The 54,761-nt window shown below is 70.0% G+C and carries 43 protein-coding genes; 22 read left to right on the top strand and 21 right to left on the bottom strand.

Translation table 11 applies throughout. From position 1 onward, the window contains the following. Positions 1 to 366: 366 nt before the first annotated feature. Positions 367 to 1,263: a hypothetical protein gene (locus CDN99_RS27085; protein WP_088388654.1), complete on the top strand. Its 897-nt coding sequence runs from the start codon at positions 367 to 369 to the stop codon at positions 1,261 to 1,263. 74 nt (positions 1,264 to 1,337) lie between these two features. Here CDN99_RS27085 and CDN99_RS27080 read toward each other — a convergent pair whose 3' ends face one another. The 3 genes from CDN99_RS27080 to CDN99_RS27070 form a co-directional block, all read right to left on the bottom strand. Continuing rightward, a complete protein-coding gene (locus tag CDN99_RS27080; RefSeq protein ID WP_088388652.1) occupies positions 1,338 to 1,907 on the bottom strand; it encodes a YceI family protein in 570 nt (189 codons plus the stop codon). A gap of 73 nt (positions 1,908 to 1,980) precedes the next feature. Beyond that, complete coding sequence (locus CDN99_RS27075; protein WP_238139732.1) at positions 1,981 to 2,544, bottom strand: YceI family protein; 564 nt, start codon at positions 2,542 to 2,544, stop codon at positions 1,981 to 1,983. 157 nt (positions 2,545 to 2,701) lie between these two features. Beyond that, positions 2,702 to 3,205 (bottom strand): cytochrome b, encoded by a 504-nt coding sequence (locus CDN99_RS27070; RefSeq protein ID WP_238139731.1) that lies wholly within the window; start codon positions 3,203 to 3,205, stop codon positions 2,702 to 2,704. 369 nt (positions 3,206 to 3,574) lie between these two features. Between CDN99_RS27070 and CDN99_RS27065 the strand changes: the two genes are divergently transcribed. The 4 genes from CDN99_RS27065 (at position 3,575) to CDN99_RS27050 (ending at position 12,327) form a co-directional block, all read left to right on the top strand. Then, positions 3,575 to 4,150, top strand: coding sequence for an HD domain-containing protein (locus tag CDN99_RS27065; RefSeq protein ID WP_088388648.1), 576 nt, complete (start codon positions 3,575 to 3,577; stop codon positions 4,148 to 4,150). 341 nt (positions 4,151 to 4,491) lie between these two features. Further along, entirely contained in the window at positions 4,492 to 6,291 is a 1,800-nt protein-coding gene (locus CDN99_RS27060) for an ATP-binding response regulator (RefSeq protein ID WP_088388646.1), read from the top strand. Further along, complete coding sequence (locus CDN99_RS27055) at positions 6,251 to 10,540, top strand: alpha/beta fold hydrolase (RefSeq protein WP_141101016.1); 4,290 nt, start codon at positions 6,251 to 6,253, stop codon at positions 10,538 to 10,540. Before CDN99_RS27060 ends, CDN99_RS27055 begins: the two co-directional genes overlap by 41 nt. Then, positions 10,537 to 12,327, top strand: a complete 1,791-nt coding sequence (locus tag CDN99_RS27050; RefSeq protein WP_088388642.1) for an alkaline phosphatase D family protein — start codon at positions 10,537 to 10,539, stop codon at positions 12,325 to 12,327. Before CDN99_RS27055 ends, CDN99_RS27050 begins: the two co-directional genes overlap by 4 nt. Here the strand turns inward: CDN99_RS27050 and CDN99_RS29570 are convergent. After that, on the bottom strand, positions 12,324 to 12,449 hold the full coding sequence (locus CDN99_RS29570; RefSeq protein ID WP_259374735.1) for a hypothetical protein: 126 nt from the start codon (positions 12,447 to 12,449) through the stop codon (positions 12,324 to 12,326). The two genes, CDN99_RS27050 and CDN99_RS29570, sit on opposite strands and share 4 nt — an antisense overlap. Before the next feature lie 8 nt (positions 12,450 to 12,457). Further along, a complete protein-coding gene (locus CDN99_RS28530; RefSeq protein ID WP_141101015.1) occupies positions 12,458 to 12,685 on the bottom strand; it encodes a hypothetical protein in 228 nt (75 codons plus the stop codon). Between the two features lie 53 nt (positions 12,686 to 12,738). Between CDN99_RS28530 and CDN99_RS27045 the strand changes: the two genes are divergently transcribed. Continuing rightward, positions 12,739 to 14,361: a CYTH domain-containing protein gene (locus CDN99_RS27045; protein WP_088388640.1), complete on the top strand. Its 1,623-nt coding sequence runs from the start codon at positions 12,739 to 12,741 to the stop codon at positions 14,359 to 14,361. Positions 14,362 to 14,559: 198 nt separating this feature from the next. Next, positions 14,560 to 15,093 (top strand): hypothetical protein, encoded by a 534-nt coding sequence (locus CDN99_RS27040; RefSeq protein ID WP_088388638.1) that lies wholly within the window; start codon positions 14,560 to 14,562, stop codon positions 15,091 to 15,093. A 124-nt stretch (positions 15,094 to 15,217) separates the two neighbouring features. On the opposite strand, the gene CDN99_RS27035 is transcribed toward CDN99_RS27040, so the two are convergent. The 3 genes from CDN99_RS27035 to CDN99_RS27025 form a co-directional block, all read right to left on the bottom strand. Beyond that, complete coding sequence (locus tag CDN99_RS27035) at positions 15,218 to 15,955, bottom strand: site-2 protease family protein (RefSeq protein WP_088388636.1); 738 nt, start codon at positions 15,953 to 15,955, stop codon at positions 15,218 to 15,220. Further along, positions 15,955 to 16,986, bottom strand: coding sequence for a DUF2167 domain-containing protein (locus CDN99_RS27030; RefSeq protein WP_088388634.1), 1,032 nt, complete (start codon positions 16,984 to 16,986; stop codon positions 15,955 to 15,957). The genes CDN99_RS27035 and CDN99_RS27030 overlap by 1 nt, the downstream gene beginning before the upstream one ends. Positions 16,987 to 17,182: 196 nt before the next feature. Next, positions 17,183 to 20,740: an indolepyruvate ferredoxin oxidoreductase family protein gene (locus tag CDN99_RS27025; protein ID WP_088388632.1), complete on the bottom strand. Its 3,558-nt coding sequence runs from the start codon at positions 20,738 to 20,740 to the stop codon at positions 17,183 to 17,185. A 243-nt stretch (positions 20,741 to 20,983) separates the two neighbouring features. On the opposite strand from CDN99_RS27025, the gene CDN99_RS27020 reads away from it, so the two are divergent. Then, positions 20,984 to 21,523, top strand: coding sequence for an Lrp/AsnC family transcriptional regulator (locus CDN99_RS27020; RefSeq protein WP_375134528.1), 540 nt, complete (start codon positions 20,984 to 20,986; stop codon positions 21,521 to 21,523). Between the two features lie 272 nt (positions 21,524 to 21,795). Here CDN99_RS27020 and CDN99_RS27010 read toward each other — a convergent pair whose 3' ends face one another. After that, the gene (locus tag CDN99_RS27010) at positions 21,796 to 22,068 is read right to left on the bottom strand and encodes a hypothetical protein (RefSeq protein WP_088388626.1); all 273 of its coding nucleotides are present in this window, start codon (positions 22,066 to 22,068) and stop codon (positions 21,796 to 21,798) included. A gap of 368 nt (positions 22,069 to 22,436) precedes the next feature. On the opposite strand from CDN99_RS27010, the gene CDN99_RS27005 reads away from it, so the two are divergent. The 6 genes from CDN99_RS27005 to CDN99_RS26980 all read left to right on the top strand — a co-directional run bounded on the left by CDN99_RS27005 (position 22,437) and on the right by CDN99_RS26980 (position 27,613). Beyond that, on the top strand, positions 22,437 to 23,321 hold the full coding sequence (locus CDN99_RS27005) for an EamA family transporter (protein WP_088388624.1): 885 nt from the start codon (positions 22,437 to 22,439) through the stop codon (positions 23,319 to 23,321). 11 nt (positions 23,322 to 23,332) lie between these two features. Then, entirely contained in the window at positions 23,333 to 24,085 is a 753-nt protein-coding gene (locus CDN99_RS27000; RefSeq protein WP_141101014.1) for a zinc metalloprotease, read from the top strand. Positions 24,086 to 24,164: 79 nt separating this feature from the next. Continuing rightward, on the top strand, positions 24,165 to 24,881 hold the full coding sequence (locus tag CDN99_RS26995; protein WP_141101013.1) for a hypothetical protein: 717 nt from the start codon (positions 24,165 to 24,167) through the stop codon (positions 24,879 to 24,881). 97 nt (positions 24,882 to 24,978) lie between these two features. After that, positions 24,979 to 26,358 carry a glycoside hydrolase family 18 protein gene (locus tag CDN99_RS26990; RefSeq protein WP_088388618.1) on the top strand — a complete coding sequence of 460 codons (1,380 nt, stop codon included), beginning with the start codon at positions 24,979 to 24,981 and terminating at the stop codon, positions 26,356 to 26,358. 152 nt (positions 26,359 to 26,510) lie between these two features. Further along, positions 26,511 to 26,861 carry a methylglyoxal synthase gene (locus CDN99_RS26985; RefSeq protein ID WP_238139730.1) on the top strand — a complete coding sequence of 117 codons (351 nt, stop codon included), beginning with the start codon at positions 26,511 to 26,513 and terminating at the stop codon, positions 26,859 to 26,861. A 53-nt stretch (positions 26,862 to 26,914) separates the two neighbouring features. Then, on the top strand, positions 26,915 to 27,613 hold the full coding sequence (locus CDN99_RS26980) for a YciI family protein (protein WP_088388614.1): 699 nt from the start codon (positions 26,915 to 26,917) through the stop codon (positions 27,611 to 27,613). A 161-nt stretch (positions 27,614 to 27,774) separates the two neighbouring features. Here CDN99_RS26980 and CDN99_RS26975 read toward each other — a convergent pair whose 3' ends face one another. Further along, positions 27,775 to 29,253, bottom strand: coding sequence for a M20/M25/M40 family metallo-hydrolase (locus CDN99_RS26975; protein WP_141101012.1), 1,479 nt, complete (start codon positions 29,251 to 29,253; stop codon positions 27,775 to 27,777). 87 nt (positions 29,254 to 29,340) lie between these two features. Then, a complete protein-coding gene (locus tag CDN99_RS26970) occupies positions 29,341 to 30,012 on the bottom strand; it encodes a dienelactone hydrolase family protein (RefSeq protein WP_088388612.1) in 672 nt (223 codons plus the stop codon). An 88-nt stretch (positions 30,013 to 30,100) separates the two neighbouring features. On the opposite strand from CDN99_RS26970, the gene CDN99_RS26965 reads away from it, so the two are divergent. Together CDN99_RS26965 and CDN99_RS26960 are read left to right on the top strand one after the other, a co-directional pair. Further along, positions 30,101 to 31,054: a DUF2157 domain-containing protein gene (locus tag CDN99_RS26965; RefSeq protein WP_238139728.1), complete on the top strand. Its 954-nt coding sequence runs from the start codon at positions 30,101 to 30,103 to the stop codon at positions 31,052 to 31,054. Then, on the top strand, positions 31,051 to 32,676 hold the full coding sequence (locus CDN99_RS26960) for a GDYXXLXY domain-containing protein (protein WP_088388608.1): 1,626 nt from the start codon (positions 31,051 to 31,053) through the stop codon (positions 32,674 to 32,676). Before CDN99_RS26965 ends, CDN99_RS26960 begins: the two co-directional genes overlap by 4 nt. A 113-nt stretch (positions 32,677 to 32,789) precedes the next feature. On the opposite strand, the gene CDN99_RS28840 is transcribed toward CDN99_RS26960, so the two are convergent. Further along, positions 32,790 to 33,059, bottom strand: coding sequence for a hypothetical protein (locus CDN99_RS28840; RefSeq protein WP_088388606.1), 270 nt, complete (start codon positions 33,057 to 33,059; stop codon positions 32,790 to 32,792). Between the two features lie 63 nt (positions 33,060 to 33,122). On the opposite strand from CDN99_RS28840, the gene CDN99_RS26950 reads away from it, so the two are divergent. Next, positions 33,123 to 33,404, top strand: a complete 282-nt coding sequence (locus tag CDN99_RS26950) for a DUF427 domain-containing protein (protein ID WP_088388604.1) — start codon at positions 33,123 to 33,125, stop codon at positions 33,402 to 33,404. Here CDN99_RS26950 and mltA read toward each other — a convergent pair. The 3 genes from mltA to apaG all read right to left on the bottom strand — a co-directional run bounded on the left by mltA (position 33,394) and on the right by apaG (position 37,278). Next, positions 33,394 to 34,593, bottom strand: a complete 1,200-nt coding sequence (gene mltA / locus CDN99_RS26945; RefSeq protein ID WP_238139727.1) for a murein transglycosylase A — start codon at positions 34,591 to 34,593, stop codon at positions 33,394 to 33,396. The two genes, CDN99_RS26950 and mltA, sit on opposite strands and share 11 nt — an antisense overlap. Before the next feature lie 283 nt (positions 34,594 to 34,876). After that, positions 34,877 to 36,904: a transporter-like protein TlpB gene (gene tlpB, locus CDN99_RS26940; RefSeq protein WP_088388600.1), complete on the bottom strand. Its 2,028-nt coding sequence runs from the start codon at positions 36,902 to 36,904 to the stop codon at positions 34,877 to 34,879. Beyond that, positions 36,904 to 37,278 (bottom strand): Co2+/Mg2+ efflux facilitator ApaG/CorD, encoded by a 375-nt coding sequence (gene apaG / locus CDN99_RS26935; RefSeq protein WP_088388598.1) that lies wholly within the window; start codon positions 37,276 to 37,278, stop codon positions 36,904 to 36,906. Before apaG ends, tlpB begins: the two co-directional genes overlap by 1 nt. Positions 37,279 to 37,536: 258 nt before the next feature. Between apaG and CDN99_RS26930 the strand changes: the two genes are divergently transcribed. The 3 genes from CDN99_RS26930 to CDN99_RS26920 all read left to right on the top strand — a co-directional run bounded on the left by CDN99_RS26930 (position 37,537) and on the right by CDN99_RS26920 (position 39,510). Further along, on the top strand, positions 37,537 to 38,241 hold the full coding sequence (locus CDN99_RS26930; protein WP_158218980.1) for a substrate-binding periplasmic protein: 705 nt from the start codon (positions 37,537 to 37,539) through the stop codon (positions 38,239 to 38,241). A gap of 77 nt (positions 38,242 to 38,318) precedes the next feature. After that, the gene (gene rpe, locus CDN99_RS26925) at positions 38,319 to 39,005 is read left to right on the top strand and encodes a ribulose-phosphate 3-epimerase (RefSeq protein ID WP_088388660.1); all 687 of its coding nucleotides are present in this window, start codon (positions 38,319 to 38,321) and stop codon (positions 39,003 to 39,005) included. Positions 39,006 to 39,033: 28 nt separating this feature from the next. Next, positions 39,034 to 39,510: a low molecular weight protein-tyrosine-phosphatase gene (locus CDN99_RS26920; protein WP_202820326.1), complete on the top strand. Its 477-nt coding sequence runs from the start codon at positions 39,034 to 39,036 to the stop codon at positions 39,508 to 39,510. A gap of 26 nt (positions 39,511 to 39,536) precedes the next feature. Here CDN99_RS26920 and CDN99_RS26915 read toward each other — a convergent pair whose 3' ends face one another. After that, positions 39,537 to 42,221 (bottom strand): hypothetical protein, encoded by a 2,685-nt coding sequence (locus CDN99_RS26915; protein WP_088388594.1) that lies wholly within the window; start codon positions 42,219 to 42,221, stop codon positions 39,537 to 39,539. Between the two features lie 98 nt (positions 42,222 to 42,319). Between CDN99_RS26915 and CDN99_RS26910 the strand changes: the two genes are divergently transcribed. Then, complete coding sequence (locus CDN99_RS26910; protein ID WP_088388592.1) at positions 42,320 to 42,931, top strand: DNA-3-methyladenine glycosylase I; 612 nt, start codon at positions 42,320 to 42,322, stop codon at positions 42,929 to 42,931. On the opposite strand, the gene CDN99_RS26905 is transcribed toward CDN99_RS26910, so the two are convergent. The 5 genes from CDN99_RS26905 to exaC form a co-directional block, all read right to left on the bottom strand. Beyond that, positions 42,932 to 46,060, bottom strand: a complete 3,129-nt coding sequence (locus tag CDN99_RS26905) for an efflux RND transporter permease subunit (protein ID WP_088388590.1) — start codon at positions 46,058 to 46,060, stop codon at positions 42,932 to 42,934. It lies immediately after the preceding gene. A 35-nt stretch (positions 46,061 to 46,095) separates the two neighbouring features. Further along, positions 46,096 to 47,430 (bottom strand): efflux RND transporter periplasmic adaptor subunit, encoded by a 1,335-nt coding sequence (locus tag CDN99_RS26900; RefSeq protein ID WP_158218979.1) that lies wholly within the window; start codon positions 47,428 to 47,430, stop codon positions 46,096 to 46,098. Positions 47,431 to 47,789: 359 nt separating this feature from the next. Next, entirely contained in the window at positions 47,790 to 48,722 is a 933-nt protein-coding gene (locus CDN99_RS26895) for a pseudouridine-5'-phosphate glycosidase (RefSeq protein ID WP_088388586.1), read from the bottom strand. Positions 48,723 to 48,833: 111 nt separating this feature from the next. Further along, complete coding sequence (locus tag CDN99_RS26890) at positions 48,834 to 49,919, bottom strand: carbohydrate kinase (RefSeq protein ID WP_088388584.1); 1,086 nt, start codon at positions 49,917 to 49,919, stop codon at positions 48,834 to 48,836. Positions 49,920 to 50,201: 282 nt separating this feature from the next. Continuing rightward, entirely contained in the window at positions 50,202 to 51,722 is a 1,521-nt protein-coding gene (exaC, locus tag CDN99_RS26885) for an acetaldehyde dehydrogenase ExaC (RefSeq protein WP_088388582.1), read from the bottom strand. A gap of 284 nt (positions 51,723 to 52,006) precedes the next feature. Between exaC and CDN99_RS29465 the strand changes: the two genes are divergently transcribed. Continuing rightward, positions 52,007 to 54,133, top strand: a complete 2,127-nt coding sequence (locus tag CDN99_RS29465; protein ID WP_238139726.1) for a sigma-54-dependent Fis family transcriptional regulator — start codon at positions 52,007 to 52,009, stop codon at positions 54,131 to 54,133. Positions 54,134 to 54,761: the final 628 nt, after the last annotated feature.

The following is a 54,761-nucleotide window of genomic DNA, read 5'->3' as shown; positions in this document are numbered from 1 at the left end:
CGCGGCGTTCCTCAGCTTGGTCTTGCTCAGCGGTTTGTCGATTGGCATAAATGCTCCGGGGTCGGGTCATGTTATGCCTCGCACACAAAATTCAGGACAGGTCCCGCGGTGAGGCTCCGTTGTCAGTCGGAATCAGTCAATTGCCGACGACGTGGGCGACGAAATGGCTGGCGGCTGAATGGCGCGCGGCAGACCATATGGACCGGCCGTCGCCCCTCGATTTGAAGACCCGAAAAGCTCAACGCCACCCGAGGGTGGCGTCTTGCTCTGCTGCTGCTGGGGGCATCACCGGCTTAGGTACCTGCGCGAGGTGCGGGAGTGGGATCCACAGTGCCTACGGCGCGAGAGGTTAGCGAGTCGAGTCCGATGAGTCAAATCCAATGCCAGTCAACCCCGTTGATTTCCGACGGCGAGGCACGAGCCGTCGGTGGTGTCGATGTGAGGCAAGTGCTGTCGAGCCTGTCGACGGCTCGGCTCGCGCCCTATGGCGCCATGTTCAAGCCGGCGTCGGACGATGCCCACCTCGGGAGCTATCTGTGGGCTCAGGCACTCGGTGCGAGCGTTCACCCGTTCGTGGGGCTGGTCGAAGTCGTATTGAGGAACGCCATCCACCGTTCTCTTTCGCTCCAGTCTTCGGGCCGCGGCCAGGAGACGTTCCCCTGGTACGACCGCGCACGAACCGGCGGGTTGGCGCTGCGTGGGAAATCCCTGGAGCGCGTGGAGATGCTGCTGTCCGAGGGGCAACCACCCGTGCGCAAACAGCCGCAACCCTCGCCCGATGCCGTCGTCGCGGCTTTGTCGTTCGGGTTCTGGCCAAACTTGCTTGAAGGTCTGTCGAACAGGTGGGCGCCGCGAACATTTACGGATGTCTTCGCGCATCATCCGCACTCGAGGCCTCAACACTGGAGCCACGAGTCCAACCGACGTGAACTCGTTCTCCGTCTCAAGCGGTTGCAGCAGTTGAGAAACCGTGTCTGCCACTTCGAGCCCATCTGGAAACCTCACTGGGTGACCCCCGGTGGCGCACCCGTCAAACATTGGAGTCACACCGTCGCTGCGCTTCGCGCTTTCCACGCTGACATGTATGACCTGCTGGCGTGGTGCTCTCCCGATGCGGCGGCCAGCTATCGCGCGTCCTTCGCCTGGAATTGGTTCAATCGCCTTTGCACGACCCACGCCGTCAGGGCATTCATGACGAAACACGCCACCAGTGCCCATTTGATGCCCATGACGTCCCAAGACGTGCTGCTGCCAGCTGCGTGATGGAGGTGCGACGCCCAACGCAAAAGGCCCGCTCGCGCGGGCCTTCCTGCATCGGTGCGAGGAATCCGAGGGGATTACTGCTTGATCGCCTCGACCTGGATGACGACCTTCACCTCCTTGGGGAAGCCGTACTGGACGCCGTAGTCGACGCCGAACTGCGTGCGGTCGAACACGGTCTCGAAGTCGCCGCCGCAGACCTCGCGCTTGAGCATCGGGTTGTCGTAGCAGTTGAAGTTGACGGCCTTCAGCGTGATCGGCGCGGTCTTGCCCTTGAGCGTCAGCTCGCCGTCCACGGTCGCGACCTTGTCGCCGGAGAAGTTGAACTTCGTGCTGACGAACTTGGCGGTCGGGAACTTCGCGACGTCGAAGACGTCGGGGCTCTTCAGGTGGCTGTCGAACTTGGAGAAGCCGCTGTCGATGCTGTCCACGTCGAGGGTGATCTCGACCTTGCCGGTCTTGCCCGCCTTGTCGAACTGCACGGTGCCTTCCTTCTTGTCGAAGCGGGCACGGTTGGTCGAGGTGCCGAAGTGCTTGATCTCGAACGTGGCGTAGGTGTGCGTCGGGTCGATCGCGTAGGTCGAGCTCTGGGCCTGGGCCAGGCCGGCGACGGCGATCAGGGAGGCGAGCAGCAGGGCTTTCTTCATGGTGGTGGGTCCGTTTCGTTGACTGTGAAAAGAAGGACCGGGCAGGGACCCGGACCGGTCGGGGGATCTGGAATCAGAGCGGCGCCATGCCGGTGAAGGCGAGCTTGAACTTCACCTGGACGTCGTTGGCCACCATCGAGGTGTCCTTCCACTCGCCTTCGCCGATCTTGAAGTCCAGGCGCTTGATGGCGAACGAGCCGACCGCGGTGGTCGTGCCGCCGGCCTGCGTCAGGGCCACCGGCACGACGACGTCCTGCGCCTGGCCCTTGATCGACAGCTTGCCGGCAACCTCGAATTTGCCGCCGCCCAGCGTCTTGATCGAGGAGCTCTGGAAGGTGCCGGTCGGAATCTTCTTGGTGTCGAACCACTCGGGCTTCACCAGCTCGGCATCGGTGGCGGCATCGCCGATGGTGGCGCTGCCCAGTTCGATGGTCAGCGTCACCTTGCCGGCGGCGGCGTTCTTCGGATCGAAGGCCAGTTGCGCGTCGAAGCGCTTGAAGTGGCCCTCCACCGGCACGCCCATCTGCCGGAAAGTGAAGGCGATGTCGCTTTGCGCGGGCACCAGCTTCGGCGCCGCTGCGGCGGCTGGCGCGGGGGCGGCGGCCGCGGGCTTGGCCGCCGGCTTGGTCTGCGCCATGGCGGGCGCGGCCAGCATCAGCGCGGCGGTCAGCGCCGACAGCGCGGTCAGGGAAAGATGGGTGGCCAGTCGTGGGGTCATGAGGTCCTCTGCGGTGTGCGGGGTCAGGTGTTGTCGGCGATCGGTCCGGCGGGCGATGTCGGCTGGCAGGGGCCGCTCAGGCGCGGCCCGGGAGCATGCGTCCAAGCAGGCCGTCCTTGTCGATGACGACGTGTTTGACCACGGCGCCAAGGTGGGCAAGGACCAGCAGGCCCAGGCCATAGGCGAAAACCTGGTGGACCTGCTTGAGCGTCTGGGCGAGCGCCTTGTCCGGCGAGACGAAGTCCGGCAGCGGCAGCACGCCGAACCACACGATCGGGAAGCCGGCCGCGGAGCTGTAGGCCCAGCCGCTCAGCGGCACCGCGAAGAACGCGGCGTAGAGCAGCCAGTGCACCGCGTGCGCGCCCAGCTTCTGCCAGGCCGGCATCGGCAGGTCGACCGGCGGACGATGGGCCAGGCGCCACAGCAGGCGCAGCGCCGACAGCGCCAGGATCGTCACCCCGGCCCACTTGTGCCAGTTGAAGAGCTTGAGCCGGGTCAGCGAGAACGGCAGGTCCGACATGTACCAGCCGACCGAGAAGGCGCAGATGATCGCGATCGCCAGGACCCAGTGGAAGAGCATCGCCACGCCGTCGTAACGCGTCTTGACGGCGACCGGCGCCGGCGGGGCGGGTTCGATCGCGGGCTCGATGGCGGGCGCCGCCGGGATCGCGGGCTCGGCCAGCGGCGGCTGCGGGGCGGGGTGGGGCGCGTCGTTGTTGTCGGTGATGGTGTTCATGTCGGGCTCGCGTCCTTGGGGTGGTCCTGGAGGGCGTCGGGGGCGTCCGGAGTGGGGCAAGTGTCAGCGCGCGGCGGACATCGTCGATTCATCGGAACTGAGGCCATTGTTCAGTCGATTTGAATGAGGACCCGAGGGACGCTTCACAGATCCGTCATGGGCGGGGTCGAGACTCGCGGACGCTCCGCACAGGAGCGACCCAAAGGATTCGCCATGGACCTGATCGCCAAGATCGAGGCGCTGTTTCAACGCCGCGGTCATCTGCAGTACGGCGACGAGCGCCGGGAACCCGTCACCGCGCTGGAGCATGCCCTTCAATGCGCGCAACTCGCCGAATGGGCGCACGCGGAGCATAGCCTCGTGGCCGCGGCTTTGCTGCACGATGTCGGCCAGTTGATGGACGGCGCGCCGTCCGACCCGTTGCGCGACGATCAACACGAGTTGATCGCGCTGCCGCTGCTGCGCGCCGGCGGCTGCGGGCCGGAGGTGCTGGAGCCGATCCGGCTGCACGTGCCGGCCAAGCGCTACCTTGTCAGCACCGATCCCGCCTACGGCCCGGGGCTGTCCGACGCCTCGCGCCACAGCCTGGCGCTGCAGGGCGGCCCGATGAACGCCGAGGAGCGGTTGCTCTTCATGGCGCACCCGCATGCCCCGGCGGCGCTGCAATTGCGCCGCTGGGACGACCTGGCCAAGCGGCCGGGCATGCGCACGCCGCCGTTGGGCTACTACCTCGCGCTGCTGGAAGAGCTGCTGCGCGAGGACCATGCCCCCCGCCTCCGGATCGCGTGACGCCCCGGGGGATCTCCCTCTTGAGGGGGATACCGGCGGCTAGAAGGCCTTTGCATACTGGCACCTGATCGCGCGCTGCCTGGACCTCAGCGTTGTGATCAAAGGGGAGGAGTGCTATGCCGACCTACCAAAGCCCATCAGGGTGGCGGTGGTCGGCATAGTTTTATCCGCGTCTGGCGCGGACCTCCCGACCGCGTGTCCGCCCGAAGTCGGGTCAGGGTCTGCGGGGATTGCATTTGGGATCCTCCGGGAGGGCAGGCTATATTGCCGCCCCAGTACAAGCCGGACAAGAAACATGCATTTCCCATCGAGGCAGCGGCCAGGCGCTGCCCCAGCCGGTCATGTCCGCTGAACGTGGCGTCGAGCAGGCGAGCGTCGATCTCGAACTGCTCCGCCTGATCGGCAGGCAAGGCCGGCGCGTCCCGTATCCGGTGAGCATCGCCGCGCTCGCGATGGCGCTGATGGCCGCGAGCGTGATGTCTCCCTGGCTGGCCTACGGCTGGCTGGCGGTGGTCTTCGCGGTGCTGGCCGCGCGCTGGTCGGTGCTGGGTCGGCTGCCCGGCATGAGCGACCGCCCGCTCGAGCGCCGCCTGCACTGGGCCGTGCTGCTGAGCCTGGCCAACGGCCTGGTCTTCAGCGCGTCGCTGGTGGCGGCGCCCTACCTCAGCGATTTCCAGCGCATGGTGCAGACCATCGTGCTGCTCGGCCTGTGCGCCGGCGCGGTCGCGACGACCGCCGGGCACCGCGTCGTCTTCCAGGTCTTCCTCTGGCCGGTGACGATCGCCACCGCGGTGGCCTGGGGCCTGTTCCACGACTCGGGCGAGCACCGCTGGCTCGATTGGGTGCTGGGCGCGCTGATCGTCTTCTTCGGCCTGATCCTGACCGGGCTGGCCCGCGATACCTACCGCGTCTTCGCCGAGTCCGTCCTGATCCGCCAGCAGCAGGTCAAGAGCAACCAGCAACTGCGCCAGGCGTTGTCCCAGGCCGAGTCGGCGATGGCGGCCAAGACGCGTTTCCTCGCCTCCGCCAGCCACGACCTGCGCCAGCCGATGCACACGCTGTCGCTGTTCGGCGCGGCGCTGGACAAGCGCCCGCTCGACGACGAGGGCCGCGTCATCGTCACGCAGATGAACCTGGCGCTGCAGTCGCTGTCCTCGCAGATGGACGCGCTGCTGGACATCTCCAAGCTCGACGCCAACGTCGTGCCGGTCAACAACCAGGTGTTCGCGCTCCAGCCCTGGCTGGCGCGGTTGCAGCGGGAGTTCCAGCCCGCCGCGCTGCGCAAGCACCTGCTGCTGCGGCTGGACTGTCCGCCCGATGCCTGCGTCGAGAGCGATCCGGTGCTGCTGGAGCGCGTCGTGCGCAACCTGATCGACAACGCCATCAAGTACACCGTGCGCGGCGAGATCGCGGTCGAGGTCAACCGCGGGCAGGACGAGGACGTCTGGCGCCTGTCGGTGCGCGACACCGGCATGGGCATCCCGGAGCACGAGCAGGCGCGGATCTTCGAGGAGTTCTATCAGGTCGGCAACGCCGAGCGCGACCGGACCAAGGGCCTCGGCCTGGGCCTGTCGATCGTGACGCGCCTGGTCGACCTGCTGGACCTGCACCTGGCGCTGCGCTCGGCGCCGGGCCACGGCTCGAGCTTCATGCTGAACGTGACCGCCGCCGACCTCAGCCTGGTGCGACCGGACGTGCCGCAGCGTCACGGACCGTCGCTGCCGCCGATGCGGGTGCTGGTGATCGACGACGAGGAGCCGGTCCGGGTGGCCATGCATGCGCTCCTGAGCGCCCACGGGTGCCAGGTGCTGCTGGCGGGCAGCACCCGCGAGGGGCTGCTCAAGAGCCTGGGCCAGCAGCCCGACCTGCTGCTGACGGACTTCCGGCTGCGCGGCGGCGAGGACGGCATCAGCGCCGTGCGCTCGATACGCAGCGCCTTCCCGGGACTTCCCGCGCTGCTGGTGAGCGGCGACACTGCGCCCGAACGCCTGCGCGAGGCGCATGAGGCGGGACTCACTTTGCTGCACAAGCCGGTCTCGGAGGAGCAGCTCATCAATGCGATGCAGGCCGCGCTGGCCGAATCCCGCAGGGAGGGGTCTGATGTCACGTCCGTTCGAGGAGGCGCCGCCAGCCCGGCCTGAGCGGGCGGACTCCCAGGCGGCGCCCGAGGCGCCCGACGTTTCCCGGCCGTTCGGAACGCGCTGGTTGTCCCGTCCGCTGGAGGACTGGATGGCCGCGCGCCTGTCGGTGCCCGAGCCCGGCCCGCCAGCGGTCGACGTGCTGATCGTGGGCAGCGGCTACGGCGGCGCGGCGGCGGCGCACGCGCTGGCCGGCCGGCGCGACGCGGCGGGGCGGACGCTCGACGTCGTCCTGCTGGAGCGGGGCCGCGAGTACCTGCCCGGTGCCTTCCCCAGCCGCTTCGCCGACCTGGCGGGGCATGTGCGGCTGGCCCGGTCCGGCGCCGGCACGCCGTCGGGCCGGCGCGAGGGGCTCTTCGACCTGCGACTCGGGCCCGACGTCTGCGTCGCCGTGGCGAATGGGCTGGGCGGCGGATCGCTGATCAACGCCGGCGTGATGGAGCGTCCCGAGCCGGGCGTGTTCCGGGAGCCCGGCTGGCCGAGGGAGTTCCTGAGCGAGGACCTCGGCCCCTGGTTCGACCGCGCCGAGCGGCTGCTGGGCGTGCGTGATGCCGAGGGGGGCAACACCATCGAGCGCCTGCGCGGCTTCCGGCCGCGTCGTCTGGAGGCCTTGACCGCGATGGAGCCCGCGCGCACGCGCGCCGCGCGCATCCAGGTGGCGATGGACGCCCGGCCGCGCGGCGCGGCCTCGTGGTCGCATCAGCCGTGCATCGCCTGCGGCGATTGCGCGACCGGCTGCAATCACGAGGCCAAGCAATCGCTGGATACCGGCCTGCTGCTGCAGGCCTGGCGGCAGGGCGCCGAGCTGGTCTGCGGCGCCAGCGTCGAGCGCCTGGAGGCCGTGCCCGGCGTGGGCTGGCGCGTCGTCGTGCAGCACACCGACGAGCTGCTGCGTGACCGGCAGGGAGAGCCGTTCGAGGTGATCGCGCGCCGGGTGGTCCTGGCGGCGGGCAGTCTCGGGTCGACGGAGATCCTGATGCGCTCGCGCGACCGCGGGCTGCCGGTGTCCCGGATGCTGGGGCAGGCGTTCTCGGCCAACAGCGACGTGCTCGCGGTCGCGCAGGAGTTGCCCAAGCCCGTCTATGCCGTGGCCGACGAGCGCCAGCCCGCTGCCGCGCGGCAGGTCGGGCCCACGATCACCGCCTTGCTCGACGCGGGTCCGGACTACGTCGTCCAGGATCTGGCGATTCCCGGTGCGCTCAGGCCGCTGTTCGAGGAGAGCTTCGCGCTGGCCGGCACGCTGGACGCGCTGGGGCGCGCCAACCCGGGGCCGCATGAGGAGCGGGCCGATTTCGACGATCCCTTCGCGGTGCGGCCGTCCGTCACCGACCGCTACCTGCCGATGGCGATCATCGGCCGCGACAGTGGCACCGGGCGCCTGGTGCTGGCGAAGGACGGCGAGGAGCCGGGATCCCTGCAGGTCGATTGGCCGGGCCTGCGCGACGAGCCTGCCATCGCGCGCCGTCACGAGGCCGTCGAGCGGCGTCTCGCGCCGCTGGGCGCGCGGCTGCTGCGCAATCCGATGTGGCAATTGCTGCCGCCGGAGATGGCGTTCCTGCTCGGCGGCGCGCGCGGGCCGATGCTCAGCGTTCATCCGCTGGGCGGTTGCGCGATGGGCGACCGTGGCACCGACGGCGTCGTCAACTCTTTCGGCCAGGTCTTCGCCGGCGAGGGCGAGACGCTGCACGACGGGCTGGCGGTGCTCGACGGCTCGATCGTGCCCACGTCGCTGGCGATGAATCCGGCGCTCACGATCAGCGCGCTCGCGCAGCGGGCGCTGGATCGGCTGGTCGTGGACTGGGGCCTGTCGACGACGCCGGCGGCATCGGTCGCCGCAGCGGCACCCGCGCCCGCGCCCGCGCCCGCGCCCACGCCGACACCGACACCGACACCGACACTTGCGATGGCGCCCGCGGTGGCGGTTGAACTGGCGGGCACGCCCATGCCGTCATTGGCGCCGCTGCGCCAGGAACAACCACGACCGCGGTTCCGTGACATGACCGTGCCGGAAGACGAGCGCCCGACCCTCGTCGAGGTCCGAGAGCGCCTCGGCGGTTTCGTGCGCTGGCCCGGCGCGCCCGGCGGCCCGGTGAAGTACCTGGAGCTGTGTTTCATCTATCGGCCCAAGGCGGTGACCGAGCTGCTGCGGCCGGGGCCGGAGCGACGGCTGGTGGCCGCGCCCGGCAGCATGCTGCGCGTGTTCGAGGCGCGCGAGAAGCGGCCCGGCCGTTTCGAGATCGTCGGACCGAAGGCCGGCGATGGCCGGCTGTGGGCGCACGAGGAGCGCGGCGACGCCAACGCGCTGTTCACCGTGCCCATCGAGGAGGGTGTGCTGGACCTGTTCCAGCGCGAGGACTCCGGCTCGCTGCGTCGGCACCTGCGTGGGCTGTGGGCGTGGCTGATCAACCGCGGCGTACGCGATAGCTGGCAAGGGCTGGTCGACTGGGCCGGCAACCGCGGCGGGCCCCAGGAGCCGGGCGCGCCGCGCGCCGGCGTGTGGGCACGCGTGGTCAATGCCTGGCATCTGTCGGGTCACGCGGGGGAGGCGCGCCTGATGCGCTACAGCGTCCGCGTCGATGCCGGCGCCGAGTTGCCCGACTGGGCCGCCGGCCTGCGCGGCAAGACGCTGCGGGGCCGCAAGCGCATCAGCTACACGCGCCGCGGCAATCCCTGGGCGCAGTTGAGCCGCATGACGCTGGAGCCCGTCGCCGGCATCGCGCCGCCGCCGGGCGGGCGCGAAATCCGGCTGGAGCTCGACCTGCACCACCTCGCCCGCGAGCGCCTGCCGCTGCTGCGCATCCGGCAGGCGCGGGACATTCCCTCCGGCGTGCGCGACATCGGCGCGCTGATGGCCTACGTCGCGCGGATGACGATCGGCCTGCATGCCTGGACTTTCCGCAAGCCCGACGAGGCGCCGCCGCGGCGTATCTCGCGGCTGCCGGGATCGGTGCCCGGCCTGCCGGAGCCGACGGTGATCGAGATGGCCGCCGGCCGCTGGGGCGATGCCGGCGCGCAGCGCCAGGATCTGGAGCGACGGTCGCGCGACGACGACGAGGCGCCAGTGATCGTGCGCCTGACCCGGTATGCGCGCGCCGGAGGCACGCCGGTGCTGATGCTCCACGGCTACAGCGCCAGCGGCACGACCTTCGCGCACCACTCGGTGCGGCCGGGGCCCGCGAAGCTGCTCTGGGACGCCGGCTACGACGTCTGGATCGCCGACATGCGGACCAGCGCCGGACTGCCCACGGCGAAGCTGCCCTGGACCTTCGAGGAGTCGGCCTTCAACGACATCCCGCTGGCCGTCGACCGCGTGCTGCGCGAGACCGGCCGCGACCAACTGCACGTCTTCGCGCACTGCATGGGCTCGGTGATGCTGCACATGGCGCTGCTGGAGCCGCGCGAGCAGCCGTGGGAGCGCTTCTATCCGCTGCGGCGCGGGATGATGGCGCGGATCTCGAAGCTGGTGATCTCGCAGGTCACGCCGCTGATGGTGATGTCTCCGACGAACAGCCTGCGCGGGGTGCTGATGCAGTACCTGCGGCCCTATCTGCCGATGCAGGATTTCGCCTTCCGGCCGGAGGGCGCGCCGACGCTGCTGGACCAGGTGACGGACCGGCTGCTGGCCAGCCTGCCGTATCCGGACGAGGAGTTCGACCTCGAGAACCCGCCGCCCTGGCCGCCGTGGAAGATGCGGCGCACGCCGTGGACGGCGACGCGCCACCGGATGGACCTGCTCTATGGGCGCGATTTCGCCATCGCCAATGTCGACCGGCCGGTGTTCGACTTCATCGACGATCACTTCGGGCCGTTGAACATGGACACGGTCGCGCAGGCGGTGCACTTCGCGCGATGCCACGAGATCACCGACTGGCAGGGCGCGAGCGTCTACCTGGACAGCCTCGCCAAGAGCCTCGCGCTGCTGAAGGCCTTCCCGGTGCTGTCCCTGCACGGCGAGGACAACGGGCTGTGCAGCGCCGACAGCGCCGAGCTGCTGAAGGACTACTACGACCAGGCCGCGCCGGGGCGGTACCACTACCGCGTCATCGCGGGGCATGGCCACCAGGACTGCCTGATCGGCCGGGACATCGCGACACGGGTGTTCCCGTTCGTGTTGGCGTTCCTGGAGGATGACGTGGACGCCGATGCCGATGTCAATCGCGAGGGCCGTGCCGATCATGACCTTGGGCGCGGTGGGGAGGTCCCGCCTCCAAGCGGGACCATCGCAGACAACGGTGTGGGAGCGCGGACATGAGCTCGTCCATCGCAACGAGACGCTCGTCCCCGCGCTCCAGTAGCGCGTTGCTGATTCGCGCCGAGGCCCCTTGGCATCGCGTCGAACATGGCGCTCCAACGGGTGACCGCGTGCCGCTGTTGAGCGCGCTGCGGCCGGAACTCGGTTGGCCTCACTGGCTGCTGCGATTGCCGATGCAGTGGCGTGGCGGCGCGACCTACGAGCGCTTGCCCATCGATTGGCAGGTCGCGCCGTTCGTCGCCCCCGCGATCGGGCAACCGGGCGAGCCCTGGCGGTTCTTGGTGGATGTCGCCATGTTCCCGCCGGCGGCGCCACGATCGGCGGGCGCCGATGGCCACGCGGATCGCGAGGTCCACGAACACGGCGGCAGCGAAGACGACGTCGGCGGCCTGAGCGAACTGAGCGACATGGGCGACCTGAGCGATGCCGGCGACGATGAGCCGACGATGAACGGACTGCTGTTGCTCGCGCTCTACCTGGAGCCGCGCGCCCTGGCGATGGAAGGGGAGCACCGCGGCGTGATGCACGACCTGGGCGACGCGGAGTTGCGCGAGCAGGTCGAGTGGGCCCTCGACGAGCTCTTCGACCTGCCACCCCATCGCTGGGCCCACGGGTTCGTGCCGTCGCCCGGCGAGCATGATGACGCCGCCGATCTGGCGAGCGACGGCGTGTGCTTCGCGCTGGCCGCGTGCCAGTACCCGCCCGGGATCCTGGACGTGAGCCCGGGCTGCGAGCTCGACCCGTCGCAGGCCGGACCGGCGCTCGCATCGCTGGCGCGGCTGCATCGCTTCACGCGCTCGACGGCGCTGGGGCGGTCGTGCTCGCTGGTGCTGTTCGCCGGTGACCTGATCTACGCGGACGCGAGCGGCGGGCTGGCGGACTCGCGCAGCGGCATCGAGCGTTATGCGCGCGGCTATCGCGAGTTCAAGGCAGGTCCGGCGCGGCTGCTGCCACCCACGGTGGCGCGCATCGTGCACGGCGTCGACGATCACGAGATCGTCGACAACTGGGAGCCGAGCCATGGCCGCGGCACCGAGGCGAACGGGCCGTGGTTCGACGCGGCACGGCAGGCGGCCTGGGACCATCGCTGGGAGGCGGGCGCGCGGGTCGGCGGACCCGAGACCTTCTGGTACGACTTCGCATGGCGCGGCGCGGCCTTCTTCGTCGCCGACGCGCGCTGCGAGCGCGAGGCGCGGCGCGTGGCCAACTGGTCGACGGCACGGATGTGGTCCGAGGTCCAGCGCGACGCCTTCGCGCAATGGCTGACCCGGAGCGCCGGGCAGCCCCGCTTCATGATGAGCGGATCCTTGCCGCTGCCCCGCCGCCGCACGACCGTCGAGCATCCGGCGAGCTGCCTGCGCTCGGACGCCTGGGACGGCTACCCGCACAGCCTGCACGAGCTGCTCGGCGAGGTCTGGCGCCAGCGGGCCTCGGGGCTGGTGTTCCTGTCGGGCGACGAGCACCGATCGGGATGGGTGAGCGCGGACATCACCGCGGTCGACGGGCAGGGCGAGGCACCGGTGCGGATCCATTCGGTCCACAGCTCGGCGCTCTACGCGCCGTGGCCGTTCGCGATCACCGCGGTGGAGGAACTCGCGGCGCCCGATGTGTTCGAGTTCGACGGACCACAGGGGCGGCGGTTGCGATGCGAGGTCAGCGCATGGGCGGATCACCCGGGGGATGGGTTCGCCGTGCTGAGGGCCCGGGGGGGCGAGGTCGAGCTGTGGTTCGACCGCGCGGGGAGGGCGTCGGATGCGCCGGATGCGAAGTGGGTTTCCGAACGCTAGCCACCGAATGCCGGTTCGTGGATCAGTTTGAAATCCGGGAAACCGGCGAGACGATTGACGTCGACCAGCCCCAACTTCAGCCAAGCGCCGTAGCCCTCGACGGTCGGGTTCTCGTGCAGCAACTCGCTGGCTAGCGTGTAGGCGGCTCGCCAGGAGTCGGGGGGGTCAATTGCTCGGTGAGATTGGACAGAAGGAGGACGGTGTAGGCGACGTCGTCGAGCGAGGCAGGTTCCTGCACCAGCGCAAGCCATGTCTCTGATTCGAAATGCGCAGCCTGATGTGCAAGGAACGTGAAGAGGCGATCCTCCCCTTCACGAGGATCTTCGTGTTCGGCCTGCACCAATGGATTGCTGTCCATGATCGATTCAAACCTTGCCTGGTGGATAGGCGCATGCTCTGCGCAGTCACCCCATGCGACACTTCCCCGACATGACCGAAATCGAACTCCGCTTCCAGATCCCCGAGTCCCAATGGCCCGCCGTGCGTCGCTGGGTCGCGGGCAGCGCCAAGTCCGTCGCGGCGCAGGAGCGTCTGCAAGCGTCCTATTTCGACACGCCCGAGCGCGACCTGGCGCATGCCGGCTTCGCGTTGCGGCTGCGGCTCGAGGGCGAGGTCTGGGTGCAGACGCTCAAGGGCGCCGCGCCCGATGGCATGACGCGCCTGGAGCACAACGTCCCCCTCGGTGCCGAAGTCCCGACGCTGGACGTCTCGCGGCACGCGGACCATCCCGCCGGACAGGCGCTCGCCGCGTTGCTCGCGACCTTGCCCGAGGGCGCCTTGCAGGCGCTGTTCCGCACCGACATCACGCGGCTCACGCGGTCGCTGCGCACGCCCTATGGGCTCGTCGAACTGGCGCTCGATCACGGCGCGCTGCTCGCCGGCGAGGGTGAGACGCTGCGCAGCACGCCGGTGTCGGAGCTGGAGATCGAATTGAAAAAGGGCCAGCCGCGCGCCGTCCTCGAGGTCGCGCGGCAGTGGGCGGTCGAACGCTTCGGCCTCACGCTGGAGCTGCGAACCAAGGCGCTCCGCGGCGATCTGCTGGCGCGCGGTCTGGAGACCATGCCGGTGGTGGCCTCGTCCGCGATCCACTGGTCTGGCGACATGACCCGCGACGACGCGCTCCACGTGCTGCTGCGGGAGAGCCTGGAGCCGGTGCTCGGCAACGCGTCGCAGATCGCGAGCGGTCGGCATGAGCCGGAACACCTGCATCAGCTGCGCGTCGCATTGCGCCGGCTGCGCGCCGGGCTGCGGCTGCTGGCGGAGGACGACGACATCCCGCTGCAGGCGCTCGCGGAAGGCGCCGGGCAACTGTCGCGCCGGCTCACCGCCGCGCGCGACGCCGACGCGCAGGCCCAGGCGCCCTGGCGTGTCGCGCTGCTCGCGGCATGGCGCGCCGAGCGCCCCTCGGCCGCCATCGAGCCGGCCCCGTCGCCACGCATCGACGTGGCCGCGGTGCTGCACGCGCGCGAGGTCCAGGGCTGGCTGCTCGCCATCATCGGCTGGCTGGCGCGTCCCGCGCCGGAGCAGGCGCAGGACCTGGTGATCGTCCATGAACGCATCGCCGCGTGGCGCGCCGTCGTCGACAAGCAGATCAAGCACTTCGACCGCCTCGACATCGACGGCCGCCATCATCTGCGCCGACGGTTGCGCAAGCTGCGCCTGGCGCTGGAGATGGCGCTCGCGGTGCCGGGCGGCGGCGATGGCGCCCGCCTGTCCAGGAAGGAACTCGAAACCCGCGCCCGCCTGCTGGCACGTGTACACGACGCGCAGCAGAAGCTCGGCGCGCTGAACGATCTGGAGATCGGTCTGACGCAGGCGCGTGAACAGCTGTCGCTGGCCATGGCCCATGCCGACGTGCCGGCGGCGGCGCAGGCCGGGTTCTCGCTGGGATACCTGCGGCCGCGTCAGGCACAGGCGCTGGAGAAGGCGGCCAAGGCGGTGAAGGCCGTGAAGTCCACGAAGGCTGCGAAGGCTGCGAAGGCTGCGAAGGCTGCGAAGGCCGCCAAGGCGGTCAAGCCGGCAAGGAAACGCTGACAGGCACGCGCTGACGGGAAAGGCTGACCGCGGCATCGCCGCGATTGGTTGTCAGCGGTGCAAATTCGCCGCACCGCGTTCGCCCGCCCGGCGGTGGTCCCGCGAGACTGACTTCACTCAGGTGCACCGCCAGGTCTTCGTGACGAAGCCTTGGCGCAGGCCCACTGTTTCAAGTCATCGAAGTTATCGCGAGGCCCCATGGACTCTGACTCTTCCGGCCGCATTCCGCGCGCCATCACCGACCGCGAACGGATCGCCACCTTGTTGGCCAACGCTGTCGATCCGGACCAACTGCGCGTGGCCCATGCGCTGGCCGCGCGCAAGCTGCTGCAGCCCGACGGCGCGATCTATCCCGCCGACGGCTGCGCGATCACGCTGTCGGTGCTGATGCAGGCGGCGGGCCTGGACGTGCCCGACCTGTTCTGGGCGATCGACGTCCCGGCCGTGCTGCTGGCGCGGGGCTGGGTGGAGGTGCCGGTCGGTTGCCAGCGCGGCGGCGATGTCGGCAGCACCTGCGGCGTGTCGCCGTGTCATGGCGACGATCACCTCTACCTGGTCATCCGCGCAGTGAACCAGGATGAGATGGTCGTCGTCGACAACCAGGCGGCGTATCCGCACTTCAGATGGTCGAGCGGGCGGGGCGGCCAGACGCCGACGACGATGTTCTATCGTGCGCCGGATCCGGAGGCGCCGCCGATGGCGCCGCCCGCGCCGACACCGGCCCGGCAGTAGGTCGAGCAAGCAGGGCGGGCCAGCAGGGCCGGCGCTGGCTGGCGGCCCGTCGCTGCCGCCAGCGCAGGCGTGAAAGGAAAATGGCCTCGCGTATCCGCGGCGTCCGTCGCCGAGCTGCCAGGGGTCAGACGTTGCCGCCGCCGACATGGCGCATCGCGCCCAGCATCTCGTGCACGTCGTGGGTCATCACCGCGAGGAACGCGGCCAGGCCGATGTAGTAGGCCGCGTACTCCCATTTCACCGCGGTGGGGACGGCGTAGTACGTCCGGCCTTCCTCACTGTCGGCGCGGTAGCGCCAGGCCTTCATCAGCTGGGGCGCGGCCAGCAGCGCGATCAGCAACAGCATCGGGCTGGGCCGGTACAGGAACAGCGCCACCAGCACCGGCACGCCCGCGAACCAGATGCGGGGCGACAGGACCGCCGTGATGCGGCCGCCGTCGAATGGCGACAGCGGGATGAGGTTGAACAGGTTCAGGAAGAAGCCGGCGTAGGACACCGCCAGCAGCCAGTCCAGGCCCCAGCTGCGCGCCATCAGGTAGCAGACGGTCGCGCCGACGGTGCCCACCAGCGGCCCGCCCAGGCCGACGAAGGCCTCCGTCTGCGCGTCGTGCGGCATGTCCTTCAGCTCGATCCAGGCGCCGACGAAGGGGATGAAGGTCGGCAGGCCGACGTTCAGGCCCTTGTGGCGCGCGGCGAGGTAGTGACCCATCTCATGCACGAACAGCAGCACGATGAACCCGGCGGCATAACGCCAGCCGAAGGCCCACGCGTACACCACCAGCGACAGCAGCATCGTGCCGCCGCTCAGCAGCAGCTTGCCGAATTTCGCGCCGGTGAACAGCAGCAGCAGGAGCTTGGTCATCAGGCTTCAGGCGGACGCGCGGGTGGCGCTTCGCCGGCCGGCAGGGCGGGCGTCGCTGGCACCGCGGTGGAGGGGGTGGCCGTCGCGACGTCCGGCCCGGTCCATGCGGGCACGTCCGGCGCCTTCTTCTTGCGTCCGAAGAACTTCATGATCGCACCACCGAAGCCCAGCACCGCGATGACGATGATCTTCGCGAACTTGAGCAGGAAGGCGCCGATCACCGCCAGCAGCCCGAGCTTCTTCGCGCCGACGCCCAGCACCAGCGCGGCCAGGCCGTACTCGGCGACCTTGTCGGTGCTGCTGTTGAAGTCGGCGTAGCGCTTGCCTTCGTCGAATTCCAGCGCGCCCAGCAACGTCTGGGCTTCGCTCTTGTACTGCGGCAGCTCGTTCAGGCCGGTGACCAGATTCAGGCTGAGGTAACCCTCGCGGCCCAGCGCATAGGTGTTGTAGTTGACGCCCTGCGGCTCGTCGGCCGGCGTGCCGATCTCGCGCGAGCTCATCGCCCAGACCAGCCGGTGCGTGTCGGCGGCGTAATGCGGCTTCTCCGCCCAGCCGACGATCTCCAGCCCCGCCACGCCCATCTTCTTGCGCTCCTCGTTGGCGGCGGAAGTACCTTCGCGATAGCTCTTGAGCATCTCCTCGGCGTCCCAGTTCTTGGCGTCGTCGTCCTTGATGTAGCCGGAGGACTCGTAGCGCAGCGTCGCGAACCAGTCGGCCTTGTCCTGCGGGAACACCAGCCCCTGCAGATCGTTGTGCTGGCCCGGGTTGCCCATCGCGCGCATCAGCTGCGAGGCCTGCGGCTGAGGAATGAACACGCGGCCGGCCGGCACGTGCAGCGTGGCCAGGTTGGCCAGCCTGACGTCCTGCGGCCCCTTCACGGCGACGGCGGAGGCTTCCTCGAAGGCCTTCTTGGCGTCGATGTCGGACTGGGCCATCGCCGGCGACGCGGTGACGACCAGGGCGGCGAGCAGGACGCCGAGCGCGGCGGCGTTGGCGAAGGCCCGCATCCAGCGGGTCGGCGTGGTGGTCATGGGAACTCCCTCGTTGGCGGCCTCTGGCGGGCCAAAGGGTGCGAGTCTAGCGATGTGGTCAGTCGAGAAATCCGAACTTCCCCCAATGGGGGGCGTCGCCGCGCGCACCGCGCCGCAAAAAGCGCACGGCCCGCGCGGGGCATCCCCGGGCGGGCCGTGTGGACCTCGGGGGGGCGCTGGGCGCGCCCCCACGGGATCAGGCTTCCTGCCAGCGCTTGGTCAGTTGATCCCACTTCAGGCGGGCTGCCTTGACGTGGCGCTCCTTGACGTGGCCGTAGCCGCGGATGTCTTCCGGAATGCGGGCCAGGTCGACGGCCACCGGCAGGCGCTCGGCGGTCAGTCCCTTGGCCAGGATCGCGTCGATGGTGGCGCGGTAGTCCTGGATCAGCTGGCGCTCCATCTTGCGTTCCTCGGTATGGCCGAATGGATCGAGCGCCGTGCCGCGCAGGCCCTTCATCTTCGCCAGTACGCCCATCGCCGGCCGCACCCAGCCGCCGAAGGCGCGCTTTTGCAGCTCGCCCTTGGCGTTCTTCCTGGCCAGCATCGGCGGCGCCAGGTGATGGACGACCTTGAAGTCGCCCTCGAACTGGCCCTTGATCTTGTCCAGGAACCGGGTGTCGGTGTGCAGGCGGGCGACCTCGTACTCGTCCTTGTAGGCCATCAGCTTGAACAGATAGCGCGCGACGGCCTCGGTCAGGCGGGTGCCGCCCAGCGGCGTTTCCGCGGCACGGACCTTCTCGACGAAGGCGCGGTACTGGTCGGCGTAGGCGGCGTTCTGGTAGTCCGTCAGGAACTCGACGCGCTTGGCGATCAGCTCGTCCACGCCCTGGCGCTTGACGAAGTTGATCACCTGTTGCGCGGCGAACAGCGACTGCACTGCGGCCAGGTCATGGGCGCAGCGGCGGCCCCATTCGAAGGCGGCCTTGTTGTTGTCGATCTGCACGCCGTTGAGCTCGATGGCGCGCATCAGCGCGGCGTGGCTCAGCGGCACGCGGCCCTTCTGCCACGCGTAGCCCAGCATCAGCGGGTTGGTGTAGAGCGAGTCGCCCACCAGCTTCACCGCGACTTCCTCGGCGTCGAACATGCCGACGTGGGTCGGGCCGGCCGCCTTGGCGATGGCCGCCTCGCAGGCCGCGCCGGGGAAGGACCAGTTGGCGTCGTTGACCAGCGTGGCGGTCGGCGAGCCGTGGGTGTTGAGGGCGACGTAGCTGCGGCCCTCTCGCATCACGGCCAGCGTCGTCTTGTTGGCGGCGACGATGGAATCGCAGGCGATGACCAGGTCCGCCTCGGCCGTGCCGACCTTGGTGCAGTAGATCGCGGACGGGCTGTTGGCGATCTGGATGTGGCTCCAGGTGGCGCCGCCCTTCTGGGCCAGGCCGGCGGCGTCCTGCGTCACCACGCCCTTGCCTTCCAGGTGCGCGGCCATGCCGAGCAACTGGCCGATCGTGATCACGCCGGTGCCGCCGACGCCGGCCACCACGATGCCCCAGGCTTCCACCGGATTGGGCACCGACGGTTGCGGGATCACCGGCAGCGAAGCGTCGAACGGGCTGACGCGCTTGTCCTTCTTGGGCTTGCGCAGCTCGCCGCCCTCGATGGTGACGAAGCTCGGGCAGAAGCCCTTCACGCAGGAGAAGTCCTTGTTGCAGGTGTTCTGGTTGATCTGGCGCTTGCGGCCGAATTCGGTTTCCAGCGGCTCGACCGACAGGCAGTTGGACTGCACCGAGCAGTCGCCGCAGCCTTCGCAGACCAGCTCGTTGATGACGGTGCGCTTGGACGGGTCGACCAGCTTGCCGCGCTTGCGGCGGCGACGCTTCTCGGTGGCGCAGGTCTGGTCGTAGATGATGACCGTGGTGCCGGGGATCTCGCGGAACTGGCGCTGCAGCTCGTCCAGCTCGTCGCGGTGATGCACGGTGACGCCGGCGGCCAGCGGCTTGCCGTCGTACTTCTCGGGCTCGTCGGTGACGATGATCAGCTTGGCCACGCCTTCGCTGACCAGGCTGTTCATGATCTGCGTGACGCTGTGGCCCTCGGGGCGCTCGCCGACCTGCTGGCCGCCGGTCATCGCGACGGCGTCGTTGTAGAGCACCTTGTAGGTGATGTTCACGCCGGCCGCGATGGACTGGCGGATCGCCAGGATGCCGCTATGGAAGTAGGTGCCGTCGCCGAGGTTGCTGAAGATGTGCTTCTCGTCGGTGAACGGCGCCTGGCCGACCCAGGGCACGCCCTCGCCGCCCATCTGGGTGAAGGTCGCGGTGTTGCGGCCCGGCATCCAGGTGACCATGTAATGGCAGCCGATGCCGCCGACGGCACGCGAGCCGTCCGGCACGCGCGTGCTGGTGTTGTGCGGGCAGCCGGAGCAGAACCACGGTGTGCGGTCGGCGCCGCCGGCGGTCTTCTCCTCGGACTTGAGCGACTGCTCCTTGGCGTCGATCAGCGCGATGCGCGCGTCCAGGCGCGCGGCGGTGTCGGCGTCCACGCCCAGCTTCTTCAGGCGCTTGGCGATGGCGCGGGCGATGATGGCCGGCGTCAGGTCGGCCTGCGGGCGCAGCAGCCAGTTGCTGCTGGGATTGGGGTGGCTCCACTCGCCGCCGCTCTGGTCGCCTTCGGTCTCGTCGAACTTGCCCAGCACGTTCGGGCGCACGTCCGGACGCCAGTTGTACAGCTCCTCCTTGAGCTGGTACTCGATCATCTGGCGCTTCTCCTCGACCACCAGGATCTCCTGCAGGCCCTGGGCGAAGTCGCGCGTGATGGTGGCCTCCAGCGGCCACACGACGTTGACCTTGTGCAGGCGGATGCCCAGGCGGCGGCAGGCGTCGTCGTCCAGGCCCAGGTCGTGCAGCGCCTGGCGGGTGTCGTTCCACGCCTTGCCGCTGGCGATCAGGCCGAAGCGGTCGTTCGGCGTGGCGATGACGTTGTGGTTCAGCTTGTTGGCGCGGACGTAGGCCAGCGCGGCGTACCACTTGTGGTCCATCATCCGCGCTTCCTGGTCCAGCGGCGGATCGGGCCAGCGGATGTGCAGGCCGCCGGGCGGCATCTCGAAGTCTCCCGGCATCAGGATCTCGACGCGGTCCGGGTCGATGCTGACGCTGCTGGAGGACTCGACGATTTCCTGGATCGTCTTCATGCCCGACCACAGGCCGGAGAAGCGGCTCATCGCGAAGGCGTGCAGGCCCATGTCCAGGATCTCCTGGACGCTGCTGGGGAAGAAGACCGGGAAGCCGACGGCCTTGAAGACGTGGTCGCTCTGGTGGGCGGCGGTGGAACTCTTGGCGATGTGGTCGTCGGCCGCGATGGCGATCACGCCGCCGTGCCTGGACGTGCCGGCCATGTTGGCGTGCTTGAACACGTCGATGCTGCGGTCCACGCCGGGGCCCTTGCCGTACCACATGCCGAAGACGCCGTCGAAGCGGGCCTTCTCCGGGAACAGGGCCAGCTGCTGCGTGCCCCACACGGCGGTGGCGCCGAGCTCTTCGTTGACGCCGGGCTGGAAGACGATGTTCTGCTTGGCCAGGTGCTTCTTGGCGGCCATCAGGGCCTGGTCGTAGCCGCCCAGCGGCGAGCCGCGGTAGCCGGAGATGAAACCGGCGGTGTTGAGCCCGGCGATCGCGTCGCGGGTGCGTTGCAGCATCGGCAAGCGGACCAGGGCCTGCACGCCGCTCATGAAGGCGCGGCCCTCGTCGAGGGCGTACTTGTCGTCCAGCGTGACCTTCTCTAGGGCACGCAGGATGTGTTCGGGCAAGGGGGCGTTCATGCGGGGAGGCTCCTGATGGGTGGCGGACCTGCGATCCCCGCTTGTGGCCGGGACCGTTTGCCGTTGCTGCCGACGCGCCAAGTATGGCGTCGCGCGCGAAATTTCGCGTCAGGCAGTGTAGGAAACAATGCCCGGCGAGTGCTTGCTCGTTCTGCCCTGCCGACCCTCGTTTGAGCAAGAATCTTTCCCACAACCGAGGAATGGATTCATATGGCATCGAAAAACGGGCATTCAGGGAAAACCATGAGGCGTCCGGAGGGCTCCGTGCCCGTTCCCGGGCCGGACGACGACGGCCCCGCCGGCGGCGAGCTGGACCGGTATCACGTGGCGATCCTGGCCGAGCTGCAGCGCGAGGCGCGGCTGTCCAACGCGGAGCTGGCGGCACGCATCGGCCTGTCGCCCGCGCCGACGTGGCGGCGGGTGCGCTGGCTGGAGGAGCAGGGCTTCATCACCGGCTACCGGGCCGAGATCGACCGCCGCAAGATCGGCCTGGGCGTGCTGGCCTTCGTCCGGGTGGATGCGGACCGCAACAACGGCGCGGCGACCAAGCAGCTGGAGGAGGCGATCCGCCAGTTGCCCGAGGTCATCGCCTGCCACTACATCAGCGGCGCCGGGACCTTCGAGCTGGAGGTGATGGCGACCGACCTGGACGCGTTCAGCCGGTTCTCGATCGACACGCTGCTCAACCTGCCGAACGTGAAGGACATCCACACGAGCTTCTCGCTCGGCGAGGTCAAGGCCAGCGGGGCGCTGCCGTTGGGGCATTTGAAGCCGAAGGGATAGCGGGTTCGGCGGGGCGGTCCAAGGCGTAGGGGCCGCGAGACTGGCGTCCGCGGCCCCATCGCGGTCAACAGTCCTTGTTGAATCCTTGGACCAGGTACTGCAAGGCCCGCAGGACCACCACGAGGAGAACGGCAGTCGTCGCCCATTGGAGGGCGTCGGGCCATTCCCCATACAGCGCCCTATGGATCGGCCCGAAGAGGGCTCCGCCACCGAGCGCGGTGTTGAGGCTCCAGCGCGAGGCGGGAGGAGGCGATTTGGATCTCATGGCTGCCTCAAGTCTTCATGCACATGAACTCTTTCGGGTCGTGCACCATCCCGCCGGCGATAAAGCCGCCGATGCCGCCGCCGATGAAGCCGAGCGCGAATCCAACCCCCGCGCCGGGCCCGGCGACCGCACCACCGATGCCGCCAGCAATGCCGGTGCTGATGGCCCCCGTCCAGCCGCCCACGATCGCGGCCTCCATGTTCCATCCTCCGGATACCAGGTCGATCTCGTCGGCGGTCAGTTCGCGAAACTCGCCTGGAGTGATGTCCATCGTCGTCATTCAAGCTCTCCATCAAGGTTGACATTGCGCAGCGCCGCTGGGGGCGATGCGCGCTTGGCGGCTGGCGGTGACAGGTCTTGCCAACCGTCGCCACGACCTTAGAAGGGCTCGCCCGGGCCAGGCCATAGGGAAGATTTACATCACATCGACAAGTCGGCCAGGCCCACCGCCATCGGTCAGAAATGGCACCCGATCACTGACTGGAATGTGTGGAAGATGAAGCCGGGCGCTTCCTGCGCTGTTGCGCGATCCCCGATTCATGTAGGGGGCCGAGGCGCTGTATCGGTCGCACTCCCGTGACCCTGTATGGGTCGTGACCGGGGTCCGACTGGCATAGTCGGCGGTCCCCCTCGCATCCCCGGGCCGCCATGACGCTACCGCTCCGACACTTCCTGCTCGCGCTGTGCGTCGTCGCGATCTGGGGCAGCAACTTCGTCGTGATCCGCTGGGGCCTGGACGCGTTCCCGCCGCTGCTGTTCGCGGCGCTGCGGTTCACGCTGGCGACCGTGCCGGCGATCTTCTTCCTTCCTCGGCCCAAGGTCGGTTGGCGCAACCTCGCGGCCTACGGCGCCTTCGTCGGCGTCGGGCAGTTCGGGCTGCTGTATCTGGCGATGCGCTCGCAGATTTCTCCGGGGCTCGCCTCCCTGGTGATCCAGACGCAGGTGTTCTTCACGCTGCTGCTGGCGATGCGGACCTCGGGCGAGCGCGTGCAGGGTTTCCAGTGGTTCGCGCTCGCGATGGCCGCGGCAGGCATCGGCGTCATCGCGTCCCACACCGACGGCACCACCACCGTGCTCGGGCTCGCGATGGTGCTGATCGCGGCGCTCAGCTGGTCCAGCGGCAACATCGTCGGCAAGCGTGCCGGCAGCGTGAACATGCTCGCCTACGTCGTCTGGAGCAGCGCCTTCGCCGCGCCGCCGCTGTTCCTGCTGTCCTTCGTCGTCGAAGGCCCCGCGCGGATGGGCGACGCGCTGGCCGGAGCCAACCTCGGCGCCTGGGGCGCGGTGCTGTGGCAGGCGGTCGGCAATACGCTGTTCGGCTACGGCGCGTGGAGCTGGCTGCTGTCGCGCCACCCCGCCGCGACCATCGTGCCGATGGCGCTGCTGGTGCCGGTGTTCGGCATGAGCTGCTCGGCGTTGTTGCTCGGCGAGGGCTTGCCGCCGTGGAAGCTGATGGCGGCGGCGCTCGTCATCAGCGGGCTCGCCATCAACCTGCTGTGGCCGCGCCTGCGCGGCGCGCTGAAGGCAGCGTGATGGGCTGGCTGATGCGAGTCCTCGCCCGTTGCCAATGGGTGCCGGCCATCGTCGCGATGGCGCTCGTCTTGCCGTCGCTGTCTTCCGCGCAGTTGGTGCCGCCGGCCGGCAAGCCCACGCCTGCCGCATCGACCGGTTCGTCGGCGACGACCGCGCTGCCTTCCGTGCGCGACCAGGAGATCGTCCAATGCCTGCCCGGCGAGATCCGCACCTGGGGCGACGGTCGCGACCGGCCGATCCAGACGCGCTCGTTGCGCTTCGCCTACCGCCATGACGGCGCGCCGCTCTGGTTCAGCGAGCCGCAGGTGTTGGCGCTGGTGCGCAAGTCCGCCGAGGCCTGGTCCGCCTGCGGGCTGCAGATCGCGGTGATCGCGATCCCGCGCGGCCAGGTGCCGCCGGAGGATGCCATCCAGATTCTCTGGAGCGACACCGGCAGCCGCGGCCAGTTCGCGCTGGCCAATGTGACCGCGCGCAGCCTGTCCATCGGCCCCGCCCTCTTCGCGCTGCTGCGCGAGCGCAACCCGAAGTACCCGTCCGACCAGACGCTGCAGATGGTGCTGTCCCACGAGATGGGCCACTTCTTCGGCCTGATGGCGCATTCGAAGCGCTGCGTCGACACGATGTCCTATTACGACAACGGCAAGGGCGAACGCTGCGCGCTGCGCGATCCCAGGAGCTGGGGCTCGGTCGTCGAGTACCGCTCCATCCTACCCACCGCCTGCGACATCGACCGCTGCCGCGCGCTGAACGGACCCGGCCGTTGAGCCGCGGGCGCGGGGCGGTGGGCGGTGGGCGGCGGGCGGCGGTAGCGTCCGTCCGGGCCCGCGGCGTATGCTGCCGCGCATGAACGCTCACCGACGTTTCTTCCCGCGCGCCGCCATGGCGCTGACCACCGCCGTGCTGCTGGCCGGGAGCGCCGTCGGCCCCGCGCTGGCCCAGGGCACGCGGCAGAACCTGCTCGTCGAGCTGCGCTGGGTCGAGCAGGAGCTCAGCGCCGCCGCCGTCTCCGGCGTGCGTGACGGCGGCACCGTGGTGAGCACCGGCGGCAGCGTGTCCGCGCGCGGCGGGGTCGCGCTCAGCACCGAGAACCGTGAGCAGCGCCTTCAAATGCTGCCGCGCATGATGGTGCTGAACGGCTCGCAGGCGTCGTTCACGATGACCGAATCGACCCCGGTGCAGTGGGTGGACGTGGCCGTCGACCGCCAGCAGGGCGCGCAGGACCGCGTGGTCGTCGTTCCGCGTCAGGGCGTCGCCGAACGCGTGCGCGGTTTCAGCGTCAAGCCCAACTGGCCGGGCGGCCGCAGTCCGGTGAACGTGGAGGTCCGCGCCATCGACCAGGCGCAGAACCCGCCAGGCAGCTACGGCACCTCGCTGCCCGATGCGCAGCAGCGTCCGAGCACCGATGTCCTCAGCACCGTGCAGGCGCCGCTGGGCGCCTGGGTCACCATCGCGCGCACCGGCAGCGTCGCCACCACCGCCGGCCGCGGGGTCTACAGCACCCGCGACGCGGAGGTGCAGAAACTGCGGGAACTCCAGCTCCGCGTCGAACTGGCTCCATGAAGGTTTCTTCTTGAGCGGTGATTCGGTCAAATTGGTATTTGACTGGTTCTATTTTTGAGACCAATCCGCTAAGCTGCGGCGTCCATTGGAGGCCCGCATGTCCGTTCGACCGACCCCTCGATCTTTCCCCCGTTCCCTGAACGCCGCGTTGACCGGCGCGATGCTCGCCGGCCTGGCGACGCTGGGCGCCGGTTTCGCCGCGTGCGCCATCGCGGCCACGCCGTCGCCGTCGGCCGCGGAAGACGCCGGGTATGCGCTCTTCGGCGGCAAGCCGGTCGAGTTCGAGCGCACTGGCGGCAAGATCGTCGGCGTCTACGTGCCGAACTGGGAGCCGGTCGAGCTGATCGAGCGCGTCCCGCCGCAAAGCCTGACCCACGTCCTGTACGCCTTCCTGCGTCTGTGCGGCCCCGGCCAGTTGGAAAAGGACGCGGCCAAGTGCGTCGGCAAGCGCGACTTCGAGATCGGCACCGGTCCCGTGGACGAGCGCTTCAACGCCGCCTTCCTGCGCTACAAGCAGCGCGCGCCTCACCTGAAGATCGTGGCGTCGGTGGGGGGCTGGGCCGGGTCCGATCCGATCTTCCACATGGCCGACGATCCGGCGCGGCGCGCGGTCTTCGCGGCCTCGGCGCAGCGCTTCCTGCGCGAGCATCCGGCGTTCGACGGCATCGACATCGACTGGGAGCACCCGGGCAACAACGGCGCGCCCAACGGCGTGCAGCTCGGCAGCCCGCGCGACGGGCAGGCCTACGCGGACCTGATGACCGACATGCGCCGCGCGCTGGACGCGCTGACCGCGGAGACCGGCCGGCCCTATCTGCTGACGTCGGCGGTGAATCCGATGTCGTCGATCGTGAGCCACATCAACTTCAAGCAGGCGTCCGGTCCGCTCGATCTGGTGTTCATGATGAGCTACGACTTCTACGGCGGCTGGTCGTCGGTGGCGGGCCACCACAGCACGCTGAAGAGCTCCGGCGCGGACACCGACGACAGCCTGGAGCGCGCCGTCCGCAACCTCGAATCGGCCGGCATGCCCCGCGCCAAGCTGGTGGCCGGCGTCGCGATGTACGGCCGCGGCTTCACCGGCGTCACCGTGCCCAAGGCCGGTTCGGCCAAGACCGCCGCCTACCCCGGCGGCGAGGGTGCGCAGAGTTACCGCGAGATCGCCAGCCGCCTGCTGGACACGCGTGGCAACGGCAAGCAGGGCTACCGGACCGAGTGGGATCCGGTCACGCAGTCCTGGTCGTTGTTCAATCCCAAGTTGCGGCTCTGGATGGGTTACGACGATCCGCGCGCGGTGTTGCTCAAGGGCCGCTACGCGCGTGGTCACGGCCTGGCCGGGGTCTTCGCCTGGGAGCTGAGCCAGGACAACGGCGACGTGTTGAACGCGATGAACCGCGGCGTCGGCAACCTCGTGCTGGCCCCGGCCGAACGTCCGCCCCGCGCCTCGGCGGCGACGCAGAAAGAACCGCGGCCGTAACTCGTGGCGGCCCACGCCGGCCTACCATCGCTGCCATGACCGCACCGATCTCCGCTTCCCCGGCGGCGTCTCTCGACGTCGACGCCTTCGAGCCCACCGTGCCGGCGCGCCTGCGCATCGCCCTGATCGCCCACGACGGCAAGAAGGACGAGATGGTGATGCTGGCCACCGAGTTCGCCGACTTCCTGGGCGGCTGCGAGCTGGTCGCCACCGGCACGACGGGCCTGCGGCTGCATGCCGAGGTGGGTCTGCACGTCGAGCGCATGCTGTCCGGGCCGCTGGGCGGGGACCTGCAGATTGGCGCGCGGCTGGCGGTGGGCGGCGTCGACGCGGTGGTCTTCCTGCGCGACCCGATGACGCCGCAGCCGCACGAGCCCGACATCAACGCGCTGGTCCGCGCCTGCGACGTGCACGACGTGGCCTGCGCGACCAACGTCACCAGCGGTCGGTTGATGCTGCGCTCGCTGCAAGCCCTTCACGCGGGGCCGGACGCGGCGGGGTAGAGTCACCCGGACCCGGGCCGCCAACGGGCCCGGAGACGTCCGAGGAGACTCCCATGCAACGACGTTCCCTGATCGCGGGCGCGGTGGCGTTGACGGCGCTGCCGTCGATTGCCCCGTCCCTGCACGCGCAACCGCAGGCCGTTTCGCCCACCCCGGAGCAGCCGGGTCCCGGCCAGGACTGGTTCATCTTCCTGGAGACCGGCCGTCCGGTGCCTGACGACAAGGCCGCCGTCGACGCCATGCAACGCGGCCACCTGGACAACTTCAAGCGCCTCTTCGCCGACGGCAAGCTCTTCGCCGCCGGGCCGATGCGGGACCCGGCCAAGGTCAAGCGCGGCATCGTCGTCGTCAAGGCGCCGAGCCGCGCGGTGCTGATGAGCTACTTCCAGCCCGACGAGTACGTGCGCGACGGCTACATGACCGTCAACGCGCAGCCCGCCGTCGTGCATCAGGCGCTTCACCACACCGGCATCGACCCGAACGGCATCGAGGAGAACCGCATCGTCCTGTTCAGCCGCGCCGAGCCGCGCGACCGCGACGCGGTGCCGGTCTTCCTGCAACGCGCGCTGGACGAGGGCGCCATCGGCGCCTGGTACTCCCTGGAGGACGGGCCGGTGTCCGAAGTCGTCTTCATGCGCGGCACCGACGAGACCGCGCTGCGCAAGACGATGGTCGAGTACCCCGGCCTCACCGACCAGCGCGCGACGATGAAGATCTGGCCGCAGTGGTTGGGGAAGGGCGTGCTTCGGTAGCGCGACGCCAGTCGCGACGCCTGGTTGATGGAATGACCAGCGCGCCGGATTCTGGTCAATATATTGACCAAATGAGCGCGCGGGGTGCCATCTGGGCCTCAACCGCGCGCGACGCCGGGCACGCCTTACCCGAAGGCTGAGGCGTCCCATCCTGCGTCATATCACCGCGCCAGCGGCAACGGATAACTCGCCAGGCTCGCGTGCCCCGACACCGACACCGCCTGCACGCCGAAGATCAGGTTGTCCTTGGACAGCGGCAGCGTGACCGTCGTGACGTTGCCGACGTCCTTCGCGCCCTCCCATTGCTGGGACTCGCTGCGGCGCCAGACGATGCGGTAGCCCGCCAGTTCGGGGTCGGCACTCGCGGCCCATTGCAGCGTCGTGTCGTTGGTCAGCTCGCGCGCGTCGATGCGCGCGCCCTTCACCGGTGCCGGCGCCCAGGCCAGCGTGGCCAGGCCGGCGAGGTTGATGCGCGCCACGTCCGCCACGTAGGCGAAGTCGACGAACTCCGGCAGGTCGCCGTAGACGACGCCGTTCTCGGTGCGCAGGTTCTGATGCTGGTGACGGAAGTCCTCGAAGGGCTCGGAGAAACGCACCGCCGTGTAGCCGCGCTCCAGGAAGGGCAGGTGGTCGCCACCGCGCAGGTAGCGGTCGCGGCGATGGATCAGGTCGACCTTGAAGCCGGGCAGGTATCGCTCGCCCTCGGCCTTCAGGTGGCGGCCGAACTGCTGCGTCGGCAGGTCGTCGCCGCCGCCGGCCACCGCCAGCGGCTGCAACTGCGCGCGGATCGCGGCGTTGGTCTTGACCTCGTCCTCGTTGGCCGGGCTATTGCTGTTGGCGTTGACCAGCAAGCGCAGCAGCGGGTCGAAGCCGTCGGCGAACAGCCGCAGCCGCTTCGGATCGTGCTCGCCCTTGTCGCCGCGCGAGCTGCCGACGATGTCGTTGGTGATCATGGCCTCGACGTTCAGGCCCTGCGCGCGGGCGCGGCGGGCCCAATGGCGCGCGCCGAGCAGGCCTTGCTCCTCGCCCGGCACGGCCATGAAGACCAGCGTGGCGTCGAAGCGCTGGCGGGCCATCGCGCAGGCCATCTCCATCACCGCGGCGGTGCCGGAGGCGTCGTCGTTGGCGCCGGGCGCCTCGCCCTTGGCGTCCATCACGTCGCTGTTGCGGGAGTCGTAATGACCGCTCACCACCAGCACGCGCTCGCGCGGCGTGCCAGCCGAGGCGCCCGGCAGCGTCGCCACGACGTTCACCAGCTCCGTGGGCTGCGGCAGGCGCGGGCCGGGCGGCTCGATGAACGCGTCCATCGTGACCTGCAGCCGGCCGCCGGTCTTCGCGCCGCAGTCCTTCAACTGCTGCTCGATCCAGCGACGCGCGGCGCCGATGCCGCGCGTGTCGCTGCGGGTTTCCGACGCCGTGTGGCGCGTCCCGAAGGCGGCCAGCTTGCGGATCGTCTGCTCGACGCGCTGCGCGGAGATGTCCGCCAGCATCGGCGCGATGCGCGGGTCGAGCGCGGGCGTGGCGCGCTCCGGCGGGGCCGGGGTGGCCGCGATCGAGGGCGACGTCGACTGGGCGAAGGCGGCGGTCGTCAGCAGCACCGCCAGGGCGGCGGCGGTCAAGGGCAGGCGGATCGTGGTCATTGGCGGTCGGCTGGGAAGCCCCCGGATCGGGGCGGAACCGCGCGCCGCGCCCGGTCGGCCCGGCGCGCGCGGAAGCGGGCCGGGCGGTCAGCCCAGGTGCTGCTTGAGGAAGTCCATCGTGCGTTGCCAGGCCAGCTCGGCGGCGGCCGCGTCGTAGACCTCGGGGCGGGTCGAATTGGAGAACGCGTGGTCCGCCTCGTAGCGGTGGATGACGGGATGCAGGCCGGCGGATTTCATCCGCTGCTCCAGCGCGTCGACCTTCTCCGGCGTGCACCAGTCGTCGCGCCGGGCGAAGTGGCCGAGCAAGGGCGGCCCGATGCGGGCCGGGTCGGCGAACTCGGTCGGCGGGATGCCGTAGTAGCAGACCGCGGCCTGCAGGTCGGGCACGTGGACGCCCGCGGCGATCGTCAGCGCGCCGCCCATGCAATAGCCCATCACGCCGACCTTGCCGCAGCCGAGCTCGTCGCGCAGGTAGCTCAGCGCGCCTTGCAGGTCCTGCGTCGTCGCGTCGGCGAAGTCCAGGCCGTTCATCATGTGGCTGGCCTCGTCGGCATCGGCGGCGATGCGGCCGCGATACAGGTCCGGCGCCAGCGTCGTGATGCCGGCGGTGGCCAGGCGCTCGGCGATGTCCTTGATGTGCGGCTTCAAGCCCCACCATTCCTGGATGAGGACCATGCCCGGCGCGCCCTGTCCGCCACCGGCCAGGTAGCCGCCGCTGCGTCCGCCGTCGGGGCGGTCGAATTCGATCATCTGTCCCATGGGGAACTCCTTCGCTTGCTGGTCCGTATCATCGGCGCCCACCACGACGACGACCGCCGGTAGCGGTCGCATCCTGCGGGAGGAACCTGTGAGTCTGCACGAGCAGTTGTACCAATGGACGGCCCGGCAGGGCCTGGATGCGACCCGCGCACGACGCTTGCGTGCGTTGAGCGGCGTCGATGATCCGCCGGCCGAGGTCTGGCCCGCGCTGCGGCGCGGCACGGGCGCGTTGGCGGCAGGGTTGATCGGTTTCGGCGTGATCCTGTGGGTCGCGGCGAACTGGGACGAGCTCGGGCGCGGGCTGCGCTTCGGGTTGCTGGAGGCCCTGCTGGCCGTCAGCGCCATCGGCGCCGCGGCCAGGCCCGCCTGGCGCGCGCCGCTGTCCCTGCTCGCGCTGTTGACGCTGGGCGGCTTGCTGGCCTACTTCGGACAGACCTACCAGACCGGCGCGGACCCGTGGCAGCTCTTCGCGCTGTGGGCGGCGCTGGCCCTGCCGCTCGTCTGGGCGGCCCGGTCCGACCTGGCGTGGGCGCCCTGGACGGTCGTGGCGGCGACGGGCATCAGCCTGTGGATGCACACCTTCGGCGGCCATGCCTGGCACTTCACGGCGACGACGGTGCCGGTGCACGCGATCGGCTTCGTCGCGTTCGGCCTGCTGTGCGTGGGCATGGCGCTGCGGCCGGGCGGCGACGCGCAGCCCTGGTCGTGGCGGGTGGCGGTGCTGCTGGCGGTGATCGCAATCTCGGGGACGGCGCTGGGCGGGCTGTTCTCGCGCGACGTGGCGCCGCAGTACCCGCTCGGGCTGGGCGTGATGGCGGTCGGCCTGGTGCTCGCGTGGCGGCGCGCCGAGGTCTACGCGCTGAGCGCGCTCGCGCTGGCCGTCGACACGCTGCTGGTGGCGGGTCTGGCGCGCGTGGTCATCGAGCAGTGGAAGGTCGACATCGGCGGCCTGCTGCTGCTGGGCCTGGCGGCCTGCGGGCTGCTCGCGGCGAGCGTCAGCCTGATCATGCGGCGCGTCTGCGCTTCGGGAGTCCACGCATGAACCCGCGCGACTGGATCGACCGCGCGCGCGCCGAGGGCCTGGCGCCCGCGCAAGCGTCCGAGCCGCCGCGCCCCTGGCCGGTGGTGCTGCTGACGGGGCTGGGCGCCTGGCTGGCGGTACCGCCGTTCCTGGTGATGTTCTTCATGCTGTTCGGCAGCGCCTGGGAAAAGGGCGCGATGGCCTATATCCAGGGCGGCGCGCTGGTCGCGCTGGCGGTCGTGCTGCTGCGCTCGCGCGGGATTCCGCTGTTCCTGGAGCAGGTGGCGGTGCCGCTGCTGCTGACCGGCCTGACCAGCGTCGCCTTCGGGCTGACGCGTGATCTGACGGCACCGCAGGCGGAGGTCGCGGGGCTCGTGATCGCGGTGCTGTTGATCGCGCTGCTGACGCAGAGCTGGCTGCGGCTGCTGCTCGGCGTGGCGGCGGGGTGCTTGGTGGCGCTGGTCGCGGACGAGGGGCTGCGGCAGGACGGGCGAAGCCTCTGGTATCGGGGCGACGGGGTGGCGCTGACGCTGGCCACGCTGCTGCTGATCATCGGTGTGGCGGCGCTCGTGCTTCAGCGAACGGTCGGACGCGAGGCACGCGGGGCATCGGTCGCCGCGGCGGTCGAGCCGGTGCTGGCGGGCTGGTGGCTGGTCGTGTTGGGCCTGTTCATGGCCTCGGCGGGATGGGCCTTCATGGCGCCCGGTGCGTTGCGAGCCTCGATCTTCGAGTCCGGCGCCATGCCCGGTGTCGTCGTGCCGCCGCAGGTGACGGCAGGGGGGTGGTCGGCGCTGCTGGCCGTCGGGGCCGGCGGATGGCTGGCGCGGGTCTGGCGCCCCGCCGCGCCGAGCCGGCTGGTGCTGCCCGGCCTCGTGCTGACGGGCCTGGCGGCGCTGATGCCGGCGCTGGGCGGCTGCCTGCTGCTGCTGGCGCTGATGCTGTCGACCCGGCGCTGGCGCCTCGCGGTGGTGGCGGCAGCGGCGGCGCTGTGGGTGCTCGGGGCCTTTTATTACCAATGGGAACGCCCGCTGGCGGACAAGGCGTTGGCGCTGGTGGCGGCCGGCGCGGTGCTGGCCGCGTGGGCGCATTGGCTGGCGTGGAAGCCCGCGGACGCCGGCCATGCGACGAGGCACCCCGTCACGGTGCGCGGGGCCGGCGCGGTCCTGCTGGCGGGCGCCGTGCTGAGCCTGCTCCTCGTGAACGTGCTCATCATCCAGAAGCAGTACCTCGTCGCGAACGGCAAGCCGGTGTTCGTGGCGTTGGCGCCGGTCGATCCGCGCTCGCTGATGCAGGGCGACTACATGCGGCTGAACTACGCGCTGCCGGGTGTCGGCCCGCGCTGGCGCGACGATGCGGCGCCGCTGCTCTGGGGCGAGCGCCCGCGCGTCGTCGTGACGCTGGATGCGCGCCGCATCGCGCAGGCGCCCCGGCTGCTCGCGCCCGGCGAGGCGCAACCGCCCGGCACGCAGCTGCTGGTCCTCACGGCAAAGGACGGCGGCTGGACCTTCGTGTCGGACGGCTGGTTCTTCAAGGAGGGCGATGCCCGGCGGTGGCAGGCGGCGAAGTACGGGGAGTTCCGCGTCCTCTCCGATGGGCGCGGGCTGTTGGTGCGGGTGGTGGGGGAGGATCTGAAGCCGCTGTGAGCGACAACGATGGGCGGCCAGCCAGCGGCCCCCAGCCCACCCGGTGGGCGCATCGACTCGGTTCCTGAGGCGATCGCGCGGGCTGATCGCCTCACGACGTGCGTGGGACGGGGTCAGGCGCCATCCAGCCCCCGCGGCTCCCCGCCGTCGATCATGAGATCGATCAGTTCACGCAGGAACGCCAGGGCTTCCTCCGCGGTGGCAAAGTAGTATTCGCCGCCCAGGTCGGCCACGTCCCCGTCAGGGCCGATGTGGACCACCGACCAGCCCTCCGCGCCGCCGCCGATGGCGCAGACGCCGAAGCTGCCGGGCGCGAGGTCGCGCGCGGAGCCCGAGGTGATGAAGATGTCCTTGTCGCGGTGGGCGTAATAGCGTTTGAGCAAAGCGGTCCGATCAACCGACGCGCGGTCCCGGGCAGGGGCCGACGTCCAGCAGGAGAAAGACGAATGAAGGCAATCTGGAACGGCGAAGTCATCGCCGAGAGCGACGACACCGTGGTGGTGGAGGGCAATCACTACTTCCCGGTCGACTCGCTGAAGCGCGAGTTCACGACCTTCAGCAACCACCGCACCAGTTGCCCCTGGAAGGGGCAGGCGCACTACTTTAGCCTGATGGTCCACGGCGACATGAACCCCGACGCCGTCTGGTACTACCCCGAGCCCAGCGAGGCCGCGGCCGAGATCAAGGATCGCGTCGCGTTCTGGAAGGGCGTGCAGGTCACCGAGTGACCGGCGCGCCGGTGCCGGGCTCCGCCGGCCGGACGGCCAACGGGCCGCCGCCGTCGCGCGGCCACAGCACCCACAGCCGCAGCGGCTGCTTCATGCGGCCGGCCTGCGCCTCGGCCTGGTCGCCCCAGCCCCAGAAGTAGTCCGCGCGTACCCCGCCGACGATCGCGGCGCCGGTGTCCTGCGCCATCACCAGCCGCCGCAGCGGTGTCGTGGACAGCGGCTCGGTCGTGTCCAGCCAGACCGGCGTGCCGAAGGGGATGCTGGCCTTGTCGACGGCGATCGAGCGTCCCGGCGTCAGCGGCACGCCCTGGCCGCCGCGCGGTCCGACGGCCAGGTCCGGCAGGGGCTCCTCGCGGAAGAAGACGTAGCGCGGGTTGGCCCACATCGCTTCCCTGAGCCGCTGCGGGTTGCGGCGCGCCCAGTCCTTGATGCCGGGCCAGGAGGCCTCGGTCGGTCGCAGCTCGCCTTGCGCGATCAGCCACTGGCCCATCGACCGGTAGGGCTGTTCGTTGTGCCCGGCGAAGGACAGGCGCACCCAGCGGCTCGCGCCGTCGCGCTCCGTGATCCGCAGCCGACCGCTGCCCTGGATCTGCATCACCAGCGCGTCCAGCGGGTCCTGCACCCAGGCCAGGCTCAGCCGGGCCAGCGGGGCGTTGCCTTCGAGCTGCCGGTCGATCTGCTGCCGGGTGTCGTAGGGCTTGCGCTGCGCCAGATCCAGCGGGGGCGAGAGCAAGGGGACGCGGAAGTCGCCCTGCGACTGCCGGCGCGCCTCCAGCTGGGGCTCGTAGTAGCCGGTGATGATGCCCTCGCGCTGGCCGTCCGGGGTCTCGACGCGGTAGGGCTGCAGCGTCTTCATCAGCCACACCATCGCGTCCCAGTCGCCGCCGGGCTGCAACTGGCGGGCCTGCGCGCAGACCGCCGTCCAGCCGGGCATCGGCCTCTCGCAGCCGCGCAGCAGCGCGGGCCACCACTCCAGCGCGCGATCCTGGCCCCAGCCCGGCAGCTCGTTCCACTCGGCGGCGATCCAGCGGGCGCGCTCGCGCGTCAGCACGCGGCGGCCGGTGGTGTCGTCCTCGCCGTTGAGCAGCTTCTCGGGGTCGACGCCCGGGCGCGGCGACGTGGCGCCAGGCGATGTCGACGAACCGGTGGGCGACGGCGACCTCCCGCCGCCGGCCGCGCCTGTCACCACCGCTTGCGAACCCGTCGGTTCCCTCACCATCGGCGGGCCCCCGCAGGCGGACAGCGCGCCTAGAATCGCCAGCGCCGCGCTCCAGCGGCGAGTTCTGCTACGGATCGGACCACGACACATCATGGGCGTGATTTTGCTGGAGGCGCTCGGAGCGCTCGGGCTGCTGATCTTCATCGTCTGGTGGACGATGTTCTCGGGCCGCAAGGGCGGCGAGCGGCCGGACGACCGCGACGCCGCCTGAGGCCCTGGCCGGCGCGGCCCGCGCCGTCGACCGTCCGGGGTCTCACGACTTGGGCGGCACCAGGAAGCTCATCGGCTGACGGCGCAGACGCGTCCAGATCGCGGCGCGGACGCGCTTCTGATCGGCCAGCTTGATGCCGCGCGAACGCAGCGCGACCTTGAACGCCAGGTAGAAGCTGACGCCGACGTTCAGCACGCCGGTGCCCAGGATGCCGATCACGCACAGCCAGAACGGCCAGTGCTTCAGCACGTCCAGGCCCAATGCCCCGGCCGCCGCGGCCAACTGGCCGGTGGACAGCGTGACGTGCCTGACCTCGATTGGCAGGCCGAAGAAACCCAGCAGCGCCGGCACCAGGCCGAGCATCAGGCCCAGGCTGATGTTGGCCGTCAGGCCCGAGATGTTGTCCCGCCACCAGCGCGACCAGCGCCGGGCCCGGTTCGCGCCGAGCCGCGCGACGATGCGCGGGTTCCAGGCGATCGCGCTGTCCAGCCGGTGGAAGACGAACCAGTTCTCGACCCATCCCGCGATCAGGCTGGACGCGAACAGCAACACCCCCGTGAACGCCGCGAAGAACAGCGACGGCCCCAGCACCGTCAGCCCGTGCAGCACATGCTCGGCCTCCTTCGCGCCCACCAGCGGCTTGCCCAGGCTCAGCCACGCGGCCAGTTGCACGACCAGCACCATCGGCGCGGCCAGCGCCAGGTTGCCGATGATGCCGGCGGTCTGCGACCGGAACAGGTGGGCGACCTCGTCGACGAAGGCTTCCAGGCCGTCGGAGCGGTCGATGTGGCGCAGCTTCTCGGCCAGCGCTGGCGCGGTCATCGCGGGTTGCTTGGTCGCGACGGTCCAGTGCATCAGCAGGATCAGCACGAAGCTGCCGGCGTAGTTCACGCCTGCCCAGAAGCCGCCCCAGAACGCGGACAGCCCCAGCGCCATGATGGCGAACTTCATGAAGGTGGTGCCCGCGATCACCAGGCCGCCGCCGCCGGCGCGGCGCAGCATGTCGCCGTACTCGTCGCGGTTGCGGGTGATGTAGTGCTCGCCGGTTTCGGCGCTGCGTTCGGCGACCTTGCGCGCCAGCAGCGAGTAATGCCGCGCGAACAGCGTGCGGATGCTGCGTCGGTCGTGCACCACCGACACCAGGCTCGCCACCAGCCGCAGCAGCTCGCGCCGCGGATGGTCCGCGAGCAGCACCGCCAGCAGGTCCTCGACGCGTCGCAGCCGCGCCTGCATCTGCTCGACGCCGAACATCAGGTCCACCGAGACGCCGTGCTCCTCCAGATGCTCGGGCACCGAGCGCACCGCCGCCCGGCACTCGTCCAGCAGGCCGCGCAGGTACTGCAGCGCGGCGGGCAGGGCGGCGCGGTCGTGCTCGACCAGCGCATGCTCGACGCGCTCCCACGCGGTGGCCAGGTTGCGGAACGGGCGGCTCGCCAGCCGCTTCGGATCCATGCGGGCGCGCAGCGCGCCCGACAGTCCGGCGGCCCGCACCGAGCTGACCAGCACCGTGATCGCGGCGCGCATCTCCTCGCGCCAGTCGCCCTCGGGCGCGCCGGCGAAGAGCAGGCTCAGGCGCTCCAGCAGCTCGTCGTCGACGGCGTTGATCCAGGCCTCGTCGTCCTCGTGCGGGAACAGCAGCTCGAAGAGCTCCGCCAGGTCCCGCGTGTCGGCCGTCTGCGGCAGCAGCCGGCGGCGCAGCCGGCCGAGGAACTCGCCCCACAGCGCCATGCGCGGCGCGAAGCCGACTTCGGCGAACAGGCTGATCGCGTCGACGTCGGCCCACACGCTCGCGATCACCGCGGCGAAGGCCTTGGCATGGTCGGGGTGACGCTCCAGCATGCGGAGTAGGTACTTGAGGCGCCGCACCGGCAGCGGGGCCGGCAAGGTGGCCGGCGCGGCGGTCGAATCGGGCGCCGCGGCGGTGGCCGCCGGCGCGCGGTCGTCCTTGAGCGGCGCGTGCCGCAGCCACTCGATCAGCCGCACCAGCCAGAGGTTGCGCTCGGCCAGCGGCGCCTGCGGATGCGCGGCGTTGAGCAGCGCGGTGAGGTCCCAGCCCTGGCGTCGAAACATCAATGCAGGCTGCCGACGTCGGCGAGCAGGAACTCGGGCACGTCGGCGTAGAAGACGTCGGCCTTGTCGGTGACGCAAAGGAAACGGCCGCTCATCGTGCCCTGCTTGGTTGCGATCTGCGCCCAGGAGCTGTACTGGAATTTCTCGCCCGGCTGCAGCAGCGGCTGATGGCCGACGACGGCCAGGCCATGGACTTCCTGCTCGGCGCCGTTCGCGTCGACGATGGTCCAGTGGCGGCCGACCAACTGGGCGGTGATGTCGCCGCGGTTCTCGATGGTGAGGGTGTAGGTGAACGCGTATTCGCCGCGCTCGGGGAAGGTCTGCTCTGCGAGCGGCTCGACCGCGACGCTGCAATGGAAATGCGGATGTGCCATTTCCCGGATTCTAGGGAAGTGGCGGGTGGGCTATGCTGGCTTCACACAAGACCAACCCGGCGCGCCCGAGGGCGCGGCTATGGCATGGAGACAAGGGACGGAGACCACGCGGCGTCGGACCGCAGGCGGGTCCTCGCGCAAGGTTGCGCGCTGGCTGGCTTGGCCATGCCCTGGCTTGCGCTGCTGGCGGCGACGCCCGGTCCCGTGTCGCCCCCGTCGCCGGCCTCGCCCGGGACCGCGGCTTCCGGGTCTTCGCCCGTGGGTGCCTCCGCGTCGCTGGCGTTGCGCACCGCCGCTCAGGCGGGGTCGCCCGCCAAGTACGGCTCCGGCGATCCGCAGCGTCCCGGCCTGTGCGCCGAGATCGCCGCCGCCGTGCTGCGCGTCGACCCGGACCTGCGCCTGGACGGGCTCGATCAGCAGGTGCCGCTGCGCCGTCTCGAGCTGATGCTGGGCAACGGCGACATCGACGTCTTTTTCTGCCTGCTCGCGTCCGAGCATCGCCGCGCGCTGATGCGCTTCCTGCCGGTGCCGCTGTACCGCGTCCGCCACGTGCTGGCGATGCGGACCAGCGACGCGCGCAATCCGCGCAACTGGGACGAGCTGCGCGCGTTCGCCCGCCGCGATCCGTTGCTGCTGGCGCAGGGCACCAAGCTGTCGACGACGCTGCAGCAGGCCGATGTCGCGTTCCAGGAGACCGCCCGCAGCGACCGCGACGCGCTGCAGATGCTGATGCGGGGGCGTGCCGGCGCGGTCTACGGCCAGGACATCAACCTGCGCCATGCGCTGCGCGCCTCGGGCCTGGAACAGCAGATCCGCATCGGCTCGCTGGCCTTCGAGGAAGACGTCCAGTACGCCGTCGTCTCCCGCCAGTTGCCCGACGCCGCGGCCGATCGCGTGACCGAGCGACTGCGTCAGCTCACCGCATCCGGCGAGATCGCACGCCTGGTGGAACGCTATCGCTGAGGAGGGCGCGCCGGTCGCGGCGGTCTTCCTACAATCGTCGTTTTTCCCCGCCCGCGGCCGTGCCGGCCCGCCTCGCCATGAACCCGCCCATTCACCGCATCGCCCCCAGCATCCTGTCCGCCGATTTCGCCAACCTCGGCGAGGAAGTCCGCAACGTGCTGGCGGCCGGCGCGGACTGGATCCACTTCGACGTGATGGACAACCACTACGTCCCCAACCTGACCTTCGGCCCGATGGTCTGCGAGGCGCTGAAGAAACACGCCATCAAGCCTGATGGCACGCCCGCGCCGATCGACGTCCACCTGATGGTGCAGCCCGTGGACAGCCTGGCCCAGGCCTTCTGCCGCGCCGGCGCGGACCTGGTCAGCTTCCACCCCGACGCCAGCCAGCATGTCGACCGCACGATCCAGCTGATCAAGGGCGAGGGCGCGAAGGCCGGCCTGGTCTTCAACCCCGCCACGCCGCTGGATGTGCTGGAGTGGGTCATCGACAAGGTCGACCTGATCCTGATCATGAGCGTCAATCCCGGCTTCGGCGGCCAGAGCTTCATCCCCAGCGCGCTGAAGAAGCTGCAGCAGGCCCGGGCGATGATCCTGGCCAGCGGCCGCGACATCCGCCTGGAGATCGACGGCGGCGTCAAGGTGGACAACATCCGCGAGATCGCCGACGCGGGCGCCGACACCTTCGTGGCGGGCTCAGCGATCTTCGGCAAGCCCGACTACAAGAGCGTCATCGACGCGATGCGCGCCGAGCTGGCGCGTTGAGCCGGACCGACGAGGGAGCGTTGATCCGGTGACCCGACTGCTGCTTGTCTGCGCGGCCAACCTGTGCCGCTCGCCGATGGCCGAGGCGGTGCTGCGGTTGCGCGCCGCGGAACTGGGCCTGGCCGAGGTGAACTCGGCCGGTGTGTTCGCGTCCTCGCGCGCGCATCCGGTCGACAAGCGCGCGCTGGCGGTACTGGAGCAGCGCGGCTACGGCATGGACCGTCGCTGGCGCTCGCGCAAGGTGCGGACCGAGGACTTCGACAAACACGACCTGATCCTGGCGATGGACCGCGACACGTTGCGCGGACTGCGGGCGATGCGCCCGGCGGTGTCGCCGGCCCGGCTGGGGCTGTTCCTGGCCGGCATGACCGGGCTGGGCGTGGACGAGGTCCCCGACCCGTACTACGGCGCGGGCAACGCCTTCGTGCACGTGCTCGATCTGATCGAGGCGCGCGTCCATACGTGGCCGGGTTCGCTTGCGGTATTCCATCGGAGCGAGGGTTAGGAAAGGCACTTCGAACGGGGCGGCGATCAAAGCACCGTGCATGTCGAGATGTCGGGGCCCAGCGCGGCGGCGATGTCTTCCCGCGTGAAGTCCAGCACCTGCATCACCTCGCGGAGCTCGTCTCGGTGATCGATCACGAGATCGGTCCTTCCCATATCGCGCAGGCCGCGGATCAGCCGGCAGGGCGTCAGGCCGTCCATGCCGATCACGCTGCCGAGCAGTTGGCGGCGCAACAAGGCGATCGCCGGTTCAGGAGGATCCGGGACGATCCTTATGCGCTCCGTTGGACACACGGCGCGCAACCCGGCTTTGATCAGATGGCGTCCCCACGGTTCTCGCAGGAAATCCAGCTGCTGCTGACCAGCGGCCACAGGGCGCCTGAGGGCCGCGGCGGCGTCGGCGACCGAGACGCGGTGGTTCACGCAAAGATCCACGGTCTTGCCGAACCAGAATGAGGTCAACGTCTTCCAGCACCTCAACTCGCGCTCGCCCGCGGGCGGTCGCGCGCGGGCGAGGCTCCACGGGCTGCTCAGCACCGATTGCAGCTCCGCTGGCAGCAGCACGCCGCGGGCCGTCGCCTCCTCCAGCGTGGAAAAGTAGCCCCGAAGGTCGCGAATGGCGCCGGAGCCGAGCGTGTTGTCCAGCAGCGCGATCGCAAGCGCTGGCTCCGACCCGAGGATCATGTCGCGGACTGTCTCGCGCGGCAGGTGGCCCTGCACGACCGCCTTCACAATGAACCGCTGCCACATCTCCAGGCGAGGCAAGCCGAAGCCGGCCAGCAGTGCGGTCAACCCATCAGGCGCAAGCTCCGGGCTCTTGAGTCGTTCGATCAACTGTGAGGACGGGAGGAGGCGATCACGTTGCAGCTCCGCCAGGCCTTCCAGGAAGACATGCACGATGTCGCCGTCGGCCAGGGTCAGGCAGTGGACGAGCGGCACAAGCGCCGGGCTGCTCGTCGTCGTCAGCACGCTCACCAGTTCTTCGGGCGTCAGCGACGGCGGGCGGGCGCGTAGACCCTCCCCCACAGCGCTCCACCAGAGCCTCAGCGGCTGGACGACGGACATCGTGCGCCCGGTCCGCATGTCGCCGACGGCGGACGCAGGGCCGGCAGGCGCCTGGCGTGCCATCAGAGCCGTGGTCAGCAAGTCACTCAATCCGGTCTGCAAGGCCGACGTCGACAGCGCTCCGGATGAGCGCTGGTCCAGAAGGTCCCGGATCTGAGCGGGCGCGATGGAGCGGCGGCCGCGCTCGTCCGTCCACAGGAGCTGTCCGTCCGGCGGGCGCATCGGGTCACGCGCCGCCTGGGCCGATACCCACCAGTCGAGCACGGCGTCATGCCATGGATCCCCGCTCTGCCGACGCGCGATCAGGGCGCCGACCCGGGCCATGCCCAGACGCGCGATCAGTCGATCGCCGATGTTGCCGCTCAGCAGCCACTCGGGCTTCGCCAGGGTGGTCACCATGGCGAGGGAACTGTTCGCGATGGCGGTCTCGACCAACGGCTCGCGCAGGGCGGAGGCATCCACCCGCGCGAGATCGGCGGCATCGACGGGACGTCGATGGCCGCTCTCCTCCATCCAGAACAGTCCGTCGAGCGACTGGAGCCGGCAGCGCATCGTCGGGCCACCGGCGATCGGGACCCATGACCAACCGGCGACCGTTTCGGGACGACAACGTGGGTCGAGGGTGCCCGCCGATCGCATCAGGTCGAGCAAGTGCACGGCGACCAAGCTAGCGTCGGTGAGGCACTCGCCGCCGCCGTCCTCGCTCCGTTCCCTGATCAGGGCATGGCGCGGTGGCGCGGGGCCGAATTCGGTCTCCAGCGGAACGAGGCAGTCCATGACCTGGTCAACGGTCAGACTCGTGATCGGCCCGTGCACACGCACCTTGTCGCGCAGCGCATCGGAGAAACGCTGCAGGTACTCCTCGGCCAGGACGCGGGCCACGGCGCCGGGCGCGATCATCGGCCGCAACGCGGCGGCGCATCGCTGGACGAGTGCGTCGGCATGATGTTTGTGAATGAACCGGTCTTCGGGCAAGGGCCAGGGCAGTTCCAGCGCCTGATAGAGCTTGTGCTTCAGCCCGGCGACGTAGTGACGCTGTGCCAGGCGAGCCTCGACGAACTCGTGCCCATATGTGATCTCGACCGTATCGACGGCGGCCTGCTCGATGATCTGTTCGACGACGCTTCGCCACTTGCCGGGCAAACAGTTCCGGGCTGGATCGAGGCGGCCGAGACAGCATTGCAGGGCCTCGATCGCGCCGGGCGCGCACACCGTCAGTTGCGGTGCCAGTTGTCGCAGCTCCGTGCGCCGGCTCTCGACGCTCAGCCCCGTCTCCCGGATCAGCGAGGCCAACCGGGACAGGCACGGCGCGCCTTGCCCGTACATCAGTCGCGCGTCTTCAGCGCCGTAGGCCAGATGGCGGCCATGGGCGTCGAGATCGAAGAACTTTTGACGCCACGATTCGAGGTGGATCACCGTGTCGACCATGTCGCCCGCGAACTCGACCAGGGCATCGATGTCACGACGGACTTCGGCCTGAAAGCGTGCATGGTCTCGGTGCCGCACGAACTCGGCGACGGTGCCATGGCGTGCCGGGCTGTATGCGACGGGATGATCCGGCACCGCACTCGAGGTGGTCGCGGGCCGGCCGGTGTGCGCGTGCTCGTCCAAGAAGGCGGGGGAGTAGCTATCGCGGATGGGGTGCATGGGCGCGTCAGTGGGAAATTCCCATGGCGTCGCCGAGGTTCTGGCGCGTCTTGGGGAGTCAGAATCGCGCGATTCACAAACGAACTGACGGAGAGACGATGGCCGAACGACTGGTGCAAGGCGCGGATGGTCGATGGCGTTGCCAGTGGTGCGAGACACCGGGCTTCGACACCTACCGCGATTACCACGATCGCGAGTGGGGCTACCCCGTCCATGAGGATCGCCGGCTGTTCGAGAAACTCTGTCTGGAGGGTTTCCAGTCGGGCCTGTCGTGGCGGACCATCCTGGCCAAGCGCGAGGCGTTCCGCAAAGGATTCGAGAACTTCGAGATCGCCAGGGTGGCGAAGTTCGGCGAGGCCGACGTCGAGCGGCTGCTCGGCGATGCCGGCATCGTCCGCCATCGCGGCAAGATCGAGGCGGCGATTCACAACGCCGCCCGCGCGCTGGAACTGCAGGCCGAGGCCGGCTCGTTGGCCGCCTTCTTCTGGCGCTTTGAGGAGCCCGGCCTCCCGCCCGATCAGGTGCGCGGCACGTCCGAAGGGTCGATCCGGCTCTCCAAGGAACTGAAGAAGCGCGGCTGGAAATTCGTCGGCCCGACGACGGTCTACGCGTTCATGCAGGCGATGGGCCTGGTCAACGACCATGCACCGGGCTGCATCGGCCGGGACGCGGTGGCGCGCGAGCGCAAGAAGTTCAAGCCGCCGCGCTGATCAATCGGCGTGGCCGGGCGCCGTGGCGGGATGCTCCGTCATCCGCGTCTGCGTCACTTCCCGCATGTCCGGCCCCTTGCCGCTGAAGCGGTCCAGCGCCAGGTAGATCACCGGCGTGATGTAGAGCGTCACCGCCTGCGACAGCAGCAGCCCGCCCACCACCGCCAGGCCCAGCGGCTGGCGCAGCTCCGCGCCGGCGCCCAGGCCCAGCGCGATCGGCAGCGCGCCCATCAACGCGGCCATCGTCGTCATCATGATCGGCCGGAAGCGCAGCACGCAGGCCTCGCGGATCGCCTCCGCCGGCGTCATGCCGCCGTTGCGCTGCGCGTCGAGCGCGAAGTCGATCATCATGATCGCGTTTTTCTTCACGATGCCCACCAGCATCAGGATGCCGATGGTCGCGATCACGGTCAGTTCCATGCCCGCGAGCTGCAGCGTCAGCAGCGCGCCCACCGCCGCCGAGGGCAGGCCGGCCAAGATGGTCAGCGGGTGGATGTAGCTCTCGTAGAGCACGCCCAACAGCACGTAGATCACCGCGACCGCCAGCACGATCAGCAGCAACTGCCCGCCCTGCGAGTCCTTGAACACCGCCGCGTCGCCGCCGTAGCTGGTGATGATGGACGGCGGCAGGCCGATCTCCCTGGCGTAGCCGTCGAGCTTGCCGGTCGCCGCGCCCAGCGGCACGTCCGGCGCCAGGTTGAAGCTCAGCGTGATCGCCTGCAACTGGCCCTGGTGATTGACCGCCGTGGGACCCAGCTCGCGCTTCACGCTGGCGAAGGCCGTCAGCGGCACCATCGTGTTGTTCTTGCCGCGCAGGTAGATCTTGTCGAAGGCGTCCTCGCTGAGGCGGTCGCTGTCGGTCGCCTCCATGATCACCTCGTAGGTGTTGCTCTCGGCGTAGATGCTGGACACCTGCCGCTCGCCGAAGGCGCTGTACAGCGCGTTGCGCAGGTCCTGCATCTGCACGCCGAGCAGCGTCGCGCGCTCGCGGTCGATCACCAGGTTGGCCTGCAGGCCGCGCAGTTGGGAGTCGCTGGTGACGTCGCGGAACAGCGGGTCGGTCCGCAGCTTGTCCTGCAGCTTGACGGCCCAGGTGTTGAGCTCGCCGGTGCTGACCGATTGCAGCGTGAACTGGTAGCGGCTCTTGGATTGCCGCCCGCCGAGCTGCAGGTTCTGCACCGGCCGCAGGTAGACGGCGATGCCGGGCACCGCGCGCAGCTTCTTGCGCAGCTGCTCCAGCACCTGCGGCATCGGCGGGCGCTCGCCGCGCGGCTTCAGGTTGATGAACAGGCGGCCGGTGTTGACGTTGCCGCCGCCCCCGCCGCCGCCCACCGCCGCCGAGACCGAGGCCACCGTCGGGTCGTTCTGGATGATCGAGGCCACGCGCTCCTGCAGCACGGTCATCGCGGCGAAGGAGATGTCCTCCGAGGCTTCGGTGCTGGCCTGGATCTGGCCGATGTCCTCTTCCGGGAAGAAGCCCTTGGGGATCGCGATCCACAACCACGCGCTGGCGACGAAGGTGGCCAGCGCCACCACGCCGACGACCCAGCGCCGCTTCAGCGCCCAGTCCAGCGAGCCGGTGTACCGGGCCAGCACCCAATTGAAGCCGGCCTCGAAGACGCGGCCCAGCGCGCTCTCCTGGACCTCGTGGTGGCTGCTCAGGAAGCGGCTGCACAGCATCGGCACCAGCGTCAGCGATACGCCGGCCGAGACCAGGATGGCCAGTGAGACGACCACCGCGAATTCATGGAACAGCAGGCCGATCACGCCCGGCATGAAGAAGATCGGGATCAGCACCGCCACCAGCGAGATCGAGATCGACAGGATGGTGAACGCCATCTCCCGCGCGCCGCGCACGGCCGCCTCGAACGGCGCCATGCCGTCCTCGACGTGGCGCACGATGTTCTCCAGCATCACGATGGCGTCATCCACCACCAGGCCCACGGCCAGCGTGATGCCCAGCAGCGAGATGTTGTCCAGGCTGTAGCCCAGCGCGTACAGCAGCGTCACCGCGCCGATCAGCGAGATCGGCAGCGACAGCGTCGGGATCAGCGTCGCCACCATGCGGCGCAGGAACAGGAAGATCACCATCACCACCAGCCCGACGGTGAGCGCGAGGGTGAAGTACACGTCGTGCAGCGACTCGCGGATCGACACCGAGCGGTCGTTGAGCGTGCTCATCTGCACCGAGGCCGGCAACTGCGCGGCGAAGCGCGGCAGCATCGCCTTGACCGAGTCCACCACCTTCACCGTGTTGGCGTCGGGCTGGCGCTGCACGGCCAGCACGATGGCGCGCTCGCCGTTGAAGTTGGAGAAGGACTTGACGGTCTCGTAGCTGTCCTCGACATCGGCCACGTCGCGCAGGAACACCGGCGCGCCATTGCGCGTGGCCACGACGATGCCGCCGAAGGCGTTGGCGTCGCGCAGTTGCTTGTTGGCCTGAATGGTCAACGTCTGCCGCGCGCCGTCCAGCGTGCCCACCGGCGTGTTGGCGTTGGCGCCCTTGACGGCGGTCTGCAGCTCGTCGAGCGTGATGTTGCGCTGCTGCAGCAGCTCGTTGCGCGCCTTGATGCGGACCGCGAAACGCTTCTGGCCGAAGATCGACACCTGCGCCACGCCGTCGATGGTCGACAGGCTGGGGGTGATCAGGTTCTCGGCATAGTCGTTCAGGTCGGACAGGTTGAGCGACGGCGAGGTCAGCGCCACCAGCAGCACCGGTGCGTCGGCCGGGTTGACCTTGCGGTACGACGGCGGCGTCGTCATCTCCACTGGCAGCGCACGCAGCGAGCGGAACAGCGCGGCCTGCACGTCGACCGCGGCGGCGTCGATGTCGCGGGACGGGTCGAACTCCAGCGTCAGGGAGCTGTTGCCCAGCGTGTTGGTCGACGAGATCGTGGTGATGCCGGCGATGGTGGAGAACTGCTTCTCCAGCGGCAGCGCGACCGACGAGGCCATCGTCTCGGGGCTGGCGCCCGGCAGCGTGGCCTGCACGTTGATGACCGGCGTGTTGAAGCTGGGCAGCGCGGCGACGGGGATGCGGCTCCAGGCCGCGATGCCCGCGACGACCAGCGCGATGTTCAGCAGCACGGTCATGACCGGCCGCCGGATGAAGAGTTCGGTGATGTTCATGTCAGCTCCGCGGCGATGGCAGGGCGGGGGCCGGATCAGCCGCCGGCGGCGGCGCCGACGCGCGCGCCGGAGGACGCGGAGGCGGCCGCGGAAGTTGACGAGGAAGTCGAGGCGGAGGCCGCCTCGGCCGCTTCCGCCAGGCGCGCGGCGGCGGCCGGATTGACCGCCGCGGGCTGGGTGCGCACCGGCGTGCCGGGACGCAGGTTCTGCTTGCCGTCGAGCACGACGATCGCGCCGGCGTCGACGCCGTCCACCACCGCCATCTCACCGAAGGTGTAGCGCAGCTTGACCGGCTTGAGCTGCGCGGTCTTGTCGGGGCCGACGACGTAGACCTGCCGGTCGGAGCCGCGCAGGATGACCGCGGCCTGCGGGATCACGACGGCGTCGGCGATGCTGCGCAACGTCATGCGCACGCGCAGGTACTGGCCCGGCCAGAGCTTTTGCTGGGCGTTGTCGAACTCGGCCTTCAGCTTGATCGTGCCGGTGGTCGAGTCGACCAGGTTGTCCACGAAGACCAGCTTGCCGCGCACGACGGGCTCGCCATTGCGACCGCCCTTGCCGCGAGCGGGCCCGCCCTCGATCGTCGGCAGCACCACCTGCACCTCGGGCGGCGTGGGCCTGGCGCCGTCCGCGCCGGGGCGCAGCGCCTGCAGCACCGGCGCGAGTTCGGTCTCGGGCAGGTTGAAGCTGATGGCGATCGGGTCGATCTGGACGATGTTGACCAGCGGCGTGCCGGTGGCGCTGGCCTGGACCAGGCTGCCCGGCCAGACGTTGACCGCGCCGGCGCGGCCGGCGAACGGCGCGCGGATCTCGTTGTAGCTGAGCGCGACGGCGGCGGACTGGACTGCGGCGTCGTCGGCGTCGACCAGGCTGCGGCCCGAGTCCAGGCTGGCCTGCGCGGTGTCGACGGCGCTCTGCGCGACGAACTTCTGCGCCAGCAGTTCCTTGGCGCGCTCGTATTGGCGCTGCAGGTCGGACAGGCTGGCCTTGTCGCGGGCCAGCTGCGCGCGGGCCTTGTCGAGATTGGCGCGATCGGCGCGGTCGTCGAAGCGGAACAACACCTGGCCCTTGGCGACGGTCTGCCCGTCCTTCACCAGCACGTCGCGGATGGTGCTGGTGGTCTGGGCGCGCAGGTCGACCTGGTTGATCGGGCTGACGGTGCCGCTGGCCTCGACGACGACGGGCACGTCGCGCCGCAGCGCGGTGACCACGCCGACCGCCTGCATGCCGGCGGGACCGGATGCGCCGCCGGCGCCGGCCGTCGCCGCCGATGCGTCGCCGCGGGTCGCCGCGCGCGACTTCCACCACCAGCCGCCGGCGACGACGAGCAGGACAACGATCAACGCGAGAACCAGGGACTTGCGGCGCATGCTGTTCACTTTTCCAACGAGGGGGAGCGCGAGGGCGGCGAAGCTTAGGTCAGCGTCCGGTGATGAATGTTTCGTTCCGGTTAACCCATTCATTGTTGCCGGCGCGCTGTGCGATTGGAGCGCGCGAGCACCGATGGCGACTGGGATTTCCCCCGGGACGCCGTGACCAACGACAGGGGCGAGCCGGCCGGCGGACGCTCACGGGAGCGCTTGTGAAGCATGCCGGCACAGTGTTTCGGTCTCGCTTCCGGCGCGCTTCCGTTGTGGTTCCGCGGCGGGGCGAGCCGGCCGGCGAACGGGCCGCAAGCCGCCGCGCAGCGAGCCTCCCGGCCCGCGTTCAGCCGTCCTTCAACGGTTCTTCAGCCCGCCTTCAGCGCGCGCGCCAACGCGGCGCCGACGCGGGCGTTGTTCTTCACCAGCGCGATGTTGGTGACCAGGCTCGCGCCGCCGCTGAGGTCCTTGATGCGCGCCAGCAGATAGGGCGTGACTGCCTTGCCGCTGATGCCCTGCGCGTGGGCCTCGGCCAGCGCCTGGTCGATGAAGCCGCCGATCACCGTGGCGGGCATCTCGTGCGCGACGGGCACGGGGTTGCTCACCACCGCGCCGCCGTTCAGTCCCAGCGCCCACTTGGTCCGCAGGAAGCGGGCCTGGTCGTCGGCCGCGTCGAGGCGGAAGTCGGCCTTGAGGCCGCTGTCGCGGGTGTAGAACGCGGCGAAGTTGTCCTGGCCGACGGACAGCACCGGCACGCCGTGCGTCTCCAGGTACTCGAGCGTCAGCGCCAGGTCGAGGATGCTCTTGGCGCCGGCGCAGACGACGGCGACCGGGGTGCGCGCCAGCTCCTGCAGGTCGGCCGAGATGTCGAAGGAGGTCTCCGCGCCGCGATGCACGCCGCCGATGCCGCCGGTGACGAAGACCTCGATGCCGGCCAGGTGCGCGCAGATCATCGTCGCGGCCACGGTGGTCGCGCCGACGCGGCCGGTGGACAACGCGAAGGGCAGGTCGCGGCGGCTGAGTTTGAGCGCGTCCGGCGAGCGGCCCAGCAGTTCCAGTTGCTCGTCGTTCAGGCCGACGCGGATCTTGCCGTCCAGCACCGCGATGGTGGCCGGCACCGCGCCGTGCTCGCGCACGATGGCCTCGACCTCGCGCGCCGTCTGCACGTTCTGCGGATAGGGCATGCCGTGGGAAATGATGGTCGATTCCAGCGCCACCAGCGGGCGGCCCTCGGCGCGGGCGGCGGCGACTTCGGGGGAGAAGTCGATCAGGGTCGGGGCGATGGCGGCGGTCTGGGTCATGACGGTCTTTCTTGAGGGCAAGTCGGGTGGATTGGGGTCGGGCGCGTCGCGTGGCGGCGAGGCGGATCGAGGCAGGGGGGGCGGTGGTCGGACGGCGGGTCGAGCAGGCGATCAGGCGATCAGCGCGGGGCTCAGCGCCGGGCTGACGGTGGCGTCGCTCTGCAGCGTCAACGCCGCCAGCCGCAGGCCGAGCGCGCAGGCGCCACGCAGGTCGTCGGGGTCGCGATGCAGGCCGGCGACGATGCCGGCGGTCATCGCGTCGCCGGCGCCGGTGACTTCACGGATCGACGCGGGATCGAGCGTCGGCGCGGCCAGCGCGACGAGCTCGTCGCCGTCGCTGTGCAGCACGCCGCGCGCGCCGTCGCTGACCACCAGGCGTCGCAGGCCGGCCTCGCGCAGCGCGTGCCACGCGGCGCGCAGCGCGGCGTCGTCATCGAGCGCGCGGCCGGTCAGGGCCCGCAGCTCGCCGCGGTTGAGCACCAGCAGCTCGACGCCACGCAAGTCGGTGCCCAGGCGCGCCATCTTGGGCTCTGACACGGCGACCAGCAGCAGCCGTTGATCGCGCAGGCGAGCCTCGGCACGCAGCTCGTCGAGCGTCTCGCGCGGCAGGTTCAGGTCGGCCACCAGCCAGCGCGCCGGGGCGCGTTGCGGGGCGGTCTGGCGCAGGAAGGCAGGGTCCAGGCGATCGGTCAGCGCCATGTGGGCCAGCGCGAGCACCAGCTCGCCCTGCGCATCGAGCACCGCGGTGTAGCTGCCCGTGGCCGCGTCGGCCGCCTGCAGGCAACCGCCGCAGTCGACGCCCAGCGCTTGCAACTGCGCCAGCAGCGCCTGCCCGGCGCCGTCACGGCCGACGGCGGTCAGCAGATGCACCGGCAGGCCCAGCCGCGCGAGGTTCTCCGCGATGTTGCGGGCCACGCCGCCAGCCGATTCATGCTGATGCGCCGGATTGGAGCTGCCCATCTGCAGCGGACCGATCGAGCGCAGCTTGCGGTCGAGGTTGGTGCCGCCCATGCAGACGATGGGCTGGCGCTGCGGCAGCACGTAGGCGCGGCCGAGGATGCGGCCCTCCTTCGTCAACTGCGCGAGATGCCCGGCGATGGCCGAGCGCGACAAGCCGAGACGGTCGGCGAGGTCCTGCTGGCTGATGAAGGGATTGGCCTCCACCAGGGCGAGCAGCTGTTCCTTGGACGATGACATGCCGCGGATTCTAGGCAGGCGGCGTTGATCTTGCAAACAAATGTCTTTTTCTTGGACATTTGTACTTTCTTGGGGGTGTTTGGCGGTGGTGGGGCCAGCCGCGCGTCGACCGAGCACGGGCCGGGAGGGCGGGCAGCCCCGTGTCGTCAGTCAAAATTCCTCCCCGGGGCTGCCCGCCCTCCCGGCCCCGATACACCGCAGCGATCGGGCCTTGGCGTGTCGTGTCGTGTCCAGTACTGCGGCGGGGTGGGCGTGGGCGGGGAGGGGAGGGGAGGGGGCTGATCAATAGAACCCGAGCGCCTTCGGGGAGTAGCTGACGAGCAGGTTCTTCGTCTGCTGGTAATGGTCCAGCATCATCTTGTGGGTCTCGCGGCCGATGCCCGATTCCTTGTAGCCGCCGAAGGTCGCGTGCGCCGGATAGGCGTGATAGCAATTGGTCCACACACGGCCGGCCTTGATGCCCTTGCCCATGCGGAAGGCGGTGTTGATGTCGCGGGACCACACGCCCGCGCCCAGGCCGTAGGGCGTGTCGTTGGCGATGCGCAGCGCTTCTTCCTCGGTCTTGAAGGTGGTGACGGCCAGGACCGGACCGAAGATCTCCTCACGGAAGATGCGCATGTCGTTGGTGCCCTTGAACAGCGTGGGCTCGACGTAATAACCGCCCGCCAGGTCGCCGCCCATTTGCGCGCGGCCGCCGCCGATCAGCAGTTGCGCGCCCTCCTGCTTGCCGATCTCCAGGTAGGACAGGATCTTGTCCAGCTGCATCGACGACGCCTGCGCGCCCATCATCGTCTCGGTGTCGAGCGGGTTGCCCTGCTTGATGGCCTTGACGCGGTCGATCGCGCGGGCGATGAACTTGTCGTAGATCGATTCATGGATCAGCGCGCGCGACGGGCAGGTGCAGACCTCGCCCTGGTTGAACGCGAAGAGGACCAGGCCCTCGATGGCCTTGTCGAAGAGCTCGTCGTCCTGCGACGCGATGTCGGCGAAGAAGACGTTGGGGCTCTTGCCGCCCAGCTCCAGCGTGGCCGGGATCAGGTTGGTCGCCGCCGCCTGCGCGATGACGCGGCCGGTGGCGGTGGAGCCGGTGAAGGCGATCTTGGCGATGCGCTTGCTCTGCGCCAGCGGCATGCCGGCCTCCTTGCCGTAGCCGTTGACGATGTTGAGCACGCCCGGCGGCAGCAGGTCGGCGATCAGCTCGGCCAGGACCAGGATGCCGACCGGGGTCGACTCCGCCGGCTTGAGCACCACGGCGTTGCCGGCGCCCAGCGCGGGCGCCAGCTTCCAGGCCGCCATCAGGATGGGGAAGTTCCACGGGATGATCTGGCCGACCACGCCCAGCGGCTCGTGGAAGTGGTACGCGATGGTGTTGCCGTCGATCTCGCTGAGCGCGCCCTCCTGCGCCCGCAGGCAGCCGGCGAAGTAGCGGAAGTGGTCGACCGCCAGCGGCAGGTCGGCATTGAGCGTCTCGCGCATCGGCTTGCCGTTGTCCACGGTCTCGGCGTAGGCGAGCAGCTCCAGGTTCTGCTCCATGCGGTCGGCGATGCGCAGCAGCACGTTGGCGCGCTCCGCGGCCGGCGTCTGCCCCCAGCGTTCGGCCGCGGCATGGGCGGCGTCGAGCGCGAGCTCGATGTCCGCGCCAGTCGACCGCGCGGCCTGCGTGAAGACCTGGCCGGTGATGGGGGTGATGACGTCGAAGTACTGGCCGTCGCGTGGCGGCGTCCACTTGCCGCCGATGAAGTTGTCGTAACGCTTCTTGAATTGCACCGGGGCACCGGCCGCATCCGGCTTGGCGTAGATCATGGTGTTGTCTCCGTTGTCGTGAATGAGCGGACTCGCGATGCATGGCGCGTGCCAGGGCCGCGCTTGCGCCGGAAGACCCCACAAGGCGGCGCGAAGCCCCTTCCCAAGCGGTGCTTCTGCGGTCAGGATCGCTCCACACATGGGTCCCGGCACCGCCGCGCCGACACAGGTGTTCCGGAATGGAACACCCCGGCGCGGATTCCGGCTCGAAGCGCGATCTGCCGTCAGGCTGGGCGCGTCGCGGGCCGCAAGGAACGGCGGGCCGGCCGCAAGGAGACAACGCGATGGTGAAAACCCCGAGCGGCGCGATGCAGGCGCCGCGACTGCTGCGCGCGGCCAGGCGCGAGCTGCTGGACACCGGCCGGCTCAGTCCTCAGGCGCTGGATGAGGACCTCAGCCGCAGCTGGCTGCGCAGCCGCGATTTCGGTCTGAGCCCGGTGGGCCGGCCGCCCGGCGCGCCGCATGCGTCGGGCGCCCAGTTGCGTCGCGCGCTGGAGCGCCAGCACGAGCTGGTCGCGCACGCGCGGCCGGTGATGGAGGACCTGTTCGCCCAGACCCAGGAAGGCGACGGCCTCGTGATCCTGGCCGACGCGCGGGGCTTGCTGCTGCAGGCGCTGGGCGACGGACGCTTCGTCGATCGTGCGCAGCGTGTCGCGTTGCGGCCCGGGGCGATCTGGGACGAGCGCTGGCGCGGCACCAACGCGATCGGCACGGCGCTGGCGGAGCAACGGCCGGTGGCCGTGCTCGGCGGCGAGCACTTCCTGGAGCGCAACGCCTTCCTGAGCTGTACCGCGGCGCCGATCCGCGACCCGCAGGGTCGGGTGCTCGGGGTGCTGGACATCTCCGGCGAGCAGCGTGGCTTCCAGCGCCACACGCTGGCGCTGGTGCGCTCGGCCGCTCGCATGGTCGAGCACCGCCTGTTCCAGACCCGGCACGCGGACGGGTTGAGGCTGCAGCTGCATGTGCAGCCGGAGGGCCTGGGCACGCCGACGGAAGGCCTGCTCGCGCTGAGCGAGGACGGCTGGGTCCTCGGGTGCAACGCGGCGGCGCAGGCGTGGCTCGGGCCGGAGGCGTCGCGACCGAGTCCGCTCGAAGCGGTGCTGCCGGTGCGGCTGTCCGACCTGATGGATTGGGCGCGGGCCGGCGGCGAGAGCGCGCGCCTGCTGCATCGCGAGGACGGGCCACCGCTGTGGGTGCGCGTGCAAGGGCCGCGCGCATGGTGGCTGCGCGGTTCTGCGGCCGCGATGCCGCAGGCGGTTGTGTCGTCGTCGACGGTCGATGCGGTGACTGATGCGGCGATCGACGATCCGATCGATGCGCGATCTGCGGCGCCGGAGGCGGCGCGTGCCGAGCAGCGCGCCGGCTTGCCGGGCGTGCGAGCGGTCGTCGATGTTCCTGTCGCCGTCGACGTGCCGATGCGCGGCGGCGCTCACGACGTGCAGGATGCCTTGCAGCCGCTGGACCTGGGCGACGCCGCGATGCATCAGGCGGTGCTGCGTGCCCGGCGCGTGCTCGACAAGCCGATCGCGCTGCTGCTGCAAGGCGAATCGGGTGTCGGCAAGGATCTGTTCGCGCGAGCCGTTCACGACAGCAGCCGGCGCCGCGACCGGGCTTACGTCGCCGTGAATTGCGCGGCCTTGCCCGAGCCGCTGATCGAGGCGGAACTCTTCGGCTACCGACCCGGCGCGTTCACCGGCGCTTCGCGCGAGGGCGCTCCGGGGCGTCTGCGCGAGGCCCACGGCGGCACCCTGTTCCTGGACGAGATCGGCGACATGCCGCTGCCGCTGCAGGCGCGGCTGCTGCGCGTGCTGCAGGACCGGCAGGTGCAGCCGCTGGGCGGCGGGCCCACGGTGGCGGTCGACTTCCAGCTGCTGTGCGCCAGTCACCGGCCGCTGCGGCAACTGGTGGCGCAAGGGCAGTTCCGGGAGGATCTCTACTACCGCCTCAACGGCCTGACCCTGAGCCTGCCGCCGCTGCGCGAGCGCCAGGACCTCCCGGTGCTCGTCGACCGCTTGCTGGCCGCGCTGGAGCCGTCACGGCACGTGGTGGTGGAGCTGTCGCTGAGGAAGGAATTGCTCGCGTATGGCTGGCCCGGCAACGTTCGCCAACTGGAGCAGGCCCTGCGCATCGCCTGTGCGCTGATGGAGCCGGGGGAGTCGGTGATCCGCCGCGGGCATCTGCCGGACGACCTGATCGAGGAGCTGGACCAGATGCCGTCGGGCGATGGTGATCTCGCGCCGTCGCAGGTCGCGACGTCGCGCGCGGGGTCGGACGACGGGACGCCGTCGATGTTGCGGGATCAGTCGCGCTCGCATGCGCGGCGCGTGCTGGAGGCCTGCGGCGGCAATCACTCGGAGGCCGCTCGTCGCCTGGGCATCGGACGCAACACGCTGTACCGGTTGCTGCGCTGAGCGAGGAGGAGCGAGGAGGGTGCCCGGCCTGCCCGGATGGGCGACGGGCCGCCGCGTAGGTCGTCGACCGACAGGCGCATCAGCCGATCACCGCTGCAGCGATGCGGCAAACCCGACTGGGCGCGGACCGGCCGCGTCCGTATTCTTCATCCCATGCGGTCCAGGTTGGTGGTGGGTACCGCAGAGGCGCAAGCCGGACGTCAATGGGTAAGGCGGGCATCCGAAAGGATGTCCGCCTTCGTCTTTCTGGGGGCACGTCTCCGGGCGTCATCCTGGTGATGCGCGTCCCGCGGAGAGTGCCTGGATGACCTTGCCGACATCGGCGGAAGCGAAGAGTTCGCCGAGCGTTTCCTCGAAACCTTCCGTGCAAGTCGGCAAATGATGGGCAGGTGATCGAACATCGTCGCTCCGAAGAGGACGCTTTCGACATCGGACGGAAAGTCGATGACGCGGGTATCCGTTTCGTTGAGATTCCAAACGATCCTGATATCCGTGCGGGAATGAGAATGGTCGGGCTTCACTGATCCGCTTGGATTCTTCGAGCCACGCGATGCGCTAGTCCCGGCCAGTCTCGGGGCCATTAGGCAGGCCCCATCTCCTTGATCCTACGGGCATATTCGGCCGGCGT

It is taken from the genome of Roseateles aquatilis (genome assembly GCF_002205645.1).
GTDB lineage: Bacteria > Pseudomonadota > Gammaproteobacteria > Burkholderiales > Burkholderiaceae_C > Roseateles > Roseateles aquatilis.
The sequence above is the reverse complement of the archived record's forward strand: the minus strand, read 5'-3'. Positions and strand labels throughout refer to the sequence as shown.

What these genes read in the sequence shown, in the direction of transcription:
- CDN99_RS27075 (WP_238139732.1), bottom strand. Translation starts at nt 2,544, where the DNA reads ATGGCGCAGACCAAGCCGGCGGCCAAGCCCGCGGCCGCCGCCCCCGCG.
- CDN99_RS26980 (WP_088388614.1), top strand. Translation starts at nt 26,915, where the DNA reads ATGCAACGACGTTCCCTGATCGCGGGCGCGGTGGCGTTGACGGCGCTG.
- apaG (WP_088388598.1), bottom strand. Translation starts at nt 37,278, where the DNA reads ATGGCACATCCGCATTTCCATTGCAGCGTCGCGGTCGAGCCGCTCGCA.
- CDN99_RS26895 (WP_088388586.1), bottom strand. Translation starts at nt 48,722, where the DNA reads ATGACCCAGACCGCCGCCATCGCCCCGACCCTGATCGACTTCTCCCCC.
- exaC (WP_088388582.1), bottom strand. Translation starts at nt 51,722, where the DNA reads ATGATCTACGCCAAGCCGGATGCGGCCGGTGCCCCGGTGCAATTCAAG.
- CDN99_RS26975 (WP_141101012.1), bottom strand. Translation starts at nt 29,253, where the DNA reads ATGACCACGATCCGCCTGCCCTTGACCGCCGCCGCCCTGGCGGTGCTG.
- CDN99_RS26960 (WP_088388608.1), top strand. Translation starts at nt 31,051, where the DNA reads ATGAACCCGCGCGACTGGATCGACCGCGCGCGCGCCGAGGGCCTGGCG.
- CDN99_RS27010 (WP_088388626.1), bottom strand. Translation starts at nt 22,068, where the DNA reads ATGACGACGATGGACATCACTCCAGGCGAGTTTCGCGAACTGACCGCC.
- CDN99_RS27025 (WP_088388632.1), bottom strand. Translation starts at nt 20,740, where the DNA reads ATGAACGCCCCCTTGCCCGAACACATCCTGCGTGCCCTAGAGAAGGTC.
- CDN99_RS27020 (WP_375134528.1), top strand. Translation starts at nt 20,984, where the DNA reads ATGAGGCGTCCGGAGGGCTCCGTGCCCGTTCCCGGGCCGGACGACGAC.
- CDN99_RS26910 (WP_088388592.1), top strand. Translation starts at nt 42,320, where the DNA reads ATGGCCGAACGACTGGTGCAAGGCGCGGATGGTCGATGGCGTTGCCAG.
- CDN99_RS26990 (WP_088388618.1), top strand. Translation starts at nt 24,979, where the DNA reads ATGTCCGTTCGACCGACCCCTCGATCTTTCCCCCGTTCCCTGAACGCC.
- tlpB (WP_088388600.1), bottom strand. Translation starts at nt 36,904, where the DNA reads ATGTTTCGACGCCAGGGCTGGGACCTCACCGCGCTGCTCAACGCCGCG.
- CDN99_RS26900 (WP_158218979.1), bottom strand. Translation starts at nt 47,430, where the DNA reads ATGCGCCGCAAGTCCCTGGTTCTCGCGTTGATCGTTGTCCTGCTCGTC.
- CDN99_RS27000 (WP_141101014.1), top strand. Translation starts at nt 23,333, where the DNA reads ATGCGAGTCCTCGCCCGTTGCCAATGGGTGCCGGCCATCGTCGCGATG.
- CDN99_RS26970 (WP_088388612.1), bottom strand. Translation starts at nt 30,012, where the DNA reads ATGGGACAGATGATCGAATTCGACCGCCCCGACGGCGGACGCAGCGGC.
- CDN99_RS27005 (WP_088388624.1), top strand. Translation starts at nt 22,437, where the DNA reads ATGACGCTACCGCTCCGACACTTCCTGCTCGCGCTGTGCGTCGTCGCG.
- CDN99_RS27060 (WP_088388646.1), top strand. Translation starts at nt 4,492, where the DNA reads ATGTCCGCTGAACGTGGCGTCGAGCAGGCGAGCGTCGATCTCGAACTG.
- CDN99_RS26995 (WP_141101013.1), top strand. Translation starts at nt 24,165, where the DNA reads ATGAACGCTCACCGACGTTTCTTCCCGCGCGCCGCCATGGCGCTGACC.
- CDN99_RS27070 (WP_238139731.1), bottom strand. Translation starts at nt 3,205, where the DNA reads ATGCTCTTCCACTGGGTCCTGGCGATCGCGATCATCTGCGCCTTCTCG.
- CDN99_RS26890 (WP_088388584.1), bottom strand. Translation starts at nt 49,919, where the DNA reads ATGTCATCGTCCAAGGAACAGCTGCTCGCCCTGGTGGAGGCCAATCCC.
- CDN99_RS28530 (WP_141101015.1), bottom strand. Translation starts at nt 12,685, where the DNA reads ATGGACAGCAATCCATTGGTGCAGGCCGAACACGAAGATCCTCGTGAA.
- CDN99_RS27080 (WP_088388652.1), bottom strand. Translation starts at nt 1,907, where the DNA reads ATGAAGAAAGCCCTGCTGCTCGCCTCCCTGATCGCCGTCGCCGGCCTG.
- CDN99_RS27040 (WP_088388638.1), top strand. Translation starts at nt 14,560, where the DNA reads ATGGACTCTGACTCTTCCGGCCGCATTCCGCGCGCCATCACCGACCGC.
- CDN99_RS29465 (WP_238139726.1), top strand. Translation starts at nt 52,007, where the DNA reads ATGGTGAAAACCCCGAGCGGCGCGATGCAGGCGCCGCGACTGCTGCGC.
- CDN99_RS27030 (WP_088388634.1), bottom strand. Translation starts at nt 16,986, where the DNA reads ATGACCACCACGCCGACCCGCTGGATGCGGGCCTTCGCCAACGCCGCC.
- CDN99_RS27045 (WP_088388640.1), top strand. Translation starts at nt 12,739, where the DNA reads ATGCGACACTTCCCCGACATGACCGAAATCGAACTCCGCTTCCAGATC.
- CDN99_RS27085 (WP_088388654.1), top strand. Translation starts at nt 367, where the DNA reads ATGAGTCAAATCCAATGCCAGTCAACCCCGTTGATTTCCGACGGCGAG.
- CDN99_RS27055 (WP_141101016.1), top strand. Translation starts at nt 6,251, where the DNA reads ATGTCACGTCCGTTCGAGGAGGCGCCGCCAGCCCGGCCTGAGCGGGCG.
- CDN99_RS27050 (WP_088388642.1), top strand. Translation starts at nt 10,537, where the DNA reads ATGAGCTCGTCCATCGCAACGAGACGCTCGTCCCCGCGCTCCAGTAGC.
- CDN99_RS26985 (WP_238139730.1), top strand. Translation starts at nt 26,511, where the DNA reads ATGGTGATGCTGGCCACCGAGTTCGCCGACTTCCTGGGCGGCTGCGAG.
- CDN99_RS26950 (WP_088388604.1), top strand. Translation starts at nt 33,123, where the DNA reads ATGAAGGCAATCTGGAACGGCGAAGTCATCGCCGAGAGCGACGACACC.
- rpe (WP_088388660.1), top strand. Translation starts at nt 38,319, where the DNA reads ATGAACCCGCCCATTCACCGCATCGCCCCCAGCATCCTGTCCGCCGAT.
- CDN99_RS27035 (WP_088388636.1), bottom strand. Translation starts at nt 15,955, where the DNA reads ATGACCAAGCTCCTGCTGCTGCTGTTCACCGGCGCGAAATTCGGCAAG.
- CDN99_RS27065 (WP_088388648.1), top strand. Translation starts at nt 3,575, where the DNA reads ATGGACCTGATCGCCAAGATCGAGGCGCTGTTTCAACGCCGCGGTCAT.
- CDN99_RS26905 (WP_088388590.1), bottom strand. Translation starts at nt 46,060, where the DNA reads ATGAACATCACCGAACTCTTCATCCGGCGGCCGGTCATGACCGTGCTG.
- CDN99_RS26915 (WP_088388594.1), bottom strand. Translation starts at nt 42,221, where the DNA reads ATGCACCCCATCCGCGATAGCTACTCCCCCGCCTTCTTGGACGAGCAC.